The organism is Pseudomonas sp. DR208 (genome assembly GCF_019823005.1).
Classification (GTDB): domain Bacteria; phylum Pseudomonadota; class Gammaproteobacteria; order Pseudomonadales; family Pseudomonadaceae; genus Aquipseudomonas; species Aquipseudomonas extremorientalis.
Genome location: NZ_CP081944.1, coordinates 227,334 through 281,907, shown reverse-complemented (window position 1 = coordinate 281,907; position 54,574 = coordinate 227,334). Strand labels below are relative to the sequence as shown.

Genomic DNA, 54,574 nt, shown 5'->3' with positions numbered 1-54,574 from the left:
GCTCGGTGGCCGATGTATTCCTGCACCCCAAGCACCCAACCACGAAGCGTTTCGTGCAAGAGTCCGAGCAGGTCGACGAAAACGAGCAACGCGATGACTTCGCTCACGTACCCGGCCGCATCGTGCGCCTGACGTTCCAGGGCGAAGCGACCTACGCGCCGCTGCTGGGCACCGTCGCACGCGAAACGGGCGTGGACTACAGCATCCTCGCCGGTCGTATCGACCGCATCAAAGACATCCCTTACGGGCAATTGACCCTCGCCGTCACCGGTGGCGACATGGACGCTGCGTTTGCGCGCTTCACCGCTGCTGACGTCCACATGGAGATCCTGCGCTAATGGACGTCCTGTTGAGTTTCTTCGCCAATATTGACTGGTCCGAAATCTGGCTCGCCACCGGCGACACCATGACCATGCTGTTCGGCTCACTGTTCTTCACCGTGGTGCTGGGCCTGCCCCTGGGCGTGCTGCTGTTCCTCACCAGCCCGCGCCAACTGTTCGAACAGAAGGGCCTGTACGCGCTGCTGTCGCTGATCGTGAACATCCTGCGTTCGCTGCCGTTCATCATCCTGCTGATCGTGATGATCCCGTTCACTGTATTGATCACCGGCACTTCGCTGGGTGTGGCTGGTGCGATTCCGCCGTTGGTGGTGGGCGCGACGCCGTTCTTCGCACGCCTGGTGGAAACCGCGCTGCGTGAAGTGGACCGCGGCATTATCGAAGCCACGCAATCGATGGGCGCCAGCACGCGCCAGATCATCACCAACGCCTTGCTGCCCGAAGCGCGCCCAGGCATTTTCGCGGCGATTACGGTGACCGCGATTACACTGGTGTCCTACACGGCCATGGCCGGTGTGGTGGGTGCCGGCGGCCTGGGTGACCTGGCGATCCGTTTCGGTTACCAGCGTTTCCAGACTGACGTGATGGTGGTCACGGTGGTGATGCTGCTGATCCTGGTGCAAATTCTGCAAACCGTCGGCGACAAGCTGGTGGTGCACTTTTCTCGAAAATAACGGCCATTGCCGGTGATAAGCCGGCACATGCCCGAACAAGGAGCTTGTTGGATGAAGAAACTACTGGTTGCTTTCGCCGCCGTTGCCGCGTTTTCCGCCCACGCCGAGACCATCACGGTCGCGGCTTCGCCGGTCCCACACGCGGAAATCCTCGAATTCGTGAAACCTGCCCTCGCCAAAGAAGGCGTGGACCTGCAGGTCAAAGTCTTCACCGACTACGTGCAGCCGAACGTACAAGTCGCGGAAAAGCGCCTGGACGCCAACTTCTTCCAACACCAGCCGTACCTGGATGAATTCAACAAAGCCAAGGGCACCCACCTGGTGAGCGTCGGCGCGGTGCACCTGGAACCCCTGGGCGCCTACTCCAGCAAGTACAAGAAGCTGGACGAACTGCCAAGCGGCGCCAATGTGGTGATCCCCAACGACGCCACCAACGGCGGTCGGGCCCTGTTGCTGCTGGCCAAGAACGGCCTGATCACCCTGAAGGACCCGACCAACATCCTGTCGACCATCAAGGACATCACGGCCAACCCGAAAGGCCTGAAATTCCGCGAACTGGAAGCCGCCACCCTGCCGCGCGTACTGACCCAGGTCGACCTGGCGCTGATCAACACCAACTACGCGCTGGAAGCCAAGCTGGACCCGTCCAAGGATGCGCTGGTGATCGAGGGCAGCGATTCGCCTTACGTGAACATCCTGGTGACCCGCGAAGACAACAAGGACTCGGACGCCGTGAAGAAGCTGGTTGCAGCCCTGCACACGCCTGAAGTGAAGCAATTCATCGAAGAGAAGTACAAAGGCGCGATCAAGCCGGCGTTCTGATCTGATTCGATCTCCAACACGCTGAAGATCAAAAAATGTGGGAGGGGGCTTGCCCCCGATTGCTGAGTGTCAGTCACTGCATCTGGTGGCAGACCCACTGCTATCGGGGGCAAGCCCCCTCCCACATTTGTTATTTGTCGCCTGTTACTGACGCTTCAACAACCCCGGCAACTGCGCCACCAGCTTCTGGTTGTTCAACGGCGCACGGATGAACCCGCGCTGAGTCCCATCCGGCCCGATCAATGCCAGGTTGCCGCTGTGGTCGACGGTGTAGTTGGGCTTGCTGGTATCCGCCGGAATGAACGGAATGCTCACCGCATTCGAGACCTTCTGCACCTCCTCCACATTCGCGCCCGTCAGGCCCTGGAACTGCGGGTCGAAGTAGCCCAGGTACAGTTTGAGCTGGGTTGACGTATCGCGGTTCGGGTCCACACTGACCAAAATCACCTGCAACTTATCCACAGCCTCTTTAGGCAGCTCGCTCTTGATCTGGCGCAGCTGGGCGAGGGTAGTCGGGCAGATGTCCGGGCAGAAGGTGTAGCCGAAGAACAACAGGCTCCACTTGCCTTTCAATTCGTTGACCAGCACCGGCTGGCCGTCCTGGTTGGTCATGGTCACCGGCGGCAACTGACGGCTTTGCGGCAACAGGATGATACCTGCGTCGATCAGCGCGGTAGGGTCGCCCTGGCCCTTGCCCGAGAGCACTTTGTTAACGGTCAGGCCCATGATCAATGCCACCAGGGCCACCAGGATGAAGACAGTCTTTTGAGTTCGAGTCATAGGTTCAACAGTAAGTAGTGGTCTACGAGCAGGGCGATAAACAGCAGCAGCAAGTACCAGATAGAGTACTTGAAGGTGTTGATCGCCGCGTGCGGCCGACCGCCACGGTACAACACCCAGGCCCATTGCAGAAAGCGCCCGCCCAATACCAGGGCGCAGCCGAGGTACAGCAGGCCGCTCATGTGGATCACATAGGGCATCAGGCTCACCGCCAGCAGGGCAAAGGTGTAGAGCAGGATATGCACCTTGGTGTAGTGCTCGCCGTGGGTCACCGGCAGCATCGGGATATCGGCCTTGGCGTATTCTTCCTTGCGATGGATGGCCAAGGCCCAGAAGTGTGGCGGAGTCCAGGCAAAGATGATCAACACAAGCAGCAGGGGCTCGGCGCTGACATGCCCGGTGACGGCGACCCAACCCAGCAAGGGCGGCGCTGCACCGGCCAAGCCGCCGATAACAATATTCTGTGGCGTCGCACGCTTGAGAAAACCGGTGTAGATCACCGCATAACCGAGCAGCGAGGCCAGCGTCAACCAGGCTGCGAGCGGATTGGTGAATGCCAGCAGCAGGGCCAACCCGGCAACAGCCAGAAACAAAGCAAAGGCCAACGCCGCCAGCGGTGACACCCGGCCCTCCGCCAACGGCCGCTTGTGAGTGCGCGCCATCACCGCGTCGATGCGTCGGTCCACCACATGGTTGACCGCCGCCGCGCCGCCTGCACACAGGGCAATCCCCAGGTTGCCAAACACCAGCACGGTCCACGGCACACCAGCGCGAGTCGCCAGGAACATCCCCACCAGCGAGGTGATGAGCATCAGCACCACCACCTTCGGCTTGGTCAGCTCCAGATAATCACGCCAGATGGCCTGGCCGTGACGCGCGCCGATCAAGGTCGCCATGGCATCTCTCCTTTAAGGGTAACGAGGCCCGATACGTGTTTGCGCGGAATAAAGCGCCAGCCGAACGGCAACTGGTTGCGCACCCGGACCAGACTGGTGCGCGCGTGATAGTTGACCAGTACCAGCGTCAGTAATAACGCCGCACCGCCCGCGTTATGCCCTACCGCAACCGGCAGCGGCAGGTGGAAATACACATTGCTCAGGCCCAGGCAGATTTGCGCCGCCAGGGCGATCAACAGCAAGCCGGCCAACCGCGTCATGCCGACTGCGCGCAACTGCCAGGCCAGGCCCAGCAGCACCAGGCTGACGATGACGGCGCCGATGCGGTGGGTCAGGTGGATGGCGGTGCGCGCCTCGCTGTCCAACTGCCCACCGAGGTAATTGGGGCCGATGTGTTGAGTCAGGTGGAAGCCGTTGGCAAAGTCCGCTGCCGGCCACCACTGCCCATGGCACGTTGGCAAATCGATACAGGCCACCGCCGCGTAGTTGGAACTGACCCAACCGCCCAGGGCAATCTGGCCGATCACCAGCACCAGGCCTGCCGTCGCCCAATATTGCAGGCGCTTGGGCACGATCAGCGCGGGCAATACGCCGGACAAACGCAGGGTCAGCAGGAACAGCAGGCTCAAGGTCGCAAAGCCACCCAACAGATGCCCCGTCACCACCTGCGGCCACAGCTTCAATGTCACCGTCCACATGCCAAATGCCGCTTGGGCGAACACCACCGCCAGTACAAACAGCGGCAGCTTCACCGGCTGGCCCGGATCGCGCCGATGGCTCCACGAGCGCGCCGCCAGCAACACAATCAGCAAGCCCAGGGTGCCGGCGAAGTAGCGATGGGTCATCTCGGCCCAGCCCTTGTCGGCCTCCACCGGCGTATCGGGGAAGTGAAGCTCGGCGTGGGCCAGTTGGGCTTCGGTGTTGGGCACGCCGATGAAGCCATAGCAGCCGGGCCAGTCCGGGCAGCCCAGACCCGCATGGGTCAGGCGGGTATAAGCGCCGAGCAGCACGACGATCAGCGCCAGCAAGGTGGCAAACAACGCGAGGCGAAATCCAGGTTTGGCCATGACGATGCCCCTATCCGATGTTCGACAGTTTCAGCAGGTGGCGCAGGTCGTTGAGCAAGTCCTTGCCTTTGACCTTGGTGTCATAGCGCAGCACCAGGTTGCCGTGGGGGTCGACGATCCACAGCTGAGCATCCCCCGGTGCAGCGGCGTTTTTACTGAAGGTCGACAGGTCCAGCGGGTAGCGTTGCAGTTGCGGGTACTCGGCCTTGAGCTTGGCGTCATAGTCGCTGTCCAGCGGCTGCGCACTGGCCAAGGCATGGCTGGCGCGGGAGGCATCGCGCCCCAGGCCGATCTGCAATTGACGCGCGAGGTAGACCAGTTGCTGGCAATCGGCGGCGCAGGCGGCGGGCGCGGTGACCAGCAGTTGCCAGCGCTGCTCATCGGCCGGCACGCCAATGTCGGCGCGGGTCTGGCCGTTGCCGATCATCTCGCCGTGGTAGCTGCGGCTTTGCGGCACCCAGAACTGCAGCTTGTACATGAAAGTGGCCAGCGCCATCGGGCCGATCACCATCATCAGGATCAGAATCAGTTGCCAACGGCCTTTGCGCCGATCAGGCACCTCAGACATGTTGGGTGGATTCATGGCCGCTCCCATGGGGCTTCTCCTTTTTGTTGTGCCATCCGAGGTAGAGGTAAAGCGCCAGCAACGCCAGCGACATGGCGAACCACTGCACGGCATACGCCAGGTGTTTTTCCGGCCCCATGGCCACGATGGGCCAGCTGGTTTCGTAAGTGCCGGGGCCGGGCTCGGCACGTAGCTCATAGGCGAAACCGCTGCGGCCCAATTGCGCCCACAACGCGGCAGGGTGCAGCGCCGTCAGCAGGCGTGGCCATTGCGCACTGGCGGGGTCGGCGTGCAATTGGAAGGTTTCGCCAGGGGCGACGTAGACCCAGGCATCCAGATTCAAGAGCTGCTCCGGGGTACTGAATACCGGTGGCGTGCGCCGGTCCGGCCAGGGTAGCCAGCCGCGATTCAGCAACAGCCACAGGCCGCTGGCCTGATCGTGGAAGGGTTGCAGCAGCTCTACGCCGGCCTTGCCGTCGCGCATGCGGTTATCGAGAAACACGCTGTGCCCGGCATCCAACTGCCCGCGCAAGCGCACGCGGCGAAAGGCCGGGTCGGCCATGTCATTGAGTTGCGCACTGCTGATCGGCTCCGCTGCGCGCCGCTCGGCATAACTGTCCACCAGCAGCTGCTTTTCATGGCCGCGCGACAGTTGCCAGAACCCCAAGCCCACCATCAGGGGCAGCAGTACCAGCACCACTAAGGTGGGTGCGATCCCTGGACGAAAGCGTTTTGCGGCGCTGGCTATACTTGTTTTCATTGCCCGCCCATCCCCGTGGAGCCCGACCATGCTCAAAGCTGCTATTGCCCTGATGCTGATCGCGACCGTCGTGAGCCTGTTCAGTGGCTTGTTCTTCCTGGTCAAGGACGAGGGCAACTCCAACCGCCTCGTCAACGCCCTGACCGTGCGTGTCGTACTGGCCGTGATCACACTGGCCTTGATCACCTGGGGCTTTTTCAGCGGCCAACTGGTTTCTCATGCGCCGTGGTAAGCCGCCTCACAGCACGTAAACGAAGAAAAACAGCCCGATCCACACCACGTCCACAAAGTGCCAATACCAACTGGCCGCCTCGAAGCCGAACTGGTGCTCGGCATTGAAATGCTCCTTGAGGATGCGCATCAGCATCACGAACAGAATGAGGGTGCCGATGGTCACGTGGGCGCCGTGGAAGCCGGTGAGCATAAAGAACGTCGCGCCATACACGCCGGAGCCCAGCGTCAGGCCCAGCTCTTTATAGGCGTGGATATACTCCTCGGCCTGGAACCCCAGGAACGCCAGCCCCAACAGCACCGTGATCGCCAACCAGATCTTCAACGCACCGCGATGACCTTTGCGCAGGGCATGGTGGGCGATGGTAATGGTCACGCTGGAGCTCACCAGCAGGATGGTATTGACCAGCGGCAGACCCCACGGGCTGATGGTGCCTTCAGGCGCGGGATACATTTTGGGGTCAGGGTTGTTGAGCAACGGCCAGGCAAACTCGAAGGTCGGCCACAGCATGTGCGCAATGCCCTTGTGACCCTCACCGCCCAACCACGGGCCGGACATGTGCCGCACATAAAACAGCGCACCGAAGAACGCGATAAAGAACATCACTTCGGAAAAGATGAACCAGGTCATGCCCCAACGGAACGAACGGTCCATCTGCGAACTGTACAAACCGGCGCGGCTTTCCTTGATGACCGCACCGAACCAACCGAACAGCATGTAAGCCAGCAGCAGCCCACCGACAAAAAAGATCCACGGGCCGTGGGATTCCGGGCGTGCCGCCTTGAGGTCGTTGAACCACACAGCCAGTCCATACACGGTGACCAGCATGCCAATCGTGGCAATTATCGGCCATTTGCTTTGCGCTGGTACGTAGTACGTATCATGAGTCGACATGTATTCGCTCTCCTGATTGAGGGGGCAAACAGTAGCTAGCCGCCGGTATGCACAGCCACCGGCGGTTGGCGCGCAGTGATATCGAACAGCGTGTACGCCAGAGTCAGATGCTTCACATCCTTGGGCATGTCGCGGTCGACGATGAAGCGCACCGGCATCTCGATCCGCTGGCCCGGCTGCAGCACTTGCTGGGTGAAGCAAAAGCATTCGGTCTTGTGGAAATACATCGCCGCTTCGGCCGGGGAAATGCTCGGTACGGCCTGGGCAGTCATCGGCTTGTCGGTCGGGTTGTGGGCCACGAACAGCATCTCGGTCACCGCGCCCGGGTTGACCACCACTTCGTCCGCCTTGGCATAGAAATCCCAGACCATATCGATGGCATTGGTAGACAGGAACTGCACGCGCACCTGGCGCGTCGGGTCGACAACCTGCTCGCCCTCATACTGCCCTGCGGTCTTGCCGTTGATGCCGAACGCCTTGCACATCACGTCGTAGATCGGCACCAGCGCAAAGCCGAAGGCGAACATCGCCACCACCAGGATCAGCAGCCGTGTGACCAGGCGCTTGATCGGCAAGTATTCAGCCATGACGCCCACCCAATGTGAATGAGGCCATTGTGGGAGGGGGCTTGCCCCCGATAGCTGTTTTGCAGCCAATCATGATGTCGGCTGTCACACCGCCATCGGGGGCAAGCCCCCTCCCACATTGGCCGTGTAAGCAGTGCCAAGGCGTGTTCATTTGACCTCCGGCGGGGTGGTGAAGGTGTGGTATGGCGCCGGCGAAGGGATGCTCCACTCCAGGCCTTCAGCGCCATCCCAGGGCTTGGCCGGCGCCAGCGGGCCGCCACGGATGCACTTGATCACGATAAACAGGAAGAAGATCTGCGTGGCGCCGAACATGAACGCGCCGATCGACGAAACCATGTTGAAGTCAGCGAACTGCAGGTTGTAGTCCGGCACCCGGCGCGGCATGCCCGCCAGCCCGACAAAATGCATCGGGAAAAACGCCATGTTCATGCCCACGAAAGACAACCAGAAGTGCAGCTTGCCCAGGGTTTCGTCGTACATGTGGCCGGTCCATTTCGGCAGCCAGTAGTAGGCCGAAGCGAAGATGCCGAAGATCGCGCCGGGCACCAGTACGTAATGGAAGTGCGCCACCACGAAATAGGTGTCGTGGTACTGGAAGTCCGCCGGGGCAATCGCCAGCATCAGCCCGGAGAAACCGCCAATGGTGAACAGGATCACGAAGGCCACGGCGAACAGCATCGGCGTTTCGAAGGTCAGCGAGCCCTGCCACATGGTGCTGACCCAGTTGAACACCTTCACCCCGGTGGGCACGGCAATCAGCAGGGTGGCGTACATGAAGAACAACTCGCCCACCAGCGGGATGCCCACCACGAACATGTGGTGCGCCCACACGATGAACGACAGGAATGCAATGCTCGCTGTGGCGTAGACCATCGAGGTGTAGCCGAACAACGGCTTGCGCGAAAAGGTCGGGATGATCGAGCTGACGGCGCCGAAGGCCGGCAGGATCATGATGTACACCTCGGGGTGGCCGAAAAACCAGAACACGTGCTGGAACAGCACCGGGTCACCGCCGCCGGCCGCGCTGAAGAAGCTGGTACCGAAGTGGATGTCCATCAGCATCATGGTCACACACCCGGCCAGCACCGGCATGACCGCGATCAGCAGGAACGCGGTGATCAGCCAGGTCCACACGAACAGCGGCATTTTCATCAAGGTCATGCCCGGGGCACGCAGGTTGAGGATGGTGGCGACCACGTTGATCGCGCCCATGATCGAGCTGATACCCATCAGGTGAATGGCGAAGATAAAGAACGTCACGCTTTCCGGTGCGTAGGTGGTGGAGAGCGGCGCGTAGAAGGTCCAGCCGAAGTTCGGCCCGCCTCCTGGCGTGAACAGCGTCGAGACCAGCAGCAGGAAGGCCGCCGGCAACAGCCAGAAACTGAAGTTGTTCATGCGCGGCAGGGCCATGTCGGGCGCGCCGATCATCAACGGGATCATCCAGTTGGCCAGGCCGACAAACGCCGGCATCACCGCGCCGAACACCATGATCAGCCCGTGCATGGTGGTCATCTGGTTGAAGAACGCCGGCTGCACGATCTGCAGGCCGGGCTGGAACAGCTCGGCCCGGATCACCATGGCGAACGAGCCGCCGAGCAAGAACATGACAAAGGCGAACCACAGGTACATGGTGCCGATGTCTTTGTGGTTGGTGGTCAGCACCCAGCGCATCAGGCCCTTGGCGGGGCCGTGGGCATGGTCGGCGTGACCATGGTCGTCGATCACAGCGCTCATGGTCGTTCTCCTGCAAGCGAGTGGGCGGGGCGGGTCGCGGTCAATGCCATGAGAGAGGTCATTTGCTTTCCGCCTGCTTGATGGCCAGCACGTCTTTAGGCGTGACCATGTCGCCTTTGTTGTTACCCCAGGCATTACGCTCGTAGGTCACCACGGCGGCGATATCCACTTCCGAGAGCTGCTTACCGAACGCCGCCATCGCGGTGCCGGGCTTGCCGTGGTACACGAGGCTCAGGTGATCGGCGGCGGGACCGGTGGCGATCTTGGAACCCTTGAGCGCCGGGAACATCGGTGGCAGGCCCTGGCCTTCGGCCTGGTGACAGGCCACGCAGGTGGTGTGGTAGACCTTGTCGCCACGGGCCACCAGCTCGTCCAGGGTCCACTCTTTGGAGGTCAGCTCCTTGAGCTTGGCGGCCTCTGCCTTGCGCTCGCCGAGCCAGGTGTCGTAGTCGGCCCTGGACTTGACCTCGACCACAATAGGCATGAAGCCGTGGTCCTTGCCGCACAGCTCGGCGCACTGGCCACGGTAGATGCCGGGCTTCTCGACACGGGTCCAGGCCTCGTTGACGAAGCCGGGAATTGCGTCGCGCTTGACCGCAAACGCCGGCACCCACCAGGAGTGGATCACATCGGCGGCGGTCACCAGGAAGCGCACCTTGGCCCCCACCGGCAACACCAGCGGCTGGTCGACTTCCAGCAGATAGTGTTCGCCCTTGGTCGCCTGGTTGTGGATCTGTTCGGCGGGCGTGGCCAGGTTGCTGAAGAACTCCACATCCTGGCCCAGGTATTTGTAATGCCATTTCCACTGGTAGCCGGTGACCTGGATATCGATATCCGACTCACTGCTGTCGTAGATATTGATCAGGGTCTTGGTGGCCGGAATGGCCATCGCGATCAGGATCAGCAAGGGCACGACGGTCCAGAGGATCTCCACGGTAGTGCTCTCGTGGAACTTGGCCGCGACCTGGCCCGTAGACCGGCGATGAACGATCATCGACCAGAACATCGCGCCAAACACGATGATGCCGATCACCACACAGATCCAGAATATGGTCATGTGCAGGTCGAACACAGCGTGACTGACTTCTGTCGCCCCTGGCGCCATATTCGTTGTCCAGGCGGCATGTGCCTGGCCGAATACCGACCACAACAGGAGGCCCATCCAAACATGTGGATGTCGCATCATTGCGGGTTCCCCTTATCGTTCTTGTTATCCCGCCGGTTTGCACCTGCGTCGAAGGGAGCGGCTTCCATACTGCTTACAACCGCCTGGCCTTGCCTGCTTATGCAGTCTGGCGTCATCAGCTAATCGCGTACAAATCCGAGTATAGACAGGCTCTGCAACCCCGCAATGTGTAGGGGCAAATGAGTAGAAATGACTGGCTGGAGTCAATAAAACCGGGCACGGAATCGTTTATCCGACGAACGATGGCAATTCGATATAACGCGGGCGCATAACCATGAAATAATTATGACAAATGCGTCTGAGGCGCTCGTATAAACGAGCTACCTTATCTTCTCCCTTTTCCTACGCCTGCATCACTGGAGCTTTCATGAACACCGCCGCATTGCGCGAGCAGATTTCCCGTGCCCATCAACACGAAGCCAGCACTGGCCAGCTTGCCCTGCAACTGGAAAAACAATTGCCGCACCTGCATTCGGCCATCTCCCTGGCTGACGGTGATCGCAACATTGTCATGACCCGCTTTGTCACCGCCTACATCGACTTGGTCCCGGACTTGCTGGACGCCGCCAACGACGTGGCCCGCGAGGCCGGTATCGAAAGCCAGATCAAACCGGTACTGAAAATCGCCGAGCACTTCTTCCTGCAACCGCCTGCCATCCTGGCCGGCCATGAAGGTCTCGATGGCCTGCTGGATGAGGCCTACCTGGCTCATCGCCTGGTCGAAGAGGTCAACGATTTGTATATCAAGCACTTTGGCCAGCCGTTGATTCCGGCCGATACCACGGTGGCCAATGTCATTGCCCATCAGTTGATCGGCGAAACCTTCGCCAACCTGCTGGATGAAGCGGTACACCACGCAGTGGATGAAATGCTCAACGAAGAAAGCTTTGCGCTGGAGTCCGTGGAGGCTTATCGCGAACAGCTCAAGAGCCCCGACACGGAAGCCGCGTGGAAGCGCTGGCCATGCCTGTCGCGACAGCTGGGGGTTGAGTTGGCGCTGGATCAGCCGGCCTGATCCCGCCTTGTAGGAGCTGGCTTGCCGGCTCCTACAGGCGTTGTTTTGCTGTTCAGGCTGGCGCGGAGCCTATCCCCGTCGTCGTCCTCACCCGGCCTTCCAGCCGACGCTTCAACCCGCGCGCCTCGATCACCAACGTCGAGCCCTTGGCCGCATTGGCCCGCCCCCATTCCTCCAGCAATTCCAGGCAGGAATGGTCGATGTAACTCAGGTTGCTCAGCGGAACATGCACGGTCGTCCCGGCAGGCACCGTCGACAAGACTTGAGTCAACGCGGGCACTTTCAGAAAGGTCGCCGCACCGGTCAGGCGCAGTTCCATCTCGCCGTCCTGAGGCAGGTCGATCAGGCTGACCTTCAACCGCGAAGCCTTGAACGCCAGCTTGACCAACGTCAGCCCGAAGCCCACCAATACGCCGGTCAGCAGGTCGGTAAAGATGATCGCCAGCGCCGTGGCCGCGTAGGTAAACATCGGCATCCGCCCATAGCGTCCCAGTGCCTTGAAGGCCTTGATGTCGACCAGCTTGATACCGGTGTACACCAGCACACCCGCCAGGCTCGCCACCGGGATGCTTTGCAGCACACTCGACAGCAACAGCACGAACGCCAGCAGCCACAGGCCATGGAACATCGCCGACAAGCGCGTGGTTGCACCGGCCTGCACGTTGGCCGAGCTGCGCACAATCACGCCGGTCATCGGCAAGGCGCCGACCAGGCCGCAGAGCATGTTGCCCACCCCTTGAGCAGACAACTCCTTGTCGAAATCCGAACGCTGACCGCTGTGCATGCGGTCGACCGCCGCCGCAGACAGCAGCGTTTCAGCGCTCGCGATAAACGCCACGGCAAATGCGGCGATCAACAGTTGGGGATCGGCAAGGTTCAACAGGTCACTGGGGCGTAGCCAGTCGATGGCATCAGCAAGGTTTTCCGGGACTTCGACACGCTTGACCTGCAACGCCAGCACCAGGCTGACAACCGTGGCCAGGCCCACGCCCAGCAAAGCACCGGGCACAAAGCGCAGCTGCTGCGGGCGCAATTTGTCCCAGGCGTACATCACCAGCATCGTCGACAAACCGAGCAACCCGGCCTGCCAGCCCAGGCCACCGCCCAGGGTCGGGATTGCGTCGGCCAGTGCCGCCGGGAAGCCTGCCAGATTGTCGAGCCCCGAAGGCTTGGGCGCGCCGTCGAGCATCACGTGGATCTGCGACAGCACAATCAGCACGCCAATCCCCGCCAACATGCCGTACACCACCGCCGGTGCCGTGACGCGAAACCAGCAGCCCAGGCGCAAACGCCCGGCAACCAGTTGCAGGAATCCCGCCAGCAGCAGGATCGGCCCGAGCATCAGCATGCCGTGCTGGCGCACCAACTCGAACACCAGCACCGCCAGGCCCGCCGCCGGGCCACTGACTTGCAACGGCGAGCCCGCCAACCAGCCCACCACCAAGCCTCCGATAATCCCGGTAATCAGGCCTTTGGCCGGCGGCATGCCAGAGGCGATCGCAATCCCCATGCACAAGGGCAGGGCGACCAGAAACACAACCACGGAAGCGAGCAGCTCCCTTGGCAATACAGCTTTCAATTGAGCAGCACGCATGATGACTCTCCCGAGGCATTCGCCGGGCGCGGTAAAGCCTGGCTGCGTCCATGGCAGCCACCGCTTTACCCGGCAGGGAAGTGTGTTAGAAGCGCGCTTTAGGCGTCGCGCAAGGGATCGGTCCGTCGCCGCTCAACGGTCGGAACGTCGACTGGTCGGCATCGTAGGCGCGGATTTCGCTGGTCTCGATGTTGTAGATCCAACCGTGGATAAACAAATGACCATTGGCCATGCGCGAAGCCACGGAGGGGTGAGTGCGCAAATGTTGCAGTTGGGCGATGACGTTTTCTTCGGTGAGCACTTTCATGCTCTCGCCTTCATTGGCGCAGTCGCAGTTGTCATGCACCATGGTCTTGGCAACCTCGGCATGCCGCAGCCAGGCCTTGACCGTCGGCATCTTCTCCAGGCTGTCAGGGTTGAGCACCGCGCGCATGGCGCCACAATCGGAGTGCCCGCAGACGATGATGTGCTGCACGCCAAGGGCGAGTACCGCGTACTCGATGGCCGTGGAAACACCGCCGTTCATCTGGCCGTAAGGCGGTACGACGTTGCCGACGTTACGGGTCACGAACAGATCGCCAGGAGAGCTCTGAGTGATCAGCTCAGGCACGATGCGCGAGTCGGCGCAGGTAATGAACATCGCCCGTGGACTCTGGGCCGTGGCGAGTTTCTTGAAGAGTTCTTCCTGCTGGGGGAAGACGTCGTGATGGAAATGCAAAAAGCCGTCAACGATATGCTTTAGCGCTGCATCGGCGGTTTCAGCCACCTGAGGGGCAGAAGCCGACGCAGCCAACGGCTGTTTATCCTTGTCACTCATGGTTCATCCTCTTGATTAATGCAGGGGAGTTTTCAAGTCAGTTGGACGCTTGGCCAATGGATTAGTTGTAAAACGCCAGGGGCCACAGTGCCGACTCATCAGTCACTCGCTGAACAAGGTAACCGCCGAAACTTAACTCAAACTGAATGAACCGCTCTAGATCGAGGGTTTCAGTGATGTCAAAACGCGACCACCCCTACAGGAACGGTGCGTTCTGCCCTGTCAGTCTACAACAATGCCATCTGCCTGCCCGGAGGACAGAACGCCGTGCAATCCAGGTCAAACCCTTCCCGCCGGTTGAGCCCCAGCCGCTTGATGGCTTTACTGAAGCGCTGCGCCAGCAAGTCGGCAAACGGCCCTTCGCCACGCATGCGCACGCCGAAGCGGCTGTCATACACCTCGCCGCCACGCACCTGGCGCACCAGGCTCATCACATGGGCCGCACGCTGTGGGTAATGCGCCGCCAGCCACTCCTCGAACAACGGCGCCACCTCCAGCGGCAGGCGCAGCATCATGTACGCCGCACTTTGCGCGCCCGCAGCGTGAGCTTCGGTCAGCAGGCTTTCCAGCTCACTGTCATTGATCATCGGAATCATCGGCGAGCACAGCACGCCCACCGGGATCCCAGCCTCACGCATCACCCGGATCGCGCGCAGGCGCGCCTTGGGCGCCGCCGTGCGTGGCTCCAGGATACGCTTGAGTTCGTCGTCCAGGCTGGTGAGGCTGATCATCACGGCGACCAGCCGCTGGCGCGCCAACTCGGTGAGCAGGTCCAGATCGCGCAATATCAGCGAGCCCTTGGTGATGATGGTCACCGGATGGCGATAGCGCAGCAGCACTTGCAGGGTTTGCCGGGTGATCTTGTACTCGCGCTCGATCGGTTGGTACGGGTCGGTGTTGGACCCAAGGTTGATCGGCGCGCACACGTAACCCGGTTTCGACAACTGCTGTTCCAGCACATCGGCGGCGTTGGTCTTGGCGATCAGTCTGGTTTCGAAATCCAGCCCCGGCGACATGTCCCAATAGGCATGGCTCGGCCGCGCGTAGCAGTAGATACAGCCGTGCTCACAGCCACGGTAGGGGTTGATCGAACGATCGAACGGCAAGTCCGGCGAGTTGTTGCGGGTGATGATGGTCTTGGCCGTTTCGATGCGCACTTCAGTGCCCTGGGTCGGCGGCACTTCCTGGAACCAGCCGTCATCCTCGACCACGCTGACAGTCGGTGCGAAGCGGTTGTGCAGGTTGGTGGCCGTGCCCCGGCCACGGGGCGGCAACGGAGTAGACATGAAAACGCCTCGATACTGTTTTTATATACAGTATCGAGGCGCAGGGCTTCTGACCAGTGCCGTTTGGCGGTCAGCCAGGGATCAGTGCCGTTGCGTGACCTGGCCCAGGTCATCGCCCGAGGTGGTGCGCATATCGTTCTTGCGCAGGTCCGCCACTTCGTTGGCTTTCACCGGCGCACCTTTATTGCCCCAACTGCCCCGAATGAAACTGACCACATCCGCCACTTCCTGATCCGACAGACGCCAGGCGAACGCCGGCATGGTGAAGGTCGAGGGCGCCGCGTGGGTAGCCGGCAAGGTGCCGCCATTCAACACGATGTTGATCAACGACGTGGCATCCGCCGTCTGCACTACCGGGTTACCCGCCAGCGCCGGGAACACCCGCGTGTAGCCATGCCCGTCGGTACGGTGGCAGGCCGCGCAGTTGTCGATATATACCGACGCGCCCGGCTTGCGGTCATCGCCTTTCCACAGCGCCTCGGCCACCTGCTTGTCGTACTGATGCGCTTGGTCCTTGGGGTCTACCGCCGGCAAGCTCTTGAGGTAACGGGCGATAGCCGTCAGGTCATCCTCCGACATGTACTGCATGCTGTGGACGACAACGTCGCTCATGCCACCAAACACCGCGCTGCGATCACTGCGCCCGGTCTTGAGGAATTGCACCAACTGCTCCTCACTCCAACTGCCGAGGCCGTCCTTGTGGTCACCGCGCAGGCTTTTGGCGATCCAGCCCTCCAGCGGCGCACTGCCGGACAGGAAGGCGTTGCCGTCAGAGGCACTCAGGGCTTTTTCCTGCATGGTCAGGGCCCGTGGCGTGTGACATGCGCCGCAATGGCCAAGGCCTTCCACCAGGTAGGCGCCACGGCTGACCACCGGGTCGGCGGCGGCTTGCGCCTGATGCGCTTCGACAGCCGGCGCAAACATCCAACGCCACGCCGCCAGCGGCCAGCGCATGCTCAAGGGCCACGGAATATCGCTGTCCTTGTTCTGCTGAGCGACCGGCTCGACACCCTTCATGAAATACGCATACAACGCCTGCATATCGCTGTCGCTGACACGCGCGTAAGACGGGTAGGGCATCGCCGGGTAAAGCGTACTACCGCTCTTGGCGACGCCATGGCGCACGGCCTTGTCGAAGTCTTCGAAGCTGTAGTCGCCCAGGCCGGTCTTGTCCGGGGTGATGTTGGTGGAATAGATCACGCCTATCGGCGTTTCCATCGGCAGGCCGCCGGCGAAGGGCTTGCCGCCTTTGGCGGTGTGGCAGGCCACGCAATCACCGGCGCGGGCCAGGTATTCACCTTGCTTGATCAAATCGGCTTCAGCCGCACTGACAGAGCAGCTGCTGAACAGGGCGAAGGTGGCGATAACAAGTGCTTTCATGGTCATCGCTCCTTATGCCTGAACCAGTGGGCCGGGATTTTTCAGGTATTGCTCGCGAATGGCCCGCGCCGACCAGTAGGTCAGCGCCGCAACCAGGCCGGTAGGGTTGTAGCCCAGGCCTTGTGGGAAAGCGGACGCACCTGGGACAAACACGTTGTGCACATCCCAGCACTGCAGGTAGCGGTTCAACGCGCTGGTTTTCGGGTCGGTGCCCATGATCGCGCCGCCATTGAGGTGGGTGGTCTGGTAGGACGCCGTGTTGAAATGCTCACCGACCTTTTTGCCGAGCAGGGCAATCGCCTTGGGGTTCATCGCCTCGGCGACCTTGCTCATTTTCTCGACCATGAAGCGGTTCATCTTGATGTCGTTTTCCTGCCAGTCGAACGTCATCCGCAGCAGCGGCAGGCCGTAGGCATCGCGATAAACAGGGTCCAGATCCAGGTAGTTGCCCCGGTAGGATTGATGGGCACCGTGGGCATCCATCGACACCTGGTGGGTGTAGTAATCGGCGGTGGCGCGTTTCCACGCGCTGCCCCAGGCCGGTGTGCCTGGCGGGTTGGACGTACCGGCAATCGGCCGGCTGCCGGCCTGGTTGACCCACATCGGCGAGCCCCCCACGAAGCCATGGGGGCCATGGTCGAAGTTGTCGGCGTTGAAGTCATCGATGGCCACGCCATTGCCGCCTGCACCGATGAAGTTGTTGGTATGAGTGTCTTTGTCGAAGAAGGCCTTGATGGTGGCCATGTTCTGGTAGGCGAAGTTCCTGCCCACCACGCCCTCATTGGTTATCGGGTCGTAGGGCTTGCCGATGCCCGACAACAGCATCAAACGCACGTTGTGGAACTGGAAGGCGCCGAGAATCACCAGATCTGCCGGCTGTTCGCATTCCCGGCCCTGGGCGTCGATGTAGGTCACGCCGGTGGCCTTGCTCTTGGTGCTGTCGAGGTTGACCTTGAGTACGTGGGAATTGGGCCGCAGCTCAAAGTTCGGTACCTGGCGCAACGCCGGCAGGATGTTCACGTTCGGCGAGGCCTTGGAATACATGTAGCAGACATAGCCGCTGCAGAAACCGCAGAAGTTGCACGGCCCCATCTGCGCACCGTAGGGGTTGGTATAGGGCCCCGAGGTATTGGCGGACGGCAGGTTGTAGGGTTTGTAACCCACCTCGGCAGCCGCTTTCTGAAACAGCTGTGCGGAGACCGTATTCTTCTGCGCTTCCAACGGGAACGGATTGGAACGGTCCGGTGCATACGGGTTGCCGCCACGGCCTTCGCCTACCAGCTGACCTTTTACGGTCCAGGCCTGGCCGGAGGTGCCGAAGACTTTTTCCGCGTAGTCGAAAAACGGCTCCAGCTCTTCATAGCTCACGCCGAAGTCCTGGATGGTCATGTCCTTGGGGATGAAGTTTTTGCCGTAGCGCTCCTCATAGTGGCTGCGCATGCGCAGCTCGATCGGGTCGACACGGAAATGCACCCCCGACCAATGCAGGCCCGCGCCGCCCACACCGTTGCCCGGCAGGAACGCGCCCAACTGACGGTTGGGCAGGGCGACGTCATTCACGCTATGGCGAATGGTCACGGTCTCTTTGGAAATGTCCTGGAAGAGTTTTTTACGCACGCTGTAGGTCAGTTCATCGATGACCTGGGGATAGTTGCCGTCCGGGTAGGTGTCCTGCATCGGGCCACGCTCCAGCGCAACCACGTTGAGGCCTGCTTCCGTCAGCTCCTTGGCCATGATCGCGCCGGTCCAGCCGAAGCCTACGATCACTGCATCCACTTTCTTCATGATGGTCGCCACGTTTATGCCCTCTCACCGCGGATGGAAACTGCCGGGAAGGGGTATTGCTCGTTGCGTTCAACCCAGTCCATGAAATCGGCGCGAGCGCCGGGGAAGCCGATCATGGTCCAACCGACCATGCCTTTGTTGCCACCGTGGATGGGGTCGCAAAAGAACCCTTCCTTGGTGTTTTGCAGCAACAGGTTGAAGAACATCTTGGGCGGCACCGCGTCAAAATGCGCCGTCACTTCACTGCCGCCAGCCTCCAGACGACGCAACATATCGTCTCGGGTAGCGCTGTCTTGCGCAGCAAAAGCTTTACCGTTGAAGGCTTTCGACCAGGCATCCGTCGCGGCAATGCCCAGGCGATAGATGTCCTTGGGCACCAGTTTGGACTGCCAGCCCATCTCTGGAGCGGCATCCGCGTTGAACGGCCCTTGCATGAACCACAGGGCGCCGCTGGCGTACGGGGTGTTCATCTGACGGTCGATATATTCCGGCGCACCGGCTTCCAGGGCGCCCGGGCCTTGCTCATCGGCGGGAATCAGGCGCTCGACGGCGGCGTTGATAAACGCCCACTCCTCAGCCGTGAAGTACGTAGGCTCGTAGGCCTTTTCACTCACCGCAGGCTTGGCGGGAGCGGCCTGCGCCGGTTCAGGCGTTGCCATCAACATCGAGCCGCCAAGGCCAGTGCTGGCAACCGTGACCACCGGGATCAAGGTCAAGGATTTGCGCAAAAAGTCACGCCGGGGGTTGTCTTGATCTTGATCAGACATGGTGGCACCTCATCATGTGGTCACGGGAATATCGGCCGGCTTCTAGTGAGCGGCTTGGCCTTTTAGGCAATCAATAGTTACAAATGATAGCAGGCTATGAATTCACAGAACCGTTTCAGCGACTAAAGACTGAGGATTCACGATTCTTTGACGGCCTCCTCACGCCTCATTGACCCCCTCTGGACGAACCTGAGCACCACCCACTCCTTGCTCGGTTATGTCACCCATGCTCAAGAATCAATGGTTGTCAGGCCTCGGCCTCGCGATCATCGCGATGTTCACCTGCGCTTACGCTCAAGCCGACGACACCGTCTCAATCCGTTCACCGGAGTGGGCCCAACCTGTGGGTAATCAATACAACCTGCACCAGATGACGCCCACCCTCTACCGCAGCGCACTACCGGATCGCAACGCCGGGCCGCTGTTGGAACAGCTGAAGATCGGCACCGTGATCAACTTCCTGCCGGAGTCGGATGCCGACTGGCTCAAATCGCCTGGCATCCGTCAGGTTCAACTGACGTATCGCACCAACCATGTAGATGATACGGACGTGTTGGCGGCGCTGAGGGCCATCCGGGAAGCCGAAGCCAACGGCCCGGTGCTGATGCATTGCAAGCACGGCTCTGACCGCACTGGCCTGATGGCGGCGATGTATCGAGTCGTGATTCAGGGATGGAGCAAGGAAGACGCGCTGAACGAAATGACCTTGGGCGGGTTTGGCACCAGCAATGGCTTCAAGGACGGCGTTCGCTACATGATGAGGGCCGATATCGACAAGTTACGCACGGCCTTGGCGAATGGCGATTGCAGCACCAGCGCGTTCGCGTTGTGCTCGATGAAGGATTGGATCACGACGACGGGAAAAGACGAGAAATAACTGTAGGAGCCCGGCTGGCCGAACTCCTACAGAGGGCCGCCCGTCAGTCTTTTTTCAACTTCGGATTAGGAAAGAACTGCACCGCCTGCACCTTCGGGTCCGCCGGTGCTTTCAACGCCGTGGTATTGACCCGCGTACCCAATTCCTTGGGCACCGACAACCCTTGATCATTCAGCGTGTCGGTATAGCCGCAAGCCACGCACTCACGGTGCGGGACGTTGTCCTCGGTCCACATCTTCAGCTTGTCCGGTTCACTGCATGCCGGGCAGACCGCCCCGGCGATAAATTGCTTTTTGGTAATCACAGGCCCTTCACTCATGCTGCCGCGTCCTCACTCAGGCCGCTGTGGCGCAAGAGTGCGTCAATCGACGGCGCACGTCCGCGGAAGTCGACGAACAGCACCATCGGCTCCTGGGAGCCGCCACGCGCCAGGATCGCTTCGCGGAAGGCACGGCCGGTCTCGGCGTTGAGCACGCCGTCTTCTTCGAACTTGGAGAAGGCATCCGCCGACAACACTTCGGCCCACTTGTAGCTGTAGTAACCCGCCGCATAACCGCCCGCGAAGATGTGCGCAAAGCTGTTGGGGAAGCGGTTGTAGGCCGGCGGACGCATCACCGACACTTCATCGCGCACTCCTTCCAGCACCTGCGCCACGCTGCGACCATCGCCGTGGGTGGCGTGCAATTCAAAGTCGAACAGCGAGAACTCCAGTTGGCGCACCATCATCAGGCCGGACTGGAAATTCTTCGCCGCGAGCATTTTTTCCAGCAGGTCCTGGGGCAACGGCTCGCCGGTTTCATAGTGGCCGGAGATCAGCGCCAGGCCTTCCGGCTCCCAGCACCAGTTCTCCATGAACTGGCTCGGCAGTTCCACCGCATCCCAGGCCACGCCATTGATGCCGGACACGCCTGCGTGTTCTACGCGGGTCAGCAGGTGATGCAAGCCGTGGCCGAATTCGTGGAACAACGTGGTGACTTCATCGTGGGTCAGCAGGGCAGGCTTGCCGCTGTCGGCCGGGGTGAAGTTGCACACCAGGTTGGCCACCGGGCTTTGCAGCACACCGTCGATGGTGCGGCGACGGTCGCGGGCACCGTCCATCCAGGCACCGCCGCGCTTGTTGGCGCGGGCATACAGGTCAAAGAAGAAGCGGCCCACGTGTTGCCCGTTTTCCTTGATTTCGAACAGGCGGACATCCGGGTGCCAGGTGTCGAAGCCTTTCTGCTCGGCGATCTCGATGCCGTACAGGCGCTGCACGATGGCGAACAGGCCGCCCAGCACTTTGTCGATCGGGAAGTAGGCGCGCAGGGCTTCCTGGGACACGCTGTAGCGCTGCTCGCGCAGTTTTTCGCCGTAGAAACCGCTGTCCCAGCTTTGCAGGTCGGCGCAGCCTTGTTCGGCGGCGTAGGCCTTGAGCTGTTGCAGGTCCTGGGCGGCAAACGGCTTGCTGCGCTTGGCCAGGTCACGCAGGAAGCTCAGCACCTGGTCACTGGACTCGGCCATCTTGGTGGCCAGGCTCAGTTCGGAGAACGACGCATAACCCAGCAACTGGGCCAGTTCCTGGCGCAGGTCGAGGATCTGTTCCATCACCGGGCCGTTATCGTTCTGACCGGCATTCGGGCCTTGGTCCGACGCGCGGGTGCAGTAGGCCGCGTAGACTTCTTCACGCAGGGCACGGTCCTGAGCGTAAGTCATGACGGCGTAGTAGCTAGGGAATTCGAGGGTGATCAGCCAGCCGTCGAGACCTTTGGCCTGGGCGGCGGCGGCCATTTGCGCCTTGGCCGAGTCGGTCAGCCCGGCGAGGGTGGCTTCATCGGTGACGTGCCTGGTCCAGGCCTGGGTGGCGTCCAGCAACTGGTTGGAGAACTTGCTGCCCAGCTCCGACAGCTTGCTCTGCACTTCGGCGTAGCGTTTTTGCTGCTCCGGCGGCAGATCGATGCCCGACAGGCGGAAGTCACGCAGGGAATGTTCCAGGATGGTTTTCTGCGCCACGTCGAAACCGGCGGCTTCCGGGCTGTTAGCCAAGGCTTCGAAGGCCTGGAACAGCGCACGGTTCTGGCCCATCTCGGTGGAGTAGGCGCTCAATGCCGGCAGGCAGCCTTCGTAGGCTTCGCGCAGTTCGGCGCTGTTGCACACGGCGTTGAGGTGGCTGACCGGGCTCCACGCGGCGCCCAGACGATCATTCAGCTCGTCCATGGCCAGCACCAGGCCGGCCCATGTCGGATTTTTGCCCTGGCTTTGCAGGATGCCTTCGATGGCAACGCGGTTGTCGGCGAGGATCTGTTCGATGGCCGGCTGGACGTGCTCGGCACGGATCGCCGAGAACGGCGGCAGGTCGTAGGACTGCAGAAGAGGGTTGTTCGCGCTCACGGTTGGCACCTTGGCTGAAGAAACATGTAAGAACAAAGATGGGGCCATCTTAATTACAATCAACGCCCACCGCAGCTATCAGCAGAAGAGAGAGAGGCTATCGTGACCCTTCGCACCTATCAGAACCACACGCCAGCCCTGGGCGCCGGGGCTTTTGTCGATATTTCGGCGGTGGTGATCGGCGATGTCGAAATCGGCGCCGACAGCTCGGTCTGGCCGCTGACCGTGATCCGTGGCGACATGCACCGTATCCGTATCGGTGCGCGCACCAGCGTGCAGGATGGCTGTGTGCTGCACATCACCCACGCCGGGCCGTTCAACCCGAACGGTTTCCCCCTGTTGATCGGCGACGACGTGACCATCGCCCACAAGGTCATGCTGCATGGCTGCACAGTCGGCAATCGCATCCTGATCGGTATGGGCAGCATCGTGATGGATGGCGCCGTGGTCGAGGACGACGTGATCATCGGCGCCGGCAGCCTGGTGCCGCCGGGCAAGAAACTTGAAAGCGGCTTCCTGTATGTCGGCAGCCCGGTCAAACAGATTCGCCCGTTGACTGACAAGGAACGCGCCTTTTTCACCTACAGCGCCGCGAACTACGTGAAGCTCAAAGACCTGCACCTGGCTGAAGGATTCGACCGATGACCCTGCCTTACCAAACCGTCCTGTTCGACCTGGACGGCACGCTCACCGACCCACGCGAGGGCATTACCCGCTCGATCCAGTATGCCCTCGGCAAGTTGGGTATCGACGAGCCGGACCTGACCAAACTCGAACACTTCATCGGCCCGCCCTTGCTGCAGGCGTTCATGCAGTTCTACGGCTTCGACGAGGCCAAGGCCTGGGAAGCGGTGAACTTCTATCGCGAGCGTTTCAAGGTCACCGGCCTGTACGAAAACCGTGTGTTCGACGGCGTGATGCCTCTGCTGGAAGCATTGAACGATCAAGGCCGCCAGCTCTACGTCGCCACTTCCAAGCCCTGGGTGTTTGCCCGCGAAATCGCCCGGCATTTCGACTTTGCCAAGCACTTCAAGGTGATCTACGGCAGCGAGCTGGACGGGACGCGCACCAACAAAATCGAACTGATCGCCCACCTGATGAGCGAGGAAGGCCTGGACCCGGCCACCACCTTGATGATTGGTGATCGCAAGCATGACCTGATCGGCGCGCACAAGAATGGGCTGGATTCGGCGGCGGTGGGGTATGGGTTCGGCAGTTTCGAGGAGCTGAATGCCGAGGCGCCGACCTGGCATTTCGAGACGTTGGCGCAGATGCACCACGCGTTTTTGCAGCGCACTTGAGGGCGCTATCGGGGGCAAGCCCCCTCCCACAGTTGAGTGTGTTCACAAATTAGCATGTGGGAGGGGCTTGCCCCCGATGAGGCCCTAAAGGCCAATACCTTGCAACTGCCTCAACGCCGCCTTGCGCTGCTCCATCGGCAATCCGCCCAGCTTCTCCACCGCCGCATAAAACCTCAGCCAATCCCCACCTTCCTGCGCAAACAACGCCGCAAACGCAGGCACCCACTGGTCATACAGCCCGAACGGTAACAACCGCGCATTGTTCATGGGTTGGTTGATCCACGCGTCATACCGTTTGTCCCCGCCCCACTGGCTGTCGCGCAGCTGCCGGTAATCGCGACGCAGACGCTCGAACTCGGCCGCCTTCGCCCGGCGCATCACATCAGCGGCCAAGGGTTGGGCATAGAGTTTTTCCAATCGTTGGCGGGTATCGAGGATCAGCTGAATGAACTCATCACGCTGCTTCGACGCCGACAGGCTCTGCGGCGCCAAGCCACGTGCAGCGCGCCACTGGCGCGTGCCTTCCTGCTCGACGAAATTGGCAAACGACTCATTGAACTCGGTGTCGTCCTTCACATAGAAACGCTGATGCGCCAGTTCGTGGAAGATCAACGTGGCCAGCCGCTCATCACCCCAGTTCATCATCGAATTCATGATCGGGTCATTGAACCAGCCCAAGGTGGAATAGGCCTCGACACCGCCGATCGACACGTCCATGCCTCGCTGCTTCAACAACGCCGCCTCACCACGCGCCGCACCCTGGTTGTAGTAGCCGCGATAGGCCACACAGCCCGCAATGGGGAAGCAATGGGTTTCAGGAGACAGGGAAAACTCCTGCGTGGCGAAGACGTTCCAGACCACATAGGGTCGGCCAATGTCGGCGTACAACCTGTAACTCTGGTTGTCAGGCAGATGCAGGTGTTCACTGGCGAACGTACGCGCCTTTTGCGATTGCGCCAGGTGTTCGCGCAACAGCGGTGGGCGGGAAGGGTCGGCGATCACCTGCGCCACCGGCTCCCGGGCCCGCAGCAATTGCCACTGACCGCTGGCCAACTGGCTGTAATAGCTGACACTGGAACAGCCGCTGAGCAGCACAACCATCAACCCTGGAAGAAAACGCCTGACCATGCCCCGACCGCTCCTGGGTAATTTGCTCGCCAGACTATCGCGCCCAGGCGGAATTTTTCCATGGCGCGACGTGTTTATACTCATAGGAAGTCTGCCGCCGTCGCAGCAGGCTCAATTCTATCTTCCCGTTGAGTGCCTGCCATGCGCCAGCTCTTGTTACCCGTCGCCGCTTTGTTCCTCAGCGCCTGCACGACAACACCCGTACCACCGATGGATCCGCAACAGGCGTGGGTCGATTTCACTACGCCGACGCCGGGTTCCAAGCTGGTCATGGCGCAGCGTCTGGACGGCAAGAACCTGGATGACGGACGTTTCTTCCAAATGCCACCCGGCCATCATGAACTGATGGTGCGCTTCGACTTTGAAGTCCCGGCCGGCGGCGGTTTGGGTGGGCTCAGCCAGATGATGTATCGCACCTGCTTCATGACCCTGGAATATGACCACTTCCAGGCTGGCCAGCGTTATGTGCTGGAAGGACGCTCGCTGGCCTTCACGCCGAATATCCGGTTGTACGATTCGGCGCGTCAGTTGCTCGCGGAGGAACGCAGCGTCAACTGCATCTGATCAGTCGTTGTTCTTCTGGTAGACAATGGCCTTAGTGCCGTTCTCACAGCTGCCGACGACCATGGCACTGTCGTGCTTGTCGGCTTCTTCCTTGCTGACAATCTCCAAAGTGTAGGACGGAACCGCGTTGGCCTGGATCTTGACCTCGATCTCCTTCCTGAGCTCTTCGCAGTCTTTTGGCGCGGCCACAGCCGATGTGGCCAATACACCGCAGATGATCGCCAAGGCAAAACGTTTCATGTGTGAAGCTCCCTGAATGCATTGCGCACGGGTGTGCGCCTAGGCTGCATGGTAATAGGACCACACTTACAAAACACGAGTTCTGATTTAACGCAGGGCTAAATGTGGAAGAGGGCTTGCCCCCCTCCCACATTGGACGGGGTGTGTCAGCTGACCAAGGTGGCATCCAGGCTGATTTTTGCGTTCAGCACTTTGGACACCGGGCATCCTTCCTTGGCTTTTTTGCTCAGTTCATCGAACTGCGCCTGGCTCGCGCCCGGAATCTTGGCCTTGAGGATCAGGTGCACAGCGGTGATCGCAAAACCACCGTCAACCTGGTCCAGAGTCACTTCGGCCTGGGTATCAATGCTGTCAGCCTTGAGCCCGGCATCGCCGAGAATCATGGAAAACGCCATGGAGAAACAGCCGGCGTGGGCCGCACCGATCAGTTCTTCCGGGTTGGTGCCCTTGCCGCCCTCGAAACGGGCCTTGAAGCCGTAGGGCGCTTCACGCAGTACGCCGGTTTCCGTGGAAATAGAGCCCAGGCCAGTCTTCAGGTCACCTTCCCAATGCGCGGATGCTTTTTTAACAATACTCATAGCGGTCTCCTCGAACGGTGGTTTTGCGTCAGTAAGGGTTCTGAGGATAGTCGGCCCGGCAAAGTTCATATTGTGAGAAAAACCTAGCGATTCAGTAGGAAATTTCCTGGCCTGCTATTGAATCTCGGGTATATGCCCTCATTGCATAGAGCATGCACATGAAGCGGCAGGTTTTGGTTCGTCTAAAAAGCCTGCGGCCCCTTTGGAGAAGCAGGCTTATGAAATCGCTGTCCGACGTAAAGTTCTCGACCCTCGACCTGGTGCCCGTGCGCGCCAACGGCAGTCCGGCGCAGTCACTGCGCAATTCCCTGGACCTGGCCCAGCATGTAGAAAAGTTCGGCTACACCCGTTTCTGGGTGGCTGAACACCACAATATGGACGGTATCGCCAGTTCGGCCACCTCGGTGCTGCTGGGTTACCTGGCCGGTGGCACCTCGACGATCCGCGTCGGCTCTGGCGGCGTGATGCTGCCCAACCATGCGCCGCTGGTGATCGCCGAACAGTTCGGCACCCTGGAAAGCCTCTACCCCGGCCGTATCGACCTGGGCCTGGGCCGCGCACCCGGCTCCGACCAGATGACCGCCCGCGCCCTGCGCCGTGAGCGCTCCGGCAGTGCCGACGATTTCCCCGAAGATGTGGCGGAGCTGATGGCCTACCTCGGCCCACGCACCCCCGACCAACGGGTGATCGCCGTCCCCGGTACCGGCACCAACGTACCGGTCTGGCTGCTGGGCTCCAGCCTGTTCAGCGCGCAATTGGCAGGTGAGCGCGGTCTGCCTTACGCCTTCGCCTCGCATTTCGCACCGCGCCTGATGCATGAGGCGATTCGCGTGTATCGCAATCACTTCAAGCCTTCGGCCGTGCTGGACAAGCCTTACGTGATGCTTGGCATTCCGCTGGTCGCTGCAGATACGGATGAACAGGCTGAATACCTCGCCACCTCGGTCTACCAGCGCATCCTCGCGCTGATGCGCGGGCAAAGCCTGGTGCAGCGCCCACCGGTGAAAACCATGGACGGCCTGTGGCTGCCCCATGAAAAAGACGCGGTCGGCAGCTTCCTCGGCCTGGCCATGGTCGGTAGCCCGGCAAAGATCCGCGCCAAGCTGGAGGTGCTGATCGAACAAACCGGCGCCGATGAGCTGATCTTTACCTGCGACCTGTACGAGCACGCCGATCGGATTCATTCCTACGAACTGCTGGCGCAAGTGATGAAGGGCTAAAACCCTCAGGCGAAAAAAAACCGACGCACTCGCGTCGGTTTTTTACGTCTGCAACACGGGATTAACCGCGCTTGTAGGCGATTTCCTTGGTACCGGCTTCGCAGCTGCCGACTACCGTGTAGCCATCGGCTGCAGCGCCTTTATCCACAACTTCCAACGAATAACCCGAAGCGCCCTTGGCGTCGATTTTCGCCGCAATCTCGCTTTTCAGCTCTTCACAAGGCTTGCCCGCCGCCAGGGCTGTGCCTGCAATGCTCAACAAACCTACCGCTAACAGGAACTTCTTCATCCGTTACTTTCCTTGCGCTGATCAAAAAGAGCGTGCCGACGCTTGCGGCATCGGCACCCATTGGTTGTAGCGCAGGTTATGGCAATCGGCCAGTCAGCAAGTTCAACCGCTGCGATCAACTACTGGCAATTCGGAACCCTACCTTGAGGGTGACCTGATAGTGCGCAACCTTGCCATTCTCGATATGGCCACGTGTTTCAGTCACTTCAAACCACTCGAGATGCTTGATGCTCTTGTTGGCTTCAGCAATAGCATTGTTGATCGCGTCTTCGATGCTGGTGGTCGACGAGCCAACCAATTCGACTTTCTTGTAGGTGTGATGATCACTCATGGCAGTTCTCCTAAGGGTCGTTAAGCAAGCGTAGCAGTCAATGTTCGTACTGCTTCTGGCGACCGTTCCTACCTGAAAGTTCAGATTAACTGCACTTTCTGAAACGGCCGCAGTCGGTATCTACACACGCCACTCAATCACTTCAGGAGAGTCCACATGGCCAACACTTCTTTACGCAAAGCGTCGCTGGAAAGCATGGAAGCCGAGATTTCGAGCCTGCTCAAGTCTCTGGAAAGCCTCAAGGACGATGCGTCTGACGAATCGCGCAAAACCTTGAAGGCCCTGAAAAGCAATGCCGAGAATGCCCTCAAGCACTCCCGCCACCTGATCAGCGATGCCTACGAAGAAAGCAAAGTCAAAATTCGCGAAACCGGTGTCGCAACCCGGGACTACGCACAAGAACACCCATGGACCACAGCCGGTGTTGCCGTAGGCGCACTGGGCCTGCTGGCCGCCTACCTGCTGTGCAAGCGCGGTGACTAATCTGGCTGGCGCAACAGCTCAGCCTTGAGCCACTGCGCCAGTTGCCCGGCGCGTCCGTCTGCGGCGCGCTTGGGTAGCCACAACGCCAGGTGCGCCGGGGTTTCACTGAAACCCCACGGCGCCACCAGGCGACCCGCGCGCAAGTCTTCGACCACCAGCGGTTCTGGCGCAATCGCAACGCCCAGCCCGGCCACTGCCGCCTCCAGCAAATAATACAAATGCTCAAACCCCTGGCCGTGTTTCAACGCGCCGGGTTCGATGCCGTGTTGCCGCGCCCAACTGGGCCAGGCTTGCGGACGTGAGGTGGTGTGCAACAGCGCTTCACCACACAACGCCGACGCGGGTGCCCGGCGCAGCCGCTCGTAGCCGGCAAAACGCGGGCTCATCACCGGGCCGATGCGTTCGCTGGCCAGTTCATACACCTGCATATCCGCAGGCCAGGGTGGCTCGGCGAACACCAACAGGGCATCCAGGCCGGGGCGGCGCGGGTCGAGGTCACCGTCACCCGCCGACAGATGCAGGCGCAGGTCCGGCAGGTCCGCGTTCAAGCGACCCAGGCGCGGGATCAGCCAGCGCGCCAGCAAGCTGCCCGAGCAACCCAGCACGAACGGTGCGTCGGCACTGCTCTGGGTCAGTTCGGCGCACACGTCCCTCAGCCGCTCGAACGCCTCGGCACTGGCGTCACGTAAACGAGTACCGGCATCTGTGAGTTTAAGGCCGCGCCCCTCCTTGACGAACAAACTCACGCCCAAGTGCTCTTCCAGCACTTTCAATTGCCGGCTTACCGCACCATGGGTCACATGCAATTGCTCGGCTGCCTGGCTGACGCTGTTCAAACGGGCGGTGGCTTCAAAGGCACGCAAGGCATTGAGGGGTGGAAGGTCTCGACTCATTTGTGAGTTTTCCTGACAGGTTGCGGCGATCTTATCGGTTTTCAGCGCAGGACGTCAGGGGTAGAGTGGCCCTCATTGCTTCCTACACCCATTCTCTCCTGGAGCGTCCCATGACTCAGTCCCAGACCGATCTACGCAACGGCCCAGACGTCAACGGCCTGTTCGGCGCGTTCGGCGGCCGTTACGTCGCTGAAACCCTGATGCCGTTGATCCTCGACCTGGCCCGCGAATACGAAGCGGCCAAGATCGATCCGGCGTTCAACGAGGAATTGGCCTACTTCCAACGTGACTACGTCGGTCGTCCAAGCCCGTTGTATTTTGCCGAGCGCCTGACCGAGTTCTGCGGCGGCGCCAAGATCTACCTCAAGCGCGAAGAGCTGAACCACACCGGCGCACACAAAATCAACAACTGCATCGGCCAGATCCTGCTGGCGCGGCGCATGGGCAAGAAACGCATCATCGCCGAGACCGGCGCCGGCATGCACGGCGTGGCGACTGCCACCGTGGCTGCGCGCTTTGGCCTGCAATGCGTGATCTACATGGGCACCACTGATATCGAGCGCCAACAGGCCAACGTGTTCCGCATGAAGCTGCTGGGCGCCGAAGTGATCCCGGTGCTCGCCGGCACCGGCACCCTCAAGGACGCGATGAACGAAGCCCTGCGTGACTGGGTAACCAACGTCGACAGCACCTTCTACCTGATCGGCACCGTGGCCGGCCCGCACCCGTACCCGGCCATGGTGCGCGACTTCCAGGCCGTGATCGGCAAGGAAACCCGCGACCAACTGCAAGCCCAGGAAGGCCGCCTGCCGGACAGCCTGGTGGCGTGCATCGGCGGGGGGTCCAACGCCATGGGTCTGTTCCACCCGTTCCTGGATGACACGAGCGTGGAGATCATCGGCGTTGAAGCCGCCGGCCACGGCATCGAAACCGGCAAGCACGCCGCCAGCCTCAACGGTGGCGTACCTGGCGTACTGCACGGCAACCGTACTTTCCTGCTGCAGGACGACGATGGCCAGATCATCGACGCCCACTCCATCTCTGCCGGCCTGGATTACCCCGGCATCGGCCCGGAACACGCCTGGTTGCATGACATCGGCCGCGTCCAGTACACCTCGGTGACCGATGACGAAGCCCTCGATGCCTTCCACAAATGCTGCCGCCTGGAAGGGATCATTCCGGCCCTGGAAAGCGCCCACGCCCTGGCCGAAGTGTTCAAGCGCGCCCCGACCCTGCCGAAGGATCACCTGATGGTGATCAACCTGTCGGGTCGTGGCGATAAAGATATGCAAACCGTCATGCACCATAGGGAACAGTCGCAGCAGGAGAAACACTGATGAGCCGCCTGCACACCCGCTTCGCCCAGCTGAAAGAACAGAACCGTGCCGCCCTGGTAACCTTCGTCACCGCTGGCGACCCTGGCTATGACACCTCCCTGGCGATCCTCAAAGGCCTTCCGGCCGCCGGTGCCGATGTGATCGAGCTTGGCATGCCCTTCACCGATCCGATGGCGGACGGCCCGGCCATTCAGCTGGCCAACATCCGTGCGTTGAATGCCAGACAGAACCTGGTGAAAACCCTGCAGATGGTCAGCGAGTTCCGCCAGGACAACAACGACACGCCGCTGGTGTTGATGGGCTACTTCAACCCGATCCACAAATACGGCGTACCGAAGTTCATCGCCGACGCCAAGGAAGCCGGGGTCGACGGCCTGATCGTGGTCGACATGCCGCCCGAGCATAACGGCGAGCTGTGCGACCCGGCCCAGGCCGCAGGCATCGACTTTATCCGCCTGACCACACCGACCACCGACGACGTACGCCTGCCTACCGTGCTCAACGGCAGCTCCGGCTTCGTGTATTACGTTTCGGTCGCCGGCGTGACCGGTGCCGGTGCGGCGACCCTGGAACACGTCGAAGAAGCCGTGACCCGTCTGCGCCGCCACACCGACCTGCCGATCAGCATCGGCTTTGGTATCCGCACACCGGAACAAGCGGCGGCCATCGCCCGCCTGGCCGACGGTGTGGTGGTGGGTTCGGCGCTGATCGATCACATCGCCAATGCCAAGAACGACCAGCAAGCCATCGACGGCGTGTTGAGCCTGTGTGCGGCACTGTCGGAAGGCGTGCGTAACGCCCGTAAGTAAGGCCCCCGTAAGCGGTAGGTAAAGTTCCTGATACAGAGGAATCAACCTGCTCGGGCACGGCCTAAACAGCAAGACCAAGGGATTTCGAACCTCGTTCGAGGTCCCTTTTTTGTTTGTGTGCCCTGAGGAAGACCCGATGAAAATGCCCAGATCCGTGATCGCAGGCCTAGGCGTGCTGGTGCTTGGCGCCAGCGCGCTGGTGCAAGCCGCGCCTTATGACCAAGGCGGCCCCGACCATGGCGGCCCGCAAGGCCAGCACGAACAACATGGCGACGACCATCGCGGCCCGCAGGACAACCGCCGCAGCGGCCCGCCCCAGGACTTCGGCCCGGTACGCCAGATCATCCATGACAACCACGGCCAGTTCGCCCGAGGCGCACCGCCACCCCCCAACGTGCGCCTGGTACGTGGCCAGCCGTTGCCCCGTGGTTACTACGGCGAACGCCTCGACAACCGTGCCCTGGCGCGCCTGCCGGTGTACCCGGGTTATGAGTGGCGCCGTTCGGGGCCGGATGTGGTGTTGATTGCGGTGGGCACGGGCATCGTCTACGAGATCCTCGACGGCGTGCTCAACTAGGCCCCAACGATAATATTGTGGCGAGCGCTTTCACCGCAGGCTATTCATTCAGCTGGATGCGCTCGACTTTACCCACCAGCAACACGTAGGAAAGCGCCCCGAGCAAGGCCAGCACCGCGATGTAGGTAATCGCCGGCGCAAACGAATCACCGCTGGCCAAAAAGCCGATCACAATCGGTGTGGCAATCGCCGACAGGTTGCCGATGAAGTTGAACACCCCACCGGTCAGCCCCAACAGGCGCGCCGGTGCCAGGGTCGAGACCAGCGACCAGGTAATCGACGCCAGGCCATTGCCAAAGAACGCCACCGCCAGGAACGCAATCACCCAGGCCGTCGAGTCCACATAGTTGGCGCCGATGATCGCCGTGGAAATCAGCAGCCCGCCAATGATCGGCAACTTGCGCGCAACCCCCACCGACGCGCCGCGACGAATCAGCCAGTCGGAAAAGATCCCGGAACACAGCACGCCGACAAACGCCGCCAGGAACGGCAACGATGCCAGCAGGCCGGACTTGATGAAGTCCATCCCGCGATATTTCACCAGGTAGGTGGGGAACCACGTCAGGAAAAACCACAGCGTGGAATTCAGGCAGAACTGCCCCAGGTAGATGCCCCAGAGTTTGCGCTTGCTCAGCACGATCCCCAGGTCGACCCAGCTGAACGGGGCCTTGGCGGTTTTTTCCTGCATGTCCACCAGGCCGCCGCCTTCGCGGATCAGCTCGATTTCAGCGGCGTTGGCGCCTTTGAAATCCTTCGGCTCGCGATACACCGCGTACCAGATGATCCCCCACAGGATGCCAACGCCACCGGTGACGACAAACACCATGTGCCAGCCGAAGGCGTGTTGCAGCCAGGCCAGTACCGGCGTGAGGAATGCCAGCCCGACAAACTGCCCGGAGGTGTAGAAGCCAATCGCCGTGGCGCGTTCGCGCTCGGGAAACCAGGTGGTGACCACGCGGCTGTTGATCGGATACGCCGGGGCTTCCAGGGCACCCACCGCCATGCGCAGCACGAACAACGCGATAAAGCTGGCAGCGAAGCCGAGCATCACGGTGGCGATGGACCACAAGATCAGCGCGGCGGTATAGAGAATGCGCGGCGGCACGCGGTCCACCAGCCAGCCGCCAGGGATCTGCATGGCTGCGTAGGTCCAGCCGAACGCGGAGAAAATCAGCCCGACCTGAACCGGGTCGATGCCCAGTTCGCTGGTCAGCGCCGGGGCGGCAATCGACAGGTTGCTGCGGTCGAGGTAATTGATCACCACGGTGATGAACAACAGCACCATGATGAAAAAACGCTTTTTGGTAGGCGTGACTAAAGACGCCTGCCCGGTGAAGGATTCAGGGTGCATGGGGGTTGCCTCTTCTTATGTTTATTGAGGGCTTGCAGGAGCCGGCATCCCGGCTCCTACAGGGTGCTTACCACTCGGCGAAGCTGCCGTCGGCATGCCGCCAGATCGGGTTGCGCCAGCGGTGGCCGATGGCCGCGCGCTCGATCACGTATTCCTCATTGATCTCGATGCCCAGCCCCGGCCCGTTGGGGATCTTCACGAAGCCCTGGTCATAGTCGAACACACCGGGGTCGCGCACGTAGTCGAGCAGGTCATTGCTCTCGTTGTAGTGAATGCCCAGGCTTTGCTCCTGGATAAACGCGTTGTAGCAGACCGCATCCAGTTGCAAACACGCCGCCAGGGCAATCGGACCCAGCGGGCAGTGCAGTGCCAGGGCCACGTCATAGGCCTCGGCCATGTTGGCGATCTTGCGGGTTTCGGTGATGCCACCCGCGTGGGAAGCATCGGGCTGGATGATGTCGACATAGCCTTCGCTGAGCACACGCTTGAAGTCCCAGCGCGAGAACAGGCGCTCGCCCAGGGCAATCGGGGTGCTGGTCAGCGGCGCAAGCTCCTTGAGCGCTTCGTAGTTTTCGCTGAGCACCGGCTCTTCGATAAACATCAGCTTGTACGGATCCAGCTCCTTCATCAGCACCTTGGCCATGGGCTTGTGCACACGGCCATGGAAGTCGACGCCGATGCCGACGTTGGGGCCGACCGCATCACGCACAGCGGCGACGTTTGCCAGGGCCAGGTCGACCTTTTCGAAGCTGTCGACGAATTGCAGTTCTTCGGTGCCATTCATCTTCACCGCGGTGAAGCCTCGAGCCACCGCCTCTTTGGCAGCGCGTGCGGTGTCGGCTGGGCGGTCACCACCGATCCACGAGTACACGCGGATCTTGTCGCGCACCTGGCCGCCGAGCAAGTCGCTGACGGACACGCCGAGGGCCTTGCCCTTGATGTCCCACAGCGCCTGGTCGATACCGGCGAGGGCGCTCATGTGCACCGCGCCGCCGCGATAGAAGCCGCCGCGATAGAGCACGGTCCAGATGTCTTCGATGTTGCGCGGGTCTTTGCCGATCAGGTAGTCGGACAGTTCTTCGACCGCTGCCGCCACGGTATGGGCGCGGCCTTCGACCACGGGCTCACCCCAGCCGGTCACGCCCTGGTCGGTCTCGACCTTGAGGAAGCACCAGCGCGGCGGGACGATAAAGGTCGTCAGTTTGGTGATTTTCATCTCTTGTCTCTCTTATAGATGCAGCGCCAGGGGCGCGGAACTTGATGTCAGCTCAGGACTTTCCAGGCGGCGACATAAGCCTGGGCACGGCTCGCTACCTGATCCACTGTCATACCCGGTTTGAACAACCCGGAACCCAGCCCGAACCCTTTGGCGCCGGCATCGACAAACACCTGCATGTTGTCCGGGGTAATGCCGCCGACCGGCAGCAGCAAGGTGCCTGCCGGCAGTACCGCCAGCCACGCCTTGATCACCGCCGGGCCCATCTGCTCGGCGGGGAACAGCTTCAGCACGTCAGCACCTTCGGCCAGGGCGGCGAAAGCTTCGGTCGGTGTCGCCACACCTGGCGACAGGAACAGGCCTGCGGCTTTCGCCGCTCGCAGCACCTTGGCATCGCTGTGGGGCATCACGATCACCTGGCCACCGGCCGCCTTCACCTGCTCGACCTGCTCAGGCAGCAACACCGTGCCGGCGCCGATCAGGCAATCGGCGGGCAGGCTGTCGCGCAGGGTGCGGATGCTGGTGTAAGGATCGGGCGAATTCAGCGGGACTTCGATCACACGAAACCCGGCCTCGTACAACACCTGGCCGACGGCCTGGGCTTCGTCCGGACGGATGCCGCGCAGAATCGCGATCAAACCGTTTTGTGCGAGTGCGTGCTTGAGCATGTCAGGCCTCCAGTACAGGTTGAGTGAGCCCGGATGCCACCGCCAATTGCCACAGCCCGCGCTCGGTGGCTTCCTGCGCCAGGCTGACGTGGGCGAAGCCGCAGAGGGCGAGGGCGCGTTGATAGCGGGCGCAGAGGGGCGCGGCGCCGACCAGGATGATCGGCTTGTGCCGGGCACTGCCGGGCAGGCCGGCGAGTTCATGGCCGATGAGCAAGCCGGAGAGGTAATCGGGCTGCTGCTCGGCAGTGAGTTCGGCGGTGAGGCCCAGGGTGCGCGCACTGAAAAGCGTCGACAGCACGCCGCGCTCGCCGTCTTTGGACAGCGCCACCTGCACGCCGCAGTCAAAGGCGTCAGCCTGGAATTGTGCGGATTGTTGTTGGGTACGCCCGAGGATGCTGTGCTTGCTCAACACCGCAAACAGCTCGCCGGTCATGAAGGTGTCGAAGTGAGTGATGCAGCCATCGACCACCTCGACCCACTTGGAATGGCTGCCGGGCAGGCCGATCAACCCATCGGTGCCCAGCCCTTGAAGCACGCCCAGCACTTGGGTTTCTTCGCCGCGCATCACGTTGGGCAAGCCGATCTGCTCGATCACGCCCGGCACGATATGCACATCCACGCCACGCAGGCTGCGCACCTTATGCAGCGCCTGGCCAAGGCTGGCGACATCGACAGGGGTGTCGCGATAAGCCGCTTCGCTCCAGCCCTGGGCACTGCCGACCATGCCGCAGGCAATCACTGGCAAACCGGGCTCGGCGTCGAGCCAGTCACCACACGCCGCATCGAACGCCAACTCGAAGCCATCGCTGCAACGCACGCCAGCAATGTCCCGGGGTTCATTGGGCAAATGCATGATGCCCCACGCCAGCGAGCGCTGTTCCAGCACTGCGCCGGCGGGGCCGAGTTTATAAGCACGAAGGGAACTGGTACCCCAATCGAGCGCGATCAATTGCGCCTGCATCGCTTCACCTGCGTTCTGAGCGGATGCAGCGAATATAAACCTACGGCGGATGAAGTCTCAATATATAAATATCAATCCCATATTTAGGGATTTAATTTAAGAAAAAGCTGACAAGTTCAGCTCCCGCATCGCCCCCATCCAGACGGCATAGTCCGTGTGGTCCTTCAGATCATCGCCGGTATCGGGGTGCAGGAACACCACCAGGCCATTGCGATGGATCACCAGCCACGGCAGCACCACACCGATGTATTCCGGGTCGAACGCCAACTGGCAGCTCCAGTCCGGGTGCGGCCCTACAGGCCGCTCGTGCACACGGCCCATGCGCAGCGGGAACAGTTTGGCAGCGTCTTCGCACAAGGTGCGTGCCTGTTCGATAGTGTTCGCGTCGAAGTAGATATGGGCGTGATAGCCCTTGATACGTTGCATGACGGACTCCGGATCCAATATGCGCCAGATGCTAGACCGCAATCGATGGCAGGGCCAGTCCGGTCAGCGACTGCGCGCTGCTGGCTTGCTCGGCCACCAGCCAGTCGACAAACCGCTCCACCAACTGCCCTCGGCGTTTGCGCTGGGGTTGCACCACGTAATAGCCGAAACGCGAGATCACCGTGTCGTGGATCGGTCGGCACAGCCAGTTCTGCTCCAGCAGGTTATCCACCAGATGGCGCCAGCCGATGGCCACGCCCTGGCCGGCAATCGCAGCCTGGATCAACAGGGTGTAGTTATCGAAGCGCAGCTGGCCGGGAGTAGGCGCAGTGGTGATGCCCAGTTCGCGAAACACGCCACTCCAGTCGAACCACTGGCTGTTGTTTTCCTGGCGCAGGTGCAACAACGGAAAATCGTGCAAATTTTGCTTAGTCAGTGGCGTGGCCTGTTCTTTGAGCCACTGCGGGCTGCACACCGGGAACACTTCCTCGTTGAACAGCCACAGGCTATCGCCCTGCTTGAAACGGCCGTCGCCAAACAGCACCGCCACATCAATATCGCTGCGCAAGGTCGCGTGGTTGCGTTCGCTGGTCACCAGGCTGACGTCCACCTGAGGGTTGGCCTGGTGGAAGCGGTGCAAACGCGGCATCAACCAATAAGCGGCGAAGGCGAAGTCGGTCGCCACTTGCAGCACTTCATGCTGATCCTGCTGGGTGATCAGGCTCAGTCCCTGGTTGATGCCCTGCAAACCGCCCTGCACATGCTCGAACAACAGGGCGCCGGCATCGGTCAACTCAATGCCACGGTAGATGCGATCAAACAGGCGGATCGCCAGTTGTTCTTCCAGGCGCTTGATCTGCTGGCTGATCGCGGGCTGGGTGGTGCCCAGTTCCATGGCAGCGGCGGTAAAACTGCGGTGGCGCGCTGCGGCTTCGAACGCGCGCAGCAGATCGAGGGACAGGTCGCCAAGGGCTTCATACATAAGCGGTGCTTATCCTAGACATTGCTTTTCATGGGCTTTACCCCATTTTCCATGGGCTGCATGCTCATTCGCATAAACACCGCCTATGGAATGCCGATAGATCATGAAGCGCAAGAACATTCTTTTCATCATGGCCGATCAAATGGCCGCGCCGATGTTGCCGTTCTACGGACCTTCCCCCATCAAATTGCCCAACCTGAGCCGCCTCGCCGCACAGGGCGTGGTGTTCGATGCCGCGTACTGCAACAGCCCGCTGTGCGCACCGTCGCGCTTTACCTTGGTCAGCGGTCAGTTGCCGAGCAAGATCGGCGCCTACGACAACGCCGCCGATTTCCCCGCCGACGTGCCGACCTACGCTCACTACCTGCGCCGCCTCGGCTACCGCACCGCGCTGTCGGGCAAGATGCACTTCTGCGGCCCCGACCAACTGCACGGTTACGAAGAACGCCTGACCAGCGACATCTACCCCGCCGACTATGGCTGGGCGGTGAACTGGGACGAGCCGCACGTGCGCCCCACCTGGTACCACAACATGTCGTCGGTGCTGCAAGCCGGCCCGTGCGTGCGCACCAACCAGCTGGATTTCGACGAAGAGGTGGTGTTCAAGGCCCGGCAATACCTGTTCGACCATATCCGCGAAGACGGCGAACGACCGTTCTGCCTGACGGTATCGATGACCCACCCGCACGACCCGTACACCATTCCCAAGCCGTTCTGGGACCTGTACGACGACGCCGACATCCCCCTGCCTGCAACGCCTGCCCAGGCTGATCTCGACCCCCACTCCCAGCGCCTGCTCAAGGTCTACGACCTGTGGGACAAACCGCTGCCCGTGGATAAGATCCGCGATGCGCGCCGCGCCTACTTCGGCGCGTGCAGCTACATCGACAGCAATGTCGGCAAGCTGCTGCAGACCCTGGAAGACACCGGCCTGGCCGATGACACCATCATCATCTTCTCCGGCGACCACGGTGACATGCTCGGCGAGCGCGGGCTCTGGTACAAAATGCACTGGTTCGAAATGGCCGCGCGCGTACCGCTGCTGGTCAGTGCGCCGGGGCAATTCGCGGCGGGTCGAGTGACGCAAGCTGTGTCCACCGCCGACCTGCTGCCGACCCTGGTGGAACTGGCCGGCGGCGAACTGGACCCGCGCCTGCCGCTGGACGGCCGCTCGCTGGTCCCGCACTTGCAAGGGCAGGGCGGGCACGACGAAGTGTTCGGCGAATACATGGCCGAAGGCACCATCAGCCCGCTGATGATGATTCGCCGAGGCGCCTACAAATTCATCTACAGCGAAGACGACCCTTGTCTACTGTTCGATGTGCACAACGACCCGCACGAGCGGGAGAACCTCAGCCAGTCACCGGAACACCGGCCACTGTTCGAGGCGTTTTTGAGTGAGGCGCGGGCCAAATGGGACATCCCGGCGATCCACCAGCAGGTACTCGCCAGCCAACGCCGTCGTCGCCTGGTATTCGAGGCACTCACCCAGGGCAAGCTGAAGAGCTGGGATCACCAGCCACTGGTGGAAGCCAGTCAGCAATACATGCGCAACCATATCGACCTCGACGACCTGGAGCGCAAGGCACGTTATCCACAACCCTGCCAAAACCAATAAATACAGAGGGAAGGCCATGCAAAAGTTGACTGTGATGTTGAGCCTGTTGGTACTGACCAGCGCCAACGTGTACGCGGACGCCAGTTGTGAAACGGTAAAAATGGCCGATCCGGGCTGGAGCGATATCGCAGCCACCAACGCCATCGCCGGTTTCCTGCTGACCGGCATGGGCTACAAACCGAAGGTGGACACCCTGGCGGTGCCGATCACCTTCGGCGGGCTCAAGGACGGCCAGGTGGACGTGTTCCTCGGCAACTGGATGCCGGCGCAGCAGGGCTTCTACGACAAGTTCGTGGCCAATGGCGATGTGGTGCAACTGGCGAAAAACCTCGACGGCACCGAGTTCACTCTCGCTGTGCCCGACTATGTGTGGGACGCCGGGGTGCATGACTTTGCCGACCTGAACAAGTTTGCCGACAAGTTCGACAAGAAGATCTACGGCATCGGCTCCGGTGCGCCGGCGAATATCTCGTTGCAGGAAATCATCAAGAAGAACGACTTCGACCTGGGCCAGTGGAAGCTGGTCGAGTCCAGCGAGCAGGCGATGCTGGCGGAAGTGTCGCGGGCGGTGAAGAAACAGAAATTCGTCACCTTCCTCGGCTGGACCCCGCACCCGATGAACGTGCAGTTGAAAATGCGCTACCTCAAGGGTGGCGAGAAATACTTTGGTGACACCGGCAGCGTGTATACCTTGACCCGCAAGGGTTACGCACAGGCCTGCCCGAACGTAGGAAAACTGCTGACCAACCTGAGTTTTACCCAGGAGATGGAGAACGGCATCATGGCCGAGGTCGCCAACAACAAGGTCAGCAACGCCGATGCGGCGAAGGCGTGGATCAAGGCCAATCCGGCGGTATTGGATAAGTGGCTGGAGGGTGTAAAAACACTGGACGGCCAAGACGCACTCCCTGCAGTTAAAGCCAGACTCTGAGGCCTGATGCAATTCAAATGTGGGAGGGGGCTTGCCCCCGATAGCGGTGTCTCAGCCATGGATGTATCAACTGACACACCCTCATCGGGGGCAAGCCCCCTCCCACATAGGCCCTGTGTGTACTGATACTCTGATGCAAACCTTCCGATCCGAGTCCGCGATGCCCCGGCCCAACCGCCACACACTCTTTCCCTTCCTCAGCTGGCTCCCGCGCCAAACCCGTGCCAGCGTCGGCCGGGATGCAATCGTCGGCCTCAGTGGCGCAGTCCTCGCCCTGCCACAGTCGATTGCCTACGCGCTGATTGCCGGTCTCCCACCCGAGTACGGCCTGTACGCCGCGATCATCCCGGTACTGATCGCTTGCCTCTGGGGTTCGTCCTGGCACTTGATCTGCGGGCCCACGGCGGCGATTTCCATTGTGTTGTACGCCAGCGTCAGTCCATTGGCCGTGCCGGGGTCACAGGACTACATCACCCTGATCCTGCTACTGACCTTCCTCGCCGGCGTTTTCCAGTGGCTGTTGGGCATGCTGCGCTTCGGCGCGTTGGTAAATTTTGTATCGCACTCGGTGGTGCTCGGGTTCACCTTGGGTGCCGCCGTGGTGATCGCCCTCGGCCAGTTGCCCAACCTGATGGGGCTGGATCTGCCAAGCCAGGCCACCGCCATCAATAGCTTGTTGGCACTGATCCATCACAGCGGCGAATGGGACCACGCGTCCCTCTTACTGGGGTTTGGCACGTTGCTGGTCGGCGCGCTGCTCAAGTACCTGGTGCCTCGCTGGCCAACGCTGTTGATTGCGCTGGCACTGGGCAGCCTGGTGGCGTGGCTGTGGCCAGCGATGTTCGGGCACGTAGCGCTGGTCAGTTCGTTTGTGGGCAAACTGCCGCCGTTCAGCCCGTTGCCGATGGACCTGGACATGCTCCTGCGCCTGCTGCCGAGCGCCGTGGCGCTGGGCATGCTCGGGTTGGTGACCAGCCTGTCGATTGCCCGCTCGTTGTCGGCGCGCTCACAGCAATTGCTCGACGCCAACCAGGAAGTCCGTGCACAGGGTCTATCCAATATTGTGGGCGGATTTTTCTCCGGCTACCTGTCAGCCGGCTCGTTCACACGTTCCGGCCTCAGCTACGAGGCGGGCGCCTGCTCGCCGTTGGCCGGGGTGTTTTCCGCGTTATGGGTGGCGTTGTTCGCGTTATTTGGCGCGGCCCTGATCGCCCATATTCCGATCCCGAGCATGGCCGCGAGCATCTTGCTGATCAGTTGGGGGCTGGTGGACCGTCGCGGCATTCGTGCGCTGTTCCGCGTCAGTCGCGCCGAGTTTGTGGTGATGAGCTTGACGTGTGTGGCCACCTTGTTGCTGGAGCTGCAAACCGCCATTTATGCAGGGGTGCTGGCGTCGCTGTTTTTCTACCTCAAGCGCACCTCCCAGCCACGGGTACAACAGTGGCGAGATGGTGATGAGGATGTGCTGCGGGTGGGCGGCTCGATCTTTTTCGGCGCTAGCCATTACCTGCAAGTGCGTCTGCAAAGCCTGCAGGGCGAGCGGGTGGTGATCGAGGCGCAGCAGATCAACTTTATCGACTATTCCGGGGTGGAGATGCTGCACCAGGAAGCGCGGCGACTACGTGGGTTGGGACGTAGTTTGACCTTGCGCCGGGCTCGGCCGCAGGTGATGGAAGAGTTGAGGAAACTGGAAGGGGCCGACAACTGCCCCATCCAGTTCCAAGACTGAAAACGATCAACAATGTGGGAGGGGGCTTGCCCCCGATAGCGGTGTGTCAGCCATGGATGTATCAACTGACACTCCCTCATCGGGGGCAAGCCCCCTCCCACATTCGGATCAGTGTCAGATCAACTGGCGGCGAAGTTCAGCCAATACAGGCGCCGAATCCGGGCGCACGCCGCGCCACAGGTAGAAGGCTTCCGCCGCCTGTTCCACCAGCATGCCCAGGCCATCCATCGCCACCGCTGCACCGTGCTCCGTCGCCCAACGGCAGAACGCGGTCGGTTCCTTGGCGTACATCATGTCGTAGCAAAAGGTCTTGCCCGGCTCGATCAGGCTACCCGCAATCGGCGGTACATCGCCTGACAGGCTGGCGGACGTGGCGTTGATGATCACGTCCACCGGCTCACGCAGCCAGTCGAAACCGCTGGCAGATACCGGGCCCAGGTCGTCGAACAGCTCGGCGAGCAATTCGGCCTTTTCCACGGTGCGGTTGGCGATGATCAGCGAGCCCGGCTGCTCGGCCAGCAACGGTTCCAGCGCGCCACGCACCGCACCACCCGCGCCCAGCAGCAGGATGCGTTTGCCTTGCAGGCTCAGCCCGGCGTTGATGGTGAGATCGCGCACCAGGCCGGCGCCATCGGTGTTGTCGCCCAACAGGCTGCCGTCTGCCAGCTTGCTCAAGGTGTTCACCGCGCCGGCACGTTGGGCGCGCTCGGTCAGGGTGTCGGCCAGTCGGTAGGCGTCTTCCTTGAACGGCACGGTGACGTTGGCGCCACGGCCCTGCTGAAAGAACTCACGGGCACAGCCGATGAAATCCTCCAACGGCGCCAGCAAGGTGCTGTAGTCCAGTTGCTCGCCGGTCTGCTCGGCGAACATGCGGTGGATCAGCGGCGACTTGCTGTGGCCGATGGGGTTGCCGAACACCACATAACGGTCCATCAGACAGCTGCCTTGGGCGCGTCAAGGCCCAGCCAGTCACGGTCTTGCAGGAAGTAGTCGGTGAGGCGTGCTTCTTCACTGCCGGCCTCGGCCTTCCAGTCGTAGCTCCAGCGCACTTGCGGCGGCAGCGACATCAGGATCGACTCGGTACGCCCGCCCGACTGCAACCCGAACAAGGTGCCACGGTCGTAGACCAGGTTGAATTCAACGTAGCGGCCCCGGCGAAATTCCTGGAATTCGCGCTGTTGCTCGGTGTAGGCAATGGCCTTGCGGCGCTGCACGATCGGCAGGTAGGCGTCGAGGTAGGCATCACCGATGGCACGGATGAAGGCGAAGCAGGTGTCGAAGCCCCACTCGTTCAGGTCATCGAAAAACAGGCCGCCGATACCACGCGGTTCGTTGCGATGCTTGATGTGGAAGTAGGTGTCGCACCACGCTTTGTAGCGCGAATACACCTCAGGACCGAACGGCGCGCAGGCCTGCTCGGCCACGCGGTGCCAGTGGATGCAGTCTTCTTCGTTGCCGTAGTAAGGCGTGAGGTCGAAGCCACCGCCGAACCACCACACCGGTTCTTCGCCTTCTTTTTCTGCGATGAAAAAGCGCACGTTGGCGTGGGAAGTCGGCACATGAGGGTTATGCGGGTGGATCACCAGCGACACACCCAGGGCCTCGAAACCGCGACCGGCCAGCTCAGGCCGATGCGCGCTGGCAGACGGCGGCAGGCCGCTGCCAAATACGTGGGAAAAGTTAACGCCGCCTTTTTCGATCACCGTACCGTTCTCGATCACACGGGTGCGACCGCCGCCGCCGGCAGGCCGGGTCCAGGCGTCTTCGATAAAGCGAGTGTCCGTCTCGAAGGTTTCCAGGGCGCTGCAAATGCGGTCTTGCAGGTCAAGCAGGTAGGCCTTTACAGCCTCGGTGCGGGTAGTCATGGCATCACCTTGAATCGGGCAAAGCTACGCGAAGCCATTGGGCGTCGGCGGCAAATGGGCGCACAGGATAACACCGCACCCACGTACGTCGCAGTTGACGAAGATCAAGCTTAGGAGTCCGATAGGGGGCTACGCGATTCGACCTTAAGGAGAAGTGCAGATGGCCAAACGTATCCAGTTCAGCGCCCATGGCGGCCCCGAAGTGCTTGAGTATGTGGACTACACGCCGGCCGAGCCTGGCCCGCAGCAGGTTCGCGTGCGTAACGAGGCGATCGGCCTGAACTTCATCGACACCTATTTCCGCAGCGGCCTGTACGCGCCGCCGGCCTTGCCATCGGGGCTGGGCGCAGAAGGCGCCGGCGTGGTCGATGCCGTCGGCAGTGAAGTCACCCAATTCAAAGTCGGCGATCGCGTGGCCTACGGCAGTGGCCCGTTGGGCGCCTACAGCCAATTGCATGTGTTGCCCGCCGCCAACCTGGTGCACTTGCCGGACGATATCAGCTTCGAACAGGCCGCCGGCGCCATGCTCAAGGGCCTGACCGTGCAGTATCTGCTGCGACAGACCTATGAACTCAAAGGCGGTGAAACCATCTTGTTCCACGCGGCTGCCGGCGGCGTAGGCTCCCTGGCGTGCCAGTGGGCGAAGGCCCTGGGCGTCAAGCTGATCGGAACGGTGAGCTCGCCGGAAAAAGCTGCCCTGGCCAAATCCCTCGGCGCCTGGGAAACCATCGACTACAGCAAGGAAAACGTCGCCCAGCGCGTGCTGGAATTGACCGACGGCAAAAAGGTGCCGGTGGTGTATGACGGTGTTGGCAAGGACACCTGGCTGACCTCGCTGGACAGCGTGGCGCCCCGTGGGCTGGTGGTGAGCTTCGGCAATGCGTCAGGCGCGGTGGATGGGGTGAACCTGGGGATCCTGTCGGCCAAGGGCTCGCTGTACGTCACCCGGCCGACCTTGGCGACCTATGCCAACAACCAGCAGAACCTGCAGGCGATGGCCGATGACCTGTTCTCGATGATCAAGAGCGGCAAGGTGCGCATTGATATCAACCAGCGGTACTCGCTGGCAGAGGCAGCCAAGGCGCAGACTGAGTTGTCGGCACGGCGCACGACGGGGTCGACCATTCTGCTGCCGTAAGCCAATCGATATCTGGAGTCTATAAGGGCCTCATCGCGGGCAAGCCCGGCTCCCACATTTGACCGCGTTGTCATGAAAGACGCGGATCAGGGGTGGGAGCCGGGCTTGCCCGCGATGGCCGCACCTCGGTCTCAGGAAGGCCGCACAACCTCGCCGGTCACCAGGTCGCGAATCAGGCTGGGGTTCTTGCGCCCCCCCAGGGCGCCGCCCAACACCAGGTCCACCTGGCCACGGAAGTATTGCTCCACGCGAATCCGCGTACGCGCAGCCGGGCGACCCTGAGGGTTGGCCGAGGTGGAAATCAACGGCCCCACCAGCGAGCACAAGTCCCGCACCAGCGGATGGTCCGTCACCCGCAGCGCCACCGTGTCATGCACACCTGTCACCCATTCCGGCAGCAAGTCCTGATGGGGCACCAGCCAGGTATTCGGCCCGGGCCAGGTGGCGGCCATGCGGTCGATCCACTCTTGCGGGAAGTCTTCGAAGAGAAAGTCGAACTGGCGGATGCTGTCCGCCACCAGGATCAGGCCCTTGTCCACCGAGCGATTCTTGATGGCGAGCAAACGGTCCACTGCTTCTTCGTTCCACGGGTCGCAGCCCAGGCCCCAAACCGCTTCGGTTGGGTAGGCAATCACCGCGCCTGCGCGAATTTCTCGTGCGGTTTCCAGCACACGCCACCGGTTGACCATTGTTCACTCTCCAGACTAAAGCTCTGCGCAGTTTACCGATCTTCGTTACAAAACCTAGCAGCGCGCAAGCCAGCGCCCGCTTTCGCAGATGACCTGGCCTTCAAGCTCCAGCTCCGTAAGCGTCGCCAACACCTGGGACAACGGCCGCCCGCTGGCAATCGCCAGCGCTTCACTGCTGTGCGGCGCCGCGTGCAGCAGCGCTACCAGCGGATGGGTCACCGGCATCGGCGCCGGACGGGACAGCGCGTGCCAGCCGCGCAAGCCTTCAAGAATGTGCTCGATGGTTTCCACCAATACCGCACCGTCGCGAATCAACTGATGGCAACCCTTGGCGCCGGGGTGATGGATGGAGCCCGGAATCGCGTACACCTCACGACCCTGCTCGGCCGCCAGCTTGGCCGTAATCAGCGAACCACTGGCCATGCTCGCTTCCACCACCAATACGCCAAGGGACAGGCCACTGATGATGCGGTTACGCCTGGGGAAATTGGCCGCCTGAGGCGGGGCGTCCAGCGGAAACTCGGAAACCACGGCGCTGCCCTGGTCAATCATCGCCGCCGCCAGCCGTCGGTGGCGCTGTGGATAAAAATTTTCGAGGCCGGTGCCGAGGACGCCGATTGTCTGGCCGCCCACGTCCAATGCGGCTTGATGGGCGGCGCCGTCAATACCCAAGGCCAGGCCGCTGGTGATGACAAAACCCGCGCTCGCCAGGCTGCGGGAAAACGCAGCGGCGGTGTCCATGCCAGGACGGGATGCGCGGCGGCTTCCCACCATCGCCAGTTGCGGTTTTTCCAGGATCAGAGGGTCACCCGCGACGAACAACAGCGGCGGCGCGTCGTCAATCTGGGCGAGCAGTGCGGGGTACTCCGGTTGGTCCCACATCAGCAAATGCTGGGTAGGGCACCCCAGCCAGGCCAATGCCGCGCTGGCGCCCTCGCGGATTTCATGGCTGCGCCGGGCATCGGCGCTGATGGCTGGCAACCCGAGCGAACGCCAGGCACTGGCGGGGGCACTGATGGCCTTTGACGCAGAGCCGAACGCTTCGATCAATAAGCGAAAACGCTTGGGGCCCAGTTCCGGCAGCCTGTGCAAGCGTAGTCGGGCTTCCAGTTCTGACGGGGATATTTCATGACTGTTTATCGGATTCATTTGATCATCCTTGACCGGAACAAGCTGTGGATAACTCTGTTGGTAACTTATTTAGCAACCTATTCATTGTGTTTGATGGGCAGTCTCGAAACGGTCCATCACCGCCAGCGGTCGCGAGGCATTGAGGATCAGGCCGTAACTGAGCTTTTCGTAGGTGCGAAATACCAGCAGGGTGCCGGCACGTTCATCGGGGAGTCGGGTCGGCGTGCCGGTGAGGCTGTCGCGCACGGTTGCGCCAGCCTTGATCACGCTGAGCAGTTGGCCTTCGACCAGGCCGTCACGGCGGCCTTTGTTCAGGGTGACAGCATCGAGCACGCCGATCTGGGTGACACCCTTGGGGATATCGATGATGTGCCCTTCGATGAAGGGTGCCGTTGAAATGACCTCCAGGGAGGCCGGATCGACAGGAGATTGCGCGCGTAGCAGGCGGTCACCCGGGCGCACCTCCTGGGTCACTCGCTGCACGGCCAGGGTGGTGAGGTCGCCAGCCGTGACGAAACGGGCAGTGCCGATATCGTCGGCGTTGATGCCCAGTAGTTCTTGGGTCTGCGGGTCGGTGTAGACCTTGCCGCGTCGGAATATTCCGTAATGGGGTTGGGAAGGATCCAGGTTGCCCCTGGCATGCACCCGCTCACCGTTGCCCCCCAGCACTCGACCCGCATCAGCGGCAACAATGTACGGCGCGCTGTCCAGGTCCTGTGGCGAATCAAGAATGCGGTTGTGCAGTAAAAAGCGCTGGATGGCCTGTTGTGTCGATTGATCCAGGCGCTGGACGGGCTGGGGCAGCAGGGCCATGGCAAACGGGGCCCACAGCAGCAAGACGAGTAGCGATTTCCTCATGGGGTGAATCTCCTTTATTATGTGCGTTCGCGTGAAATGCCAGGGCCTTCGCGGCTTCGGGGCGTTTCACACCGGCTGTCTGGGTCCATCCCAACGCCGATTTGCCTTTACCTCACATGTGCAGCAATTACGCTTATGGCTATTTTGAACATCCTCGAATTTCCCGACTCGCGTTTGCGCACGATCGCCAAGCCGGTGGCCGTAGTGGACGACAAGGTTCGTCAGTTGGTCGATGACATGTTTGAAACAATGTATGAAGCCCCAGGCATCGGCCTCGCCGCGACCCAGGTCAACGTACACCTGCGTGTCGTGGTCATGGACCTGTCGGAAGATCGCAGCGAACCGATGGTGTACATCAACCCCGAGTTCGAACCGCTGACCGACGAGATGGGCGAGTATCAGGAAGGCTGCCTGTCGGTGCCCGAGTTCTACGAGAACGTCGAGCGCCCGCTGCGCGTGAAGATCAAGGCCCTGGACCGCGACGGCAAGCCGTTCGAGCTGATTGCCGAAGGCCTGCTGGCGGTGTGCATCCAGCACGAATGCGACCACCTCAACGGCAAGCTGTTTGTCGATTACCTGTCCACGCTCAAGCGCGACCGGATCAAGAAGAAGCTGGAAAAAAAGCATCGCCAGCAAGCTTGATGCCCTTCTTCCAAAGGCTTGCTGCGGCAAGCCTTTTTCTTTTGTGACTGCTTTTAACCGAGACCTCCCATGACCGAGCCACTGCGCATTGTTTTTGCCGGCACTCCAGAATTCGCCGCCGAACACCTCAAGGCCCTGCTTGCCAGCCCTTATGACATCGTCGCGGTGTACACCCAGCCGGATCGCCCGGCCGGTCGCGGGCAAAAACTGATGCCAAGCCCGGTCAAGCAGCTGGCGCTGGAGCACAATGTTCCCGTGCTGCAGCCGCCGACCCTGCGTAATACCGAAGCCCAAGCCGAGCTGGCAGCACTGAAGCCTGACCTGTTGGTGGTCGTAGCCTACGGCTTGATCCTGCCGCAAGTGGTGCTGGATATCCCGCGCCTGGGCTGCATCAACAGCCATGCCTCGCTGCTGCCACGCTGGCGCGGTGCGGCGCCGATCCAACGTGCCGTGGAAGCCGGCGACAGCGAAAGCGGCGTGACCGTGATGCGCATGGAGGCGGGCTTGGACACCGGCCCGATGCTGCTCAAGGTCACCACCCCGATCACCGGCGAAGACACCGGCGGCAGCCTGCACGACCGCCTCGCCGAACTGGGCCCGCCCGCCGTGATCCAGGCCATCGCCGGCCTGGCCGCCGGCACCCTGGAGGGCGAAGTCCAGGACGACAGCCTGGCCACCTACGCCCACAAACTGAACAAAGACGAAGCGCGTATCGACTGGAGCCGCCCGGCCGTGGAGCTGGAACGCCTGGTACGTGCCTTCAACCCCTGGCCGGTCTGCCACAGCACCCTCAATGGCGAAGCCGTAAAAGTGTTGGCCGCCAAACTCGCCGAGGGCAAAGGCGTTCCGGGTGAAATCATCGGCGCCAGCAAGGACGGCCTGCTGGTCGCATGCGGCGAGCAGGCGCTGTGCCTGACCCGTCTGCAATTGCCCGGTGGCAAGGCGCTTAATTTCAGTGATTTGTTCAACAGCCGTCGTGAAAAATTTGCCCTGGGCACCATCCTCGGGACAGCCCAATGAACCCACGTCTGGCTGCCGCCAAGGCTCTCGCCGCCGTCCTCAACGGCAAGGCGTCGCTGAACAGTTCATTGCCGACCCAGTTGGACAAGGTCGAAGACCGCGATCGCGGTTTCACCCAGGACCTGGCCTTCGGCACCGCGCGCTGGCAGCCACGCCTGTCGGCACTGGCGGCCAAGTTGCTGCAGAAGCCGTTCAAGGCCGCCGATGCCGATGTGGAAGCGCTGCTGCTGGTGGGCCTCTATCAGTTGCTCTACACCCGTGTGCCGGCCCACGCAGCCATCGGCGAGACGGTCGGTTGCGCCGACAAACTGAAAAAGCCCTGGGCCAAGGCCCTGCTCAACGCCGTGCTGCGCCGCGCCCAGCGCGAAAGCGAAGCGCTGCTGGCCGAGCTGGAACATGACCCGGTGGTGCGTACCGCTCACCCGCGCTGGCTGCAAAAATCCCTGAAGGCGTTCTGGCCCGAACAGTGGGAAGCCATCTGCGCGGCTAACAATGCGCATCCGCCGATGATCCTGCGGGTCAACCGCCGTCACCACAGCCGTGACGCCTACCTGCAATTGCTCACGACCGCCGGCATCAATGCCACGCCCTGCGTGTACAGCGTCGACGGCATCGTGCTCGAAGCGGCCACCGATGTGCGCAACCTGCCGGGCTTTGCCGAAGGCTGGATCAGCGTGCAGGACGAGGCCGCACAACTGGCTGCCGACCTGCTCGACCTGGCACCGGGCCAACGCGTCCTCGACGCCTGCTGCGCGCCAGGCGGTAAGACGTGTCACATTCTGGAGGTCGAAAAGGACTTGGCAGGTGTCGTCGCCGTCGACCTGGAAGCCAAGCGCCTGGTGCGCGTGCGTGAAAACCTGGCGCGCCTGGGCCTCAGCGCCGAGCTGATTGCCGCCGACGGCCGTGACACCGCGACGTGGTGGGACGGCAAACCCTTCCAGCGCATCCTGCTCGATGCACCCTGTTCCGCCACCGGCGTAATCCGTCGCCACCCGGACATCAAGCTCACCCGCCAACCCGATGACATCGCCGCCCTGGCCGTGCTGCAGGGCGAGTTGCTCGACGCGATGTGGTCGACCCTGGAAGTCGGCGGCATCCTGCTCTACGCCACCTGCTCCACCTTGCCGACGGAAAACACCGAGGTGATCGAAGCCTTCCTCGCCCGCACCAGCGGTGCACGGGAGCTGGACCTCGCCACCGCCGCTGGCATCAAGCAGCCCCACGGTCGCCAGTTGCTCGCGCAAGAAGGCGGACACGATGGCTTCTACTACGCCAAACTGATCAAGATCGCCGCCGCGCGCGGCTGAACGGGTTAAAGGGAGTGACCGGATGAAAATCATCATCCTTGGGGCAGGGCAGGTTGGTGGCACCTTGGCCGAACATTTGGCCAGCGAAGCCAACGACATCACCGTGGTCGACACCGACAGCGAGCGCCTGCGCAACCTCGGCGACCGCCTCGACATCCGCACCGTACAAGGCCGCGCCTCGTTCCCGACCGTGCTGCGCCAGGCCGGTGCGGATGACGCCGACATGCTGGTGGCCGTGACCAACAGTGACGAAACCAACATGGTCGCCTGCCAGGTGGCCCACACCCTGTTCCACACGCCGACCAAGATCGCCCGCGTACGCGAAGCGGCCTACCTGACCCGCGCCGGGCTGTTCGACAACGACGCGATTCCGGTAGACGTACTGATCAGTCCGGAACAGGTGGTAACCCACTACATCAAGCGCCTGATCGAAATCCCGGGTGCTCTGCAAGTGATCGACTTTGCCGGCGGCAAGGCGCAACTGGTCGCGGTAAAGGCCTACTACGGCGGTCCGCTGGTGGGCCAGCAACTGCGCCAGTTGCGCGAGCATATGCCGAATGTGGAAACCCGCGTCGCGGCGATTTTCCGGCGTGACCGTCCGATCCTGCCCCAGGGCGATACGGTGATCGAGGCCGACGACGAAGTGTTTTTCATCGCCGCCAAGGCGAATATTCGCGCGGTGATGAGCGAAATGCGCCGCCTCGACGAAACCTACAAGCGCATCGTCATCGCCGGCGGTGGGCAGATCGGCGAGCGTCTGGCCGAAGCCATCGAAAGCCGCTACCAGGTCAAGATCATCGAGATGAGCCCGGCACGTTGCCGGCATTTGTCCGACACCCTGGACAGCACCGTCGTACTGCAAGGCAGCGCCTCGGACCGCGACCTGCTGATGGAAGAAAACATCGCCGACGCCGACATCTTCCTGGCACTGACCAACGATGACGAAGCCAACATCATGTCGTCGTTGCTGGCCAAGCGGCTGGGGGCAAAGAAGGTGATGACCATCATCAACAACCCAGCCTACGTGGACCTGATCCAGGGCGGTGATATCGACATCGCCATCAGCCCGCAGCTGGCTACCATCGGCACCTTGCTCGCCCACGTACGCCGGGGCGATATCGTCAGCGTGCACTCCCTGCGCCGTGGTGCGGCGGAAGCCATCGAGGCGATTGCCCATGGCGACTCCAAGTCGAGCAAGGTGATCGGCAAGGCCATCGGCGATATCGGCTTGCCGCCAGGTACCACCATTGGCGCGATCATCCGTGACGAAGAGGTGATCATTGCCCACGACGATACGGTGATCCAAACCGGGGACCATGTGATTCTGTTCCTGGTGGACAAGAAACATATCCGCGATGTGGAGAAGCTGTTCCACGTGGGGTTGAGCTTTTTCTGATCGAATGGAGTGAACGGCATGCTCGAATCCCTGGAGAAAATGCTCGCCAAGGGTGTGGATAACGCGCTGCTGCGGTTTGGCTTGGGCAAGGGTTATCTGGATCTGAAGGACAACGCCAAGGCGGCGGAGCATTTGAGCAAGTGCGTCGAGTTCGACCCGAAGTATTCGGCGGCGTGGAAGTTGTTGGGCAAGGCGCTGTTGGGGTTGGAAGATCGTGCAGCGGCGCGGCTGGCGTGGGAGAAGGGGATAGAAGCGGCGCTTGCTCACGGCGACAAGCAGGCAGAGAAAGAGATGACTGTGTTCCTGAAAAAAATCGATCGCCAAGCCTGAGCAGGACTTAAATGTGGGAGGGGGCTTGCCCCCGATGGCAGTGTGTCAGTCGATACATATTTGACTGAGCAACCGCTATCGGGGGCAAGCCCCCTCCCACATTGGTTTTGCGTTGATCTTGAATCAGTACCAGCGCTCTTCACCCGGCGGGCGTTTCTTGAAGCGCTTCATGCTCCACATGTACTGGCTCGGGTAGGCACCGACGTAACGTTCCACCACCTTGCTCATCGCCGCGCAGGACGTGGCGGTATCGGTGCTGTACATGTCTTCCGGCGCCGCTTCCAGAATCACCTTGTAGCCCGAGCCATCCGGCAGCCGCAGTGCATGCAGGAACACGCCCACCGCCTTGTGACCAGCGAGCATGTTCGGCACGAACTTGCTGGTGAGCGCCTGGGTGGCGAAGAACGGCACGAAGATCCCGGCGGATTCGGCCGGCTCCGGATCGGCGGGAATCCCCACCTGGCCGCCCTTGCGCACTTCCTTGATCACGCTGAGGATGCCTTCCTTGGTCGACGCGGCCACGCGGTTACCCAGTTGCACGCGCTGCTTGCGCAGCAGTTCATCCACCGCCTTGAGCTTGGGCGGGCGGTAGAAAATGATCGGCTTGCACTGGCTGCAATAGAAGTGGTTGAGCACTTCCCAGTTGCCCAGATGGCTGGTGATGCCGACCACGCCTTTGCCCGAGGCCAGGGCTTCGTGCAGCAATTCCAGGCCTTCGACTTCACGTACCAGGTCGATGGAGCGCTGGGCCGGCCAGATCCAGGCGCAGGCGCTTTCGGTCAGGGACTTGCCGATGTCCATCAGGCTCTGGCCGACCAGGCGCTCACGGGCAGCCGGGTCCATGTCCGGGAAGCACTTGGAGAGGTTGATCCGCACCGTGTCACGGGAGCGGTTGGGGGTTTTCCACATGATCCAGCCGATGGCCGTGCCAACCGCCTGGACAGCGCGCCAGGGCAGCAGGGCAAACAACCGCAGAGCGCCTACCAGCAAGGCGCCTTTAAACTTTTCCACAGGTCACTCCTGATCGTGTGTGGTGCGCAAAGCGCGCATTCTAACCGGCGTTGGCCAAGTCCGCGTAACGGTCGCAGTCCTGAGTGTGGTCCATGACCATGCCCGAGGCCTGCATGAAGGCGTAGCAAATGGTCGGCCCGACGAAGGTGAAACCGGCTTTTTTCAGGGCCTTGCTCATGGCTTCGGCTTCGGGCGTGATCGCCGGGACTTCGCTGCGGTCCTTGAAGTGATTGACCTTGGGTTTGCCGCCAACGAAGGACCAGAGCAAACCCACCGGGTCCTCCAGAGCCAGCCAGGCAGCGGCGTTGCGCCGAGTGGCGTTAAGCTTCAGGCGGTTGCGCACGATGCCCGGATCGAGCATCAGCGCGTCTATCTCGGCGTCGCTCAGTTGGGCCAACCGCTGCGCATCAAACCCGAACAAGACCTTCCGATAATGCTCGCGTTTGCGTAAAACGGTGATCCAGGACAGGCCCGCCTGGAACCCTTCGAGCAAAAGCAACTCGAACAAACCCTGCGCATCGCGCAGCGGCGTTCCCCACTCCTGATCGTGATAAGCCATGTACAGCGGATCTTCAGAACACCAAAAGCAGCGTGGCATAAGGCTCCAGGGAGTGGTGGCGGGGCCGAATCGGGTATACTCCCGCTCTTTAAATCGCAGCCCAAGTAACAGGTGAATTTCGTGAGCCAGCCTACGCCAGCCGTGCGTACCTTCCAAGACTTGATCCTCGCCCTCCAGCAATACTGGGCCGAGCAAGGTTGTGTGGTACTTCAGCCCTACGATATGGAAGTAGGCGCCGGCACTTTCCACACCGCTACATTCCTGCGGGCCATCGGCCCGGAAACCTGGAACGCCGCTTATGTGCAGCCCAGTCGTCGCCCGACTGACGGCCGCTACGGCGAAAACCCGAACCGTCTGCAGCACTACTACCAGTTCCAGGTGGTATTGAAGCCGAACCCGGACAACTTCCAGGAACTCTACCTGGGCTCGCTCAAGCATGTGGGCCTGGACCCATTGGTCCACGACATCCGTTTCGTCGAAGACAACTGGGAATCGCCGACCCTGGGCGCCTGGGGCCTGGGCTGGGAAGTCTGGCTCAACGGCATGGAAGTGACGCAGTTCACTTACTTCCAG

At 61.5% G+C, this 54,574-nt stretch carries 59 protein-coding genes and 1 pseudogene (2 of these 60 only partly in view); 24 read left to right on the top strand and 36 right to left on the bottom strand.

The genetic code is table 11. From position 1 onward, the window contains the following. The 3 genes in view from K5K89_RS01285 to K5K89_RS01275 are tightly spaced (at most 51 nt apart) and all read left to right on the top strand, a layout consistent with a single transcriptional unit that may run on beyond the window. Positions 1-338, top strand: partial view of a methionine ABC transporter ATP-binding protein gene (locus K5K89_RS01285; protein ID WP_222540717.1) — the end only. The gene continues 670 nt to the left of window position 1, outside the view; only the last 338 of its 1,008 coding nucleotides appear in the window; its start codon lies off the left edge, out of view; its stop codon occupies positions 336-338. Beyond that, positions 338-1,012: a methionine ABC transporter permease gene (locus K5K89_RS01280; RefSeq protein ID WP_010207814.1), complete on the top strand. Its 675-nt coding sequence runs from the start codon at positions 338-340 to the stop codon at positions 1,010-1,012. Before K5K89_RS01285 ends, K5K89_RS01280 begins: the two co-directional genes overlap by 1 nt. Before the next feature lie 51 nt (positions 1,013-1,063). Continuing rightward, positions 1,064-1,834, top strand: coding sequence for a MetQ/NlpA family ABC transporter substrate-binding protein (locus tag K5K89_RS01275; RefSeq protein WP_092241435.1), 771 nt, complete (start codon positions 1,064-1,066; stop codon positions 1,832-1,834). Between the two features lie 144 nt (positions 1,835-1,978). Here the strand turns inward: K5K89_RS01275 and K5K89_RS01270 are convergent, their stop codons facing one another. From K5K89_RS01270 to K5K89_RS01250, 5 genes are read right to left on the bottom strand one after another with little or no spacing between them, the layout of a single operon-like run. Continuing rightward, positions 1,979-2,614 carry an SCO family protein gene (locus tag K5K89_RS01270; protein ID WP_222540716.1) on the bottom strand — a complete coding sequence of 212 codons (636 nt, stop codon included), beginning with the start codon at positions 2,612-2,614 and terminating at the stop codon, positions 1,979-1,981. After that, positions 2,611-3,510: a heme o synthase gene (cyoE, locus tag K5K89_RS01265; RefSeq protein ID WP_071490938.1), complete on the bottom strand. Its 900-nt coding sequence runs from the start codon at positions 3,508-3,510 to the stop codon at positions 2,611-2,613. The genes K5K89_RS01270 and cyoE overlap by 4 nt, the downstream gene beginning before the upstream one ends. Next, positions 3,498-4,577 (bottom strand): COX15/CtaA family protein, encoded by a 1,080-nt coding sequence (locus K5K89_RS01260; protein ID WP_092241437.1) that lies wholly within the window; start codon positions 4,575-4,577, stop codon positions 3,498-3,500. Before K5K89_RS01260 ends, cyoE begins: the two co-directional genes overlap by 13 nt. A 10-nt stretch (positions 4,578-4,587) precedes the next feature. Next, positions 4,588-5,172: a hypothetical protein gene (locus K5K89_RS01255; protein WP_092241439.1), complete on the bottom strand. Its 585-nt coding sequence runs from the start codon at positions 5,170-5,172 to the stop codon at positions 4,588-4,590. Continuing rightward, the gene (locus tag K5K89_RS01250) at positions 5,138-5,902 is read right to left on the bottom strand and encodes an SURF1 family protein (protein WP_071490936.1); all 765 of its coding nucleotides are present in this window, start codon (positions 5,900-5,902) and stop codon (positions 5,138-5,140) included. Before K5K89_RS01250 ends, K5K89_RS01255 begins: the two co-directional genes overlap by 35 nt. A 28-nt stretch (positions 5,903-5,930) precedes the next feature. Between K5K89_RS01250 and K5K89_RS01245 the strand changes: the two genes are divergently transcribed. Then, a complete protein-coding gene (locus K5K89_RS01245; protein WP_058424417.1) occupies positions 5,931-6,134 on the top strand; it encodes a twin transmembrane helix small protein in 204 nt (67 codons plus the stop codon). Positions 6,135-6,140: 6 nt separating this feature from the next. On the opposite strand, the gene K5K89_RS01240 is transcribed toward K5K89_RS01245, so the two are convergent. The 4 genes from K5K89_RS01240 to coxB form a co-directional block, all read right to left on the bottom strand. Next, the gene (locus tag K5K89_RS01240; RefSeq protein WP_222540715.1) at positions 6,141-7,028 is read right to left on the bottom strand and encodes a cytochrome c oxidase subunit 3; all 888 of its coding nucleotides are present in this window, start codon (positions 7,026-7,028) and stop codon (positions 6,141-6,143) included. A gap of 35 nt (positions 7,029-7,063) precedes the next feature. Beyond that, positions 7,064-7,615 carry a cytochrome c oxidase assembly protein gene (locus K5K89_RS01235; protein WP_071490934.1) on the bottom strand — a complete coding sequence of 184 codons (552 nt, stop codon included), beginning with the start codon at positions 7,613-7,615 and terminating at the stop codon, positions 7,064-7,066. Between the two features lie 147 nt (positions 7,616-7,762). Further along, on the bottom strand, positions 7,763-9,349 hold the full coding sequence (gene ctaD, locus K5K89_RS01230) for a cytochrome c oxidase subunit I (RefSeq protein ID WP_222540714.1): 1,587 nt from the start codon (positions 9,347-9,349) through the stop codon (positions 7,763-7,765). 58 nt (positions 9,350-9,407) lie between these two features. Further along, positions 9,408-10,535: a cytochrome c oxidase subunit II gene (gene coxB / locus K5K89_RS01225; RefSeq protein WP_222540713.1), complete on the bottom strand. Its 1,128-nt coding sequence runs from the start codon at positions 10,533-10,535 to the stop codon at positions 9,408-9,410. Between the two features lie 367 nt (positions 10,536-10,902). Here coxB and K5K89_RS01220 point away from each other — a divergent pair, with 367 nt between their 5' ends. Beyond that, on the top strand, positions 10,903-11,550 hold the full coding sequence (locus K5K89_RS01220) for a hypothetical protein (RefSeq protein WP_071490931.1): 648 nt from the start codon (positions 10,903-10,905) through the stop codon (positions 11,548-11,550). 52 nt (positions 11,551-11,602) lie between these two features. On the opposite strand, the gene K5K89_RS01215 is transcribed toward K5K89_RS01220, so the two are convergent. The 6 genes and pseudogenes from K5K89_RS01215 to K5K89_RS01190 form a co-directional block, all read right to left on the bottom strand. Further along, positions 11,603-13,144 carry a SulP family inorganic anion transporter gene (locus tag K5K89_RS01215; RefSeq protein ID WP_071490930.1) on the bottom strand — a complete coding sequence of 514 codons (1,542 nt, stop codon included), beginning with the start codon at positions 13,142-13,144 and terminating at the stop codon, positions 11,603-11,605. A gap of 85 nt (positions 13,145-13,229) precedes the next feature. Then, positions 13,230-13,961 (bottom strand): carbonic anhydrase, encoded by a 732-nt coding sequence (locus tag K5K89_RS01210; protein ID WP_071490929.1) that lies wholly within the window; start codon positions 13,959-13,961, stop codon positions 13,230-13,232. Positions 13,962-14,188: 227 nt separating this feature from the next. Further along, positions 14,189-15,247 carry a PA0069 family radical SAM protein gene (locus K5K89_RS01205; RefSeq protein WP_092241445.1) on the bottom strand — a complete coding sequence of 353 codons (1,059 nt, stop codon included), beginning with the start codon at positions 15,245-15,247 and terminating at the stop codon, positions 14,189-14,191. A 70-nt stretch (positions 15,248-15,317) separates the two neighbouring features. Next, positions 15,318-16,633: pseudogene (locus K5K89_RS01200) on the bottom strand (c-type cytochrome). Positions 16,634-16,639: 6 nt separating this feature from the next. Next, entirely contained in the window at positions 16,640-18,424 is a 1,785-nt protein-coding gene (locus K5K89_RS01195) for a GMC family oxidoreductase (RefSeq protein ID WP_092241449.1), read from the bottom strand. Positions 18,425-18,426: 2 nt separating this feature from the next. Beyond that, a complete protein-coding gene (locus tag K5K89_RS01190) occupies positions 18,427-19,179 on the bottom strand; it encodes a gluconate 2-dehydrogenase subunit 3 family protein (RefSeq protein ID WP_222540711.1) in 753 nt (250 codons plus the stop codon). Between the two features lie 226 nt (positions 19,180-19,405). On the opposite strand from K5K89_RS01190, the gene K5K89_RS01185 reads away from it, so the two are divergent. Further along, on the top strand, positions 19,406-20,056 hold the full coding sequence (locus tag K5K89_RS01185) for a tyrosine-protein phosphatase (protein ID WP_071490924.1): 651 nt from the start codon (positions 19,406-19,408) through the stop codon (positions 20,054-20,056). A gap of 43 nt (positions 20,057-20,099) precedes the next feature. Here the strand turns inward: K5K89_RS01185 and K5K89_RS01180 are convergent, their stop codons facing one another. Together K5K89_RS01180 and prlC are read right to left on the bottom strand one after the other, a co-directional pair. After that, positions 20,100-20,375 carry a YheV family putative zinc ribbon protein gene (locus K5K89_RS01180; protein WP_003187322.1) on the bottom strand — a complete coding sequence of 92 codons (276 nt, stop codon included), beginning with the start codon at positions 20,373-20,375 and terminating at the stop codon, positions 20,100-20,102. Next, entirely contained in the window at positions 20,372-22,471 is a 2,100-nt protein-coding gene (gene prlC, locus K5K89_RS01175) for an oligopeptidase A (protein ID WP_170856038.1), read from the bottom strand. Before prlC ends, K5K89_RS01180 begins: the two co-directional genes overlap by 4 nt. Before the next feature lie 54 nt (positions 22,472-22,525). On the opposite strand from prlC, the gene K5K89_RS01170 reads away from it, so the two are divergent. Together K5K89_RS01170 and K5K89_RS01165 are read left to right on the top strand one after the other, a co-directional pair. Next, complete coding sequence (locus tag K5K89_RS01170) at positions 22,526-23,068, top strand: gamma carbonic anhydrase family protein (RefSeq protein WP_092241455.1); 543 nt, start codon at positions 22,526-22,528, stop codon at positions 23,066-23,068. Then, complete coding sequence (locus tag K5K89_RS01165) at positions 23,065-23,724, top strand: HAD family hydrolase (RefSeq protein WP_222540710.1); 660 nt, start codon at positions 23,065-23,067, stop codon at positions 23,722-23,724. The genes K5K89_RS01170 and K5K89_RS01165 overlap by 4 nt, the downstream gene beginning before the upstream one ends. Before the next feature lie 84 nt (positions 23,725-23,808). Here the strand turns inward: K5K89_RS01165 and K5K89_RS01160 are convergent, their stop codons facing one another. Continuing rightward, on the bottom strand, positions 23,809-24,852 hold the full coding sequence (locus K5K89_RS01160; protein WP_222540709.1) for an aminopeptidase: 1,044 nt from the start codon (positions 24,850-24,852) through the stop codon (positions 23,809-23,811). Positions 24,853-24,993: 141 nt separating this feature from the next. On the opposite strand from K5K89_RS01160, the gene K5K89_RS01155 reads away from it, so the two are divergent. Further along, positions 24,994-25,416, top strand: a complete 423-nt coding sequence (locus K5K89_RS01155; RefSeq protein ID WP_071490919.1) for a hypothetical protein — start codon at positions 24,994-24,996, stop codon at positions 25,414-25,416. On the opposite strand, the gene K5K89_RS01150 is transcribed toward K5K89_RS01155, so the two are convergent. Both K5K89_RS01150 and K5K89_RS01145 read right to left on the bottom strand, forming a co-directional pair. After that, a complete protein-coding gene (locus tag K5K89_RS01150) occupies positions 25,417-25,656 on the bottom strand; it encodes a DUF1161 domain-containing protein (RefSeq protein ID WP_010207769.1) in 240 nt (79 codons plus the stop codon). A 146-nt stretch (positions 25,657-25,802) separates the two neighbouring features. Further along, entirely contained in the window at positions 25,803-26,234 is a 432-nt protein-coding gene (locus K5K89_RS01145) for an OsmC family protein (RefSeq protein WP_017253980.1), read from the bottom strand. A 218-nt stretch (positions 26,235-26,452) separates the two neighbouring features. Here K5K89_RS01145 and K5K89_RS01140 point away from each other — a divergent pair, with 218 nt between their 5' ends. Continuing rightward, positions 26,453-27,454 carry an LLM class flavin-dependent oxidoreductase gene (locus K5K89_RS01140; protein WP_071490918.1) on the top strand — a complete coding sequence of 334 codons (1,002 nt, stop codon included), beginning with the start codon at positions 26,453-26,455 and terminating at the stop codon, positions 27,452-27,454. 61 nt (positions 27,455-27,515) lie between these two features. Here K5K89_RS01140 and K5K89_RS01135 read toward each other — a convergent pair whose 3' ends face one another. After that, a complete protein-coding gene (locus tag K5K89_RS01135; protein WP_012721486.1) occupies positions 27,516-27,743 on the bottom strand; it encodes a DUF1161 domain-containing protein in 228 nt (75 codons plus the stop codon). Positions 27,744-27,858: 115 nt separating this feature from the next. Next, positions 27,859-28,074, bottom strand: a complete 216-nt coding sequence (locus K5K89_RS01130; RefSeq protein ID WP_032885105.1) for a dodecin — start codon at positions 28,072-28,074, stop codon at positions 27,859-27,861. A gap of 156 nt (positions 28,075-28,230) precedes the next feature. Between K5K89_RS01130 and K5K89_RS01125 the strand changes: the two genes are divergently transcribed. Beyond that, complete coding sequence (locus K5K89_RS01125) at positions 28,231-28,557, top strand: YqjD family protein (protein WP_003170746.1); 327 nt, start codon at positions 28,231-28,233, stop codon at positions 28,555-28,557. On the opposite strand, the gene K5K89_RS01120 is transcribed toward K5K89_RS01125, so the two are convergent. Then, positions 28,554-29,450: a LysR family transcriptional regulator gene (locus tag K5K89_RS01120; RefSeq protein WP_093514267.1), complete on the bottom strand. Its 897-nt coding sequence runs from the start codon at positions 29,448-29,450 to the stop codon at positions 28,554-28,556. The genes K5K89_RS01125 and K5K89_RS01120 overlap by 4 nt on opposite strands. A gap of 110 nt (positions 29,451-29,560) precedes the next feature. On the opposite strand from K5K89_RS01120, the gene trpB reads away from it, so the two are divergent. The 3 genes from trpB to K5K89_RS01105 all read left to right on the top strand — a co-directional run bounded on the left by trpB (position 29,561) and on the right by K5K89_RS01105 (position 32,173). After that, the gene (gene trpB, locus K5K89_RS01115) at positions 29,561-30,787 is read left to right on the top strand and encodes a tryptophan synthase subunit beta (protein ID WP_222540708.1); all 1,227 of its coding nucleotides are present in this window, start codon (positions 29,561-29,563) and stop codon (positions 30,785-30,787) included. Next, on the top strand, positions 30,787-31,596 hold the full coding sequence (gene trpA / locus K5K89_RS01110; protein WP_071490915.1) for a tryptophan synthase subunit alpha: 810 nt from the start codon (positions 30,787-30,789) through the stop codon (positions 31,594-31,596). Before trpB ends, trpA begins: the two co-directional genes overlap by 1 nt. A gap of 136 nt (positions 31,597-31,732) precedes the next feature. Beyond that, positions 31,733-32,173 carry an anti-virulence regulator CigR family protein gene (locus K5K89_RS01105; protein ID WP_222540707.1) on the top strand — a complete coding sequence of 147 codons (441 nt, stop codon included), beginning with the start codon at positions 31,733-31,735 and terminating at the stop codon, positions 32,171-32,173. 40 nt (positions 32,174-32,213) lie between these two features. Here K5K89_RS01105 and K5K89_RS01100 read toward each other — a convergent pair whose 3' ends face one another. The 6 genes from K5K89_RS01100 to K5K89_RS01075 all read right to left on the bottom strand — a co-directional run bounded on the left by K5K89_RS01100 (position 32,214) and on the right by K5K89_RS01075 (position 37,777). Beyond that, entirely contained in the window at positions 32,214-33,524 is a 1,311-nt protein-coding gene (locus tag K5K89_RS01100; protein ID WP_071490913.1) for an MFS transporter, read from the bottom strand. Positions 33,525-33,591: 67 nt separating this feature from the next. Continuing rightward, on the bottom strand, positions 33,592-34,740 hold the full coding sequence (gene dgoD / locus K5K89_RS01095) for a galactonate dehydratase (protein WP_003170741.1): 1,149 nt from the start codon (positions 34,738-34,740) through the stop codon (positions 33,592-33,594). A 47-nt stretch (positions 34,741-34,787) separates the two neighbouring features. Continuing rightward, the gene (locus K5K89_RS01090) at positions 34,788-35,408 is read right to left on the bottom strand and encodes a 2-dehydro-3-deoxy-6-phosphogalactonate aldolase (protein ID WP_092241476.1); all 621 of its coding nucleotides are present in this window, start codon (positions 35,406-35,408) and stop codon (positions 34,788-34,790) included. A 1-nt stretch (position 35,409) separates the two neighbouring features. After that, complete coding sequence (locus tag K5K89_RS01085; protein WP_222540706.1) at positions 35,410-36,369, bottom strand: 2-dehydro-3-deoxygalactonokinase; 960 nt, start codon at positions 36,367-36,369, stop codon at positions 35,410-35,412. A gap of 96 nt (positions 36,370-36,465) precedes the next feature. After that, entirely contained in the window at positions 36,466-36,795 is a 330-nt protein-coding gene (locus K5K89_RS01080; RefSeq protein ID WP_058424390.1) for a DOPA 4,5-dioxygenase family protein, read from the bottom strand. 31 nt (positions 36,796-36,826) lie between these two features. Further along, on the bottom strand, positions 36,827-37,777 hold the full coding sequence (locus K5K89_RS01075) for a choline sulfate utilization transcriptional regulator (RefSeq protein ID WP_071490910.1): 951 nt from the start codon (positions 37,775-37,777) through the stop codon (positions 36,827-36,829). A 103-nt stretch (positions 37,778-37,880) separates the two neighbouring features. Here K5K89_RS01075 and betC point away from each other — a divergent pair, with 103 nt between their 5' ends. The 3 genes from betC (at position 37,881) to K5K89_RS01060 (ending at position 42,055) form a co-directional block, all read left to right on the top strand. Next, the gene (gene betC, locus K5K89_RS01070) at positions 37,881-39,395 is read left to right on the top strand and encodes a choline-sulfatase (protein ID WP_222540705.1); all 1,515 of its coding nucleotides are present in this window, start codon (positions 37,881-37,883) and stop codon (positions 39,393-39,395) included. Positions 39,396-39,411: 16 nt separating this feature from the next. After that, positions 39,412-40,326, top strand: coding sequence for a choline ABC transporter substrate-binding protein (choX, locus tag K5K89_RS01065; RefSeq protein WP_071490908.1), 915 nt, complete (start codon positions 39,412-39,414; stop codon positions 40,324-40,326). A gap of 160 nt (positions 40,327-40,486) precedes the next feature. Continuing rightward, positions 40,487-42,055: a SulP family inorganic anion transporter gene (locus K5K89_RS01060; RefSeq protein ID WP_222541669.1), complete on the top strand. Its 1,569-nt coding sequence runs from the start codon at positions 40,487-40,489 to the stop codon at positions 42,053-42,055. Between the two features lie 114 nt (positions 42,056-42,169). On the opposite strand, the gene aroE is transcribed toward K5K89_RS01060, so the two are convergent. Continuing rightward, positions 42,170-42,988, bottom strand: a complete 819-nt coding sequence (gene aroE, locus K5K89_RS01055; protein ID WP_071490907.1) for a shikimate dehydrogenase — start codon at positions 42,986-42,988, stop codon at positions 42,170-42,172. Further along, positions 42,988-43,920, bottom strand: a complete 933-nt coding sequence (gene hemF, locus K5K89_RS01050) for an oxygen-dependent coproporphyrinogen oxidase (protein WP_222540704.1) — start codon at positions 43,918-43,920, stop codon at positions 42,988-42,990. Before hemF ends, aroE begins: the two co-directional genes overlap by 1 nt. Positions 43,921-44,080: 160 nt before the next feature. Between hemF and K5K89_RS01045 the strand changes: the two genes are divergently transcribed. Then, a complete protein-coding gene (locus K5K89_RS01045; RefSeq protein WP_222540703.1) occupies positions 44,081-45,058 on the top strand; it encodes a quinone oxidoreductase family protein in 978 nt (325 codons plus the stop codon). 131 nt (positions 45,059-45,189) lie between these two features. On the opposite strand, the gene K5K89_RS01040 is transcribed toward K5K89_RS01045, so the two are convergent. The 3 genes from K5K89_RS01040 to K5K89_RS01030 all read right to left on the bottom strand — a co-directional run bounded on the left by K5K89_RS01040 (position 45,190) and on the right by K5K89_RS01030 (position 47,736). Continuing rightward, positions 45,190-45,747: an L-threonylcarbamoyladenylate synthase gene (locus K5K89_RS01040; RefSeq protein WP_071490904.1), complete on the bottom strand. Its 558-nt coding sequence runs from the start codon at positions 45,745-45,747 to the stop codon at positions 45,190-45,192. 54 nt (positions 45,748-45,801) lie between these two features. After that, positions 45,802-46,896, bottom strand: coding sequence for a DNA-processing protein DprA (dprA, locus tag K5K89_RS01035; RefSeq protein ID WP_222540702.1), 1,095 nt, complete (start codon positions 46,894-46,896; stop codon positions 45,802-45,804). A 63-nt stretch (positions 46,897-46,959) separates the two neighbouring features. Then, on the bottom strand, positions 46,960-47,736 hold the full coding sequence (locus K5K89_RS01030) for a peptidoglycan-binding protein (RefSeq protein WP_222540701.1): 777 nt from the start codon (positions 47,734-47,736) through the stop codon (positions 46,960-46,962). 135 nt (positions 47,737-47,871) lie between these two features. Here K5K89_RS01030 and def point away from each other — a divergent pair, with 135 nt between their 5' ends. The 5 genes from def to K5K89_RS01005 all read left to right on the top strand — a co-directional run bounded on the left by def (position 47,872) and on the right by K5K89_RS01005 (position 52,431). Then, on the top strand, positions 47,872-48,378 hold the full coding sequence (gene def / locus K5K89_RS01025; RefSeq protein WP_029290229.1) for a peptide deformylase: 507 nt from the start codon (positions 47,872-47,874) through the stop codon (positions 48,376-48,378). A 69-nt stretch (positions 48,379-48,447) separates the two neighbouring features. Further along, positions 48,448-49,398 carry a methionyl-tRNA formyltransferase gene (gene fmt / locus K5K89_RS01020; RefSeq protein WP_071490901.1) on the top strand — a complete coding sequence of 317 codons (951 nt, stop codon included), beginning with the start codon at positions 48,448-48,450 and terminating at the stop codon, positions 49,396-49,398. Then, positions 49,395-50,705 carry a 16S rRNA (cytosine(967)-C(5))-methyltransferase RsmB gene (rsmB, locus tag K5K89_RS01015; RefSeq protein WP_222540700.1) on the top strand — a complete coding sequence of 437 codons (1,311 nt, stop codon included), beginning with the start codon at positions 49,395-49,397 and terminating at the stop codon, positions 50,703-50,705. The genes fmt and rsmB overlap by 4 nt, the downstream gene beginning before the upstream one ends. Before the next feature lie 22 nt (positions 50,706-50,727). After that, positions 50,728-52,101: a Trk system potassium transporter TrkA gene (gene trkA / locus K5K89_RS01010; protein ID WP_222540699.1), complete on the top strand. Its 1,374-nt coding sequence runs from the start codon at positions 50,728-50,730 to the stop codon at positions 52,099-52,101. 18 nt (positions 52,102-52,119) lie between these two features. Further along, positions 52,120-52,431 (top strand): hypothetical protein, encoded by a 312-nt coding sequence (locus K5K89_RS01005; RefSeq protein WP_222540698.1) that lies wholly within the window; start codon positions 52,120-52,122, stop codon positions 52,429-52,431. A 123-nt stretch (positions 52,432-52,554) separates the two neighbouring features. On the opposite strand, the gene K5K89_RS01000 is transcribed toward K5K89_RS01005, so the two are convergent. Next, positions 52,555-53,442, bottom strand: a complete 888-nt coding sequence (locus tag K5K89_RS01000; protein WP_222540697.1) for a lysophospholipid acyltransferase — start codon at positions 53,440-53,442, stop codon at positions 52,555-52,557. A 40-nt stretch (positions 53,443-53,482) separates the two neighbouring features. After that, positions 53,483-54,040 carry a DNA-3-methyladenine glycosylase I gene (locus K5K89_RS00995; RefSeq protein WP_071490896.1) on the bottom strand — a complete coding sequence of 186 codons (558 nt, stop codon included), beginning with the start codon at positions 54,038-54,040 and terminating at the stop codon, positions 53,483-53,485. Between the two features lie 81 nt (positions 54,041-54,121). On the opposite strand from K5K89_RS00995, the gene glyQ reads away from it, so the two are divergent. After that, positions 54,122-54,574, top strand: the beginning of a protein-coding gene (gene glyQ / locus K5K89_RS00990) for a glycine--tRNA ligase subunit alpha (protein ID WP_003187265.1). Its footprint extends 501 nt past the window's final position; the window shows 453 of its 954 coding nt (coding positions 1-453); the start codon lies at positions 54,122-54,124; the stop codon falls past the right edge of the window.

Excerpts from the sequence above, each read along its gene's own strand:
- cyoE (WP_071490938.1), bottom strand. The coding sequence starts at position 3,510 with ATGGCGACCTTGATCGGCGCGCGTCACGGCCAGGCCATCTGGCGTGAT.
- K5K89_RS01040 (WP_071490904.1), bottom strand. The coding sequence starts at position 45,747 with ATGGTCAACCGGTGGCGTGTGCTGGAAACCGCACGAGAAATTCGCGCA.
- K5K89_RS01075 (WP_071490910.1), bottom strand. The coding sequence starts at position 37,777 with ATGTATGAAGCCCTTGGCGACCTGTCCCTCGATCTGCTGCGCGCGTTC.
- K5K89_RS01060 (WP_222541669.1), top strand. The coding sequence starts at position 40,487 with ATGCCCCGGCCCAACCGCCACACACTCTTTCCCTTCCTCAGCTGGCTC.
- K5K89_RS01245 (WP_058424417.1), top strand. The coding sequence starts at position 5,931 with ATGCTCAAAGCTGCTATTGCCCTGATGCTGATCGCGACCGTCGTGAGC.
- K5K89_RS01260 (WP_092241437.1), bottom strand. The coding sequence starts at position 4,577 with ATGGCCAAACCTGGATTTCGCCTCGCGTTGTTTGCCACCTTGCTGGCG.
- K5K89_RS01130 (WP_032885105.1), bottom strand. The coding sequence starts at position 28,074 with ATGAGTGATCATCACACCTACAAGAAAGTCGAATTGGTTGGCTCGTCG.
- K5K89_RS01090 (WP_092241476.1), bottom strand. The coding sequence starts at position 35,408 with ATGCTCAAGCACGCACTCGCACAAAACGGTTTGATCGCGATTCTGCGC.
- K5K89_RS01270 (WP_222540716.1), bottom strand. The coding sequence starts at position 2,614 with ATGACTCGAACTCAAAAGACTGTCTTCATCCTGGTGGCCCTGGTGGCA.
- betC (WP_222540705.1), top strand. The coding sequence starts at position 37,881 with ATGAAGCGCAAGAACATTCTTTTCATCATGGCCGATCAAATGGCCGCG.
- K5K89_RS01240 (WP_222540715.1), bottom strand. The coding sequence starts at position 7,028 with ATGTCGACTCATGATACGTACTACGTACCAGCGCAAAGCAAATGGCCG.
- K5K89_RS01145 (WP_017253980.1), bottom strand. The coding sequence starts at position 26,234 with ATGAGTATTGTTAAAAAAGCATCCGCGCATTGGGAAGGTGACCTGAAG.
- K5K89_RS01235 (WP_071490934.1), bottom strand. The coding sequence starts at position 7,615 with ATGGCTGAATACTTGCCGATCAAGCGCCTGGTCACACGGCTGCTGATC.
- trpB (WP_222540708.1), top strand. The coding sequence starts at position 29,561 with ATGACTCAGTCCCAGACCGATCTACGCAACGGCCCAGACGTCAACGGC.
- choX (WP_071490908.1), top strand. The coding sequence starts at position 39,412 with ATGCAAAAGTTGACTGTGATGTTGAGCCTGTTGGTACTGACCAGCGCC.
- K5K89_RS01030 (WP_222540701.1), bottom strand. The coding sequence starts at position 47,736 with ATGAGGAAATCGCTACTCGTCTTGCTGCTGTGGGCCCCGTTTGCCATG.
- K5K89_RS01220 (WP_071490931.1), top strand. The coding sequence starts at position 10,903 with ATGAACACCGCCGCATTGCGCGAGCAGATTTCCCGTGCCCATCAACAC.
- K5K89_RS01250 (WP_071490936.1), bottom strand. The coding sequence starts at position 5,902 with ATGAAAACAAGTATAGCCAGCGCCGCAAAACGCTTTCGTCCAGGGATC.
- K5K89_RS01180 (WP_003187322.1), bottom strand. The coding sequence starts at position 20,375 with ATGAGTGAAGGGCCTGTGATTACCAAAAAGCAATTTATCGCCGGGGCG.
- K5K89_RS01185 (WP_071490924.1), top strand. The coding sequence starts at position 19,406 with ATGCTCAAGAATCAATGGTTGTCAGGCCTCGGCCTCGCGATCATCGCG.
- K5K89_RS01275 (WP_092241435.1), top strand. The coding sequence starts at position 1,064 with ATGAAGAAACTACTGGTTGCTTTCGCCGCCGTTGCCGCGTTTTCCGCC.
- rsmB (WP_222540700.1), top strand. The coding sequence starts at position 49,395 with ATGAACCCACGTCTGGCTGCCGCCAAGGCTCTCGCCGCCGTCCTCAAC.
- fmt (WP_071490901.1), top strand. The coding sequence starts at position 48,448 with ATGACCGAGCCACTGCGCATTGTTTTTGCCGGCACTCCAGAATTCGCC.
- K5K89_RS01155 (WP_071490919.1), top strand. The coding sequence starts at position 24,994 with ATGCGCCAGCTCTTGTTACCCGTCGCCGCTTTGTTCCTCAGCGCCTGC.
- K5K89_RS01120 (WP_093514267.1), bottom strand. The coding sequence starts at position 29,450 with ATGAGTCGAGACCTTCCACCCCTCAATGCCTTGCGTGCCTTTGAAGCC.
- hemF (WP_222540704.1), bottom strand. The coding sequence starts at position 43,920 with ATGACTACCCGCACCGAGGCTGTAAAGGCCTACCTGCTTGACCTGCAA.
- K5K89_RS01080 (WP_058424390.1), bottom strand. The coding sequence starts at position 36,795 with ATGCAACGTATCAAGGGCTATCACGCCCATATCTACTTCGACGCGAAC.
- coxB (WP_222540713.1), bottom strand. The coding sequence starts at position 10,535 with ATGATGCGACATCCACATGTTTGGATGGGCCTCCTGTTGTGGTCGGTA.
- K5K89_RS01210 (WP_071490929.1), bottom strand. The coding sequence starts at position 13,961 with ATGAGTGACAAGGATAAACAGCCGTTGGCTGCGTCGGCTTCTGCCCCT.
- prlC (WP_170856038.1), bottom strand. The coding sequence starts at position 22,471 with ATGGCCCCATCTTTGTTCTTACATGTTTCTTCAGCCAAGGTGCCAACC.
- K5K89_RS01215 (WP_071490930.1), bottom strand. The coding sequence starts at position 13,144 with ATGCGTGCTGCTCAATTGAAAGCTGTATTGCCAAGGGAGCTGCTCGCT.
- K5K89_RS01105 (WP_222540707.1), top strand. The coding sequence starts at position 31,733 with ATGAAAATGCCCAGATCCGTGATCGCAGGCCTAGGCGTGCTGGTGCTT.
- K5K89_RS01135 (WP_012721486.1), bottom strand. The coding sequence starts at position 27,743 with ATGAAGAAGTTCCTGTTAGCGGTAGGTTTGTTGAGCATTGCAGGCACA.
- K5K89_RS01280 (WP_010207814.1), top strand. The coding sequence starts at position 338 with ATGGACGTCCTGTTGAGTTTCTTCGCCAATATTGACTGGTCCGAAATC.
- K5K89_RS01165 (WP_222540710.1), top strand. The coding sequence starts at position 23,065 with ATGACCCTGCCTTACCAAACCGTCCTGTTCGACCTGGACGGCACGCTC.
- K5K89_RS01140 (WP_071490918.1), top strand. The coding sequence starts at position 26,453 with ATGAAATCGCTGTCCGACGTAAAGTTCTCGACCCTCGACCTGGTGCCC.
- trkA (WP_222540699.1), top strand. The coding sequence starts at position 50,728 with ATGAAAATCATCATCCTTGGGGCAGGGCAGGTTGGTGGCACCTTGGCC.
- K5K89_RS01255 (WP_092241439.1), bottom strand. The coding sequence starts at position 5,172 with ATGGGAGCGGCCATGAATCCACCCAACATGTCTGAGGTGCCTGATCGG.
- def (WP_029290229.1), top strand. The coding sequence starts at position 47,872 with ATGGCTATTTTGAACATCCTCGAATTTCCCGACTCGCGTTTGCGCACG.
- K5K89_RS01150 (WP_010207769.1), bottom strand. The coding sequence starts at position 25,656 with ATGAAACGTTTTGCCTTGGCGATCATCTGCGGTGTATTGGCCACATCG.
- ctaD (WP_222540714.1), bottom strand. The coding sequence starts at position 9,349 with ATGAGCGCTGTGATCGACGACCATGGTCACGCCGACCATGCCCACGGC.
- K5K89_RS01005 (WP_222540698.1), top strand. The coding sequence starts at position 52,120 with ATGCTCGAATCCCTGGAGAAAATGCTCGCCAAGGGTGTGGATAACGCG.
- K5K89_RS01160 (WP_222540709.1), bottom strand. The coding sequence starts at position 24,852 with ATGGTCAGGCGTTTTCTTCCAGGGTTGATGGTTGTGCTGCTCAGCGGC.
- K5K89_RS01085 (WP_222540706.1), bottom strand. The coding sequence starts at position 36,369 with ATGCAGGCGCAATTGATCGCGCTCGATTGGGGTACCAGTTCCCTTCGT.
- aroE (WP_071490907.1), bottom strand. The coding sequence starts at position 42,988 with ATGGACCGTTATGTGGTGTTCGGCAACCCCATCGGCCACAGCAAGTCG.
- K5K89_RS01045 (WP_222540703.1), top strand. The coding sequence starts at position 44,081 with ATGGCCAAACGTATCCAGTTCAGCGCCCATGGCGGCCCCGAAGTGCTT.
- dprA (WP_222540702.1), bottom strand. The coding sequence starts at position 46,896 with ATGAATCCGATAAACAGTCATGAAATATCCCCGTCAGAACTGGAAGCC.
- K5K89_RS01100 (WP_071490913.1), bottom strand. The coding sequence starts at position 33,524 with ATGCACCCTGAATCCTTCACCGGGCAGGCGTCTTTAGTCACGCCTACC.
- K5K89_RS01125 (WP_003170746.1), top strand. The coding sequence starts at position 28,231 with ATGGCCAACACTTCTTTACGCAAAGCGTCGCTGGAAAGCATGGAAGCC.
- K5K89_RS01190 (WP_222540711.1), bottom strand. The coding sequence starts at position 19,179 with ATGTCTGATCAAGATCAAGACAACCCCCGGCGTGACTTTTTGCGCAAA.
- trpA (WP_071490915.1), top strand. The coding sequence starts at position 30,787 with ATGAGCCGCCTGCACACCCGCTTCGCCCAGCTGAAAGAACAGAACCGT.
- K5K89_RS01205 (WP_092241445.1), bottom strand. The coding sequence starts at position 15,247 with ATGTCTACTCCGTTGCCGCCCCGTGGCCGGGGCACGGCCACCAACCTG.
- dgoD (WP_003170741.1), bottom strand. The coding sequence starts at position 34,740 with ATGAAAATCACCAAACTGACGACCTTTATCGTCCCGCCGCGCTGGTGC.
- K5K89_RS00995 (WP_071490896.1), bottom strand. The coding sequence starts at position 54,040 with ATGCCACGCTGCTTTTGGTGTTCTGAAGATCCGCTGTACATGGCTTAT.